This is a genomic window from Nonomuraea sp. PA05 (assembly GCF_008086045.1).
GTDB classification, from domain to species: domain Bacteria; phylum Actinomycetota; class Actinomycetes; order Streptosporangiales; family Streptosporangiaceae; genus Nonomuraea; species Nonomuraea monospora.
The window spans coordinates 228879-280192 of the sequence record NZ_VSEY01000013.1; the positions used below are offsets into that span (position 1 = coordinate 228879).

Consider the following 51314-nt stretch of genomic DNA (forward strand, 5'->3'; position numbering starts at 1 on the left):
GCCAGGCTCCTGCTGGACAGCCAGGAGATCAAGGTCCGTACGGTGTCGGCGAAGTCCCTGGCCGGGCTGGGCAGAGGGCAGAAGATCGGCATCCCCGGCGCGCCGGACTCGCTGCCCGGACCGGAGGAGATGGTCAAGTCGCCCTGGACGGTCTGCGTCGTCGAGCAGACCGACGCGACCGGGGTCCGCCGGTCGTACGTCACGCTGCTGGGCGGGATCGACGTCGGCGGAGCGCCCGTGGGCGGTGACGCGCTGGTCGTCGACGACGGGCAGCAGAACTGGGTGCTGTGGAACAACCAGCGCATGCTCGTCAAGAACCTGCGCCGGCTCACCGACCAGGCGCCGCGCAAGGTGCCGGCCTCCTGGGTGAACGCCATTCCCGCCGGACCGGACTTCGCCGCGCCCGCGGTTCCGCAGCGCGGCACGCGGGTGACGGGCCCCGGCGGCTTCCCCGCGCGGGTCGGGCAGATCTTCACGGCCGCCTCCATTCCCGGCACGCCGGATCGCTGGTACGTCCTGCTCGCCGATGGTCTGGCGCCGATCAGCCAGACCCAGGCGTCGCTCCTGCTGCAGGACCCGGACAGCAAGACCGCCTACGGCAAGGGGCAGGTGCGCCAGATCGCCGTCGACGCGGCCACGGTCAACGCCGCCAAGATCTCCGAGCATCGTGTCCTGGGAGGCGGGCTGCCGGCCATCATGCCGCGCTTCCGCACGCCGGAGGCCGCCACGCCCCTGTGCGCCGTGTACGCCGACACGGCCAAGGGTTCTGTGCGGGCGCGACTGACGACCGGCGCCACGATGCCCCTCCCCAAGCCGGCGAACAGCGGCGGCCCCGGTCACGTCGACCAGGTGCTGCTTCCCCCGGGCGGTGCGGCGCTGGCCGGTCGGCTTCCCGGAGAAGGACAGGCGGGCGGGATCAACGAGTACTCCCTCGTCACCGATCAGGGCCTGCGGTTCCGGCTCGCGTCCGCCGAGGTCGTGGAGAAGCTGGGTTATGACGTCACTCATGTGGCACCGGTTCCCGCGCACGTGCTGCGGCTGATCCCGGAGGGCCCGCTGCTGGACCCCGCCTCTGCACGGATGCCCGTCACGGAGGTGACCGCCCGTCGTCTTACCGGCCGGTAAGCCATCAGCCCTGCCCAGGCAGGGCGAGGCCGCCACTCTGGAGGTCGGGTCGAGCCGGGGTGAGCTTGCCCGACGTCTCGTCGTACACCAGGCTGGCGGAATCGCCGAACTCCGGCACACCACCGGACTTCAGCACGTCCAGCTCGGTCGGTATCGCCGTCAGCGTGGGGAACAGTTTCCCCGCGGTCTCCGACTGCTGGGTGACCATGTACAGCAGACCCACGAATACCGTCAGCGCCATACCATGCTTGACCAGCAGGTTCTTCCCCGCCTTCGCCGCGGCCCTGCCGAGCTTCTCCGACAGTTTCTGGGCGAACGCGGCGGTGAGCAGGTTACGGCGAAGAACCTCCAGGGTCACACCGATCGCCATCAGGAAACTCGCGATGCCCATGCAGGCATACGCCCCGGCGTGATACAGCTTCGCGCTCTGGTCGACCGCCTCGCCCGTGGTGTCGCGGGTCGACTTGAGCGACTCGATCGACTTGGTGAAGGCGTCGTACGCCACCTGGAACTGTTCGAACGCGGCGCCTTCCCAGGTGGCCTTCTCCTTGTCCTGGAGTGTGGCCTTCAGTTCCTCGAGCATCTTCTGCAGATCGGCCAGCTCTGAAGCGGTTCCGCCGTTCTCAGTGGTCCGCCAGCTCTTCGCCGAATCCGACATCCGTCCCGGGCTGGAGATCATGACACCGATCATCGCGACGATGTAGAACGCCCACGGTCGCCTGATCAGGACCGTTGCGGCGAAAGACGCCATGCCGAACGCCGTCCAGTAGAGCGCCTCTCCGTTTTCGTGACTCATCTATCTCTCCTGGCCGATGATCTCGGGCGCGATGTCCTCGTCGCCGTCCCAGATGGCTTCGTCCTGTGACAGCAGCGAGCTTCCCTCGCGGTCGCGCTCGTCGGTGCCGCTGCCGGCGCCCGACATGGGCATCATGGGCATCATCGGCATGCCGCTGCCCATGCTGCCCGCCGTGGCCGTACCTGGTGGGCGCGGACCTGCGCCCGCGCCGCTGCCGGTCGGCGAGCCGTAGGTGGTCCCTGGACGTGTGCTCGTGTCAGCCGGATTCGGCACGCCGTTGAGCTGCTGCGTCCTGGGGTCGTACGAGGAAAGGCCGGTCTTGTCCTGCTGGGGGTTGAGAACGGAATCGAGGTCGGGAACCTTCGTGTTCGGGTTGTCGAGGCCGGGCGAGCCGATGTCCGGGACGTTCGCCGTCGGCAGGTCTGTGTCCGGGGTACCGGCATCGGGCAGGCCGGAACCGGAGGGATCGGTGCCCGGCAGATCGGCGCTCGGAACGTTCGAGCCGGGCAGGTCCGCGCCCGGAAGGTTCGGGTCGGGCAGGCTGGGGTCGGAAGGATCTGCCTCCGGCATCTCCGGCGTCTCCGGCATCTCCGGGGTCTCCGGCATCTCCGGGGTCTCTGGCATCTCTGGGCTCGACGGGCCATCGACGCTGGGCCCTGGGCCCTGCTGTGCAGGTGGTGGGGTACCGCGTTCGTCGTCGGCATCCCGGTAGTTCGCGGCGGCCTTCTTCAGCGCGGCCTTCCAGCTCTCCAGCGCCTTCTTGCCCTCTTCCAGGGCGGAGGAGTGGCGCTCGATCGCCTTGTCGTGGATGGTGGCGATCTTGTAGCCGATCACGCCGAAGCTGGGGAACGGCACGCCCAGGTCACCGGCCTTGGCCTGCAACGAGTCGATGGACGCCTTGGGGGCGTCGATCCGCTGGCTCGCGAGATCCAGTCCGTCTGCGCTGAAGGAGATATGCGACGAAGGAGGCTCCGGGTCCTCGGCCGCCACCGGCATGCCGCCGTAGGTCAGGTACGGCCACTGACCGGCACCGGTCGGCTGCTGGCCGGTGCCGGTGGGCTGCTGGCCGGAGCCGGTGGGCTGCTGGCCGGTGCCGGTGGGCTGCTGGCCGCTGCCGGCAGGCTGCTGGTCGCTCATCCGATGACCGCGTCTGTCACGTCATGGCTACCGCCGTTCCAGGATGACTTGTCCTCCGGCACGAACGTCGTGCGTTCCAGGTCGCCGCCGACGTCATTCCCCATCACGCCACCGGCCGGCATCATCGGCATGTACGGCATGTTCGACACCCCTGTCCCGCTTCCGCCCCGCATCGGCGCGAGTGCCGCAGCGGGTGTGTACGAACCGGTCGAAGGGCCGATCACCGAGGGGGCGGCGGGGGGTGCCGTGCTCACCGGGAGCTCGCCGATCGTGGCCGGCGCGACGGCCGCGGGAGGGTGGTACGCCGAGGCCTCGGTCCGGGTGGGATCGATGTCGGCGGGGACATCGTCGAGGCCGGTCCTGTCCTCGGCACCGATCACCGGTGCGGTGGGCTCGTCCCGCGTGTCCGCCTCAGGGTCGCGATCCCGATCGGCGTCCTGCCCGACGGGCTGTTCCTGGGCAGCGGGGTCACCTCCGCCGTCCGGCTGCTCCTGAGCACCACTTCGATCCTCGCCGGGGGCCGGCTGCGCCTCCGGCCGGCTCGCGGGCGGAGAGCCGGTGTCCGCGGCCGGACGTTCTTCATCCCGCTCGCCATCCGCAGGATTCTCGCTCCGGCCGTCCGCGTCGCCGGTCTGTGCGGCGTTCCCACCGTCGCGGCCGGTGGAAGAGTGGCCGGCCGTAGACGCCTCGGTCCCGCTCCTGCTCTGGTAGACGACCGTGATCGAGGCGCTGGACGCGGACGGGTTCGTCACCGTCGGCAGTTCATAGGTGACGCTGGACGGCAGCGAGGTGATCTGAAGGTTCTGGATCTTCTCGTTGAGTCTCTTCAGTGCCTCCTGCGCCATGGCGTTCTCGACGAGGGTGACCTCATCTCCGGCGAGGCTGAGCCCTCTGCTGAATTTCTCGTTGAATCGGATGAGCGCCTGGACCCGCTCGTGGTTCCTGTCCACCTGGATGCCGTCGACCTCGGCGATCGCCGTGGCGGTGTACTCGGCGTAGCGCTGCAGGCACCAACCCGTGTCGGCGCACTTCAGCGCCAGCTCGCGCCCGGTCGCGTACAGCAGCTCCAGTGCCACGCGCGCCTTGTCGGCATCCGGCCCCTTCCAGATGGTGAGGATCTTGCCCGCGTGGGTCATGATTCCCACGGTGGCGGTGACGAGCGCGTTGGCCAGCATGTCGTACGCCGATGCGGCCTTCATGATCTGCTCGTGCTGAGCCGTCCCGAGAAGCTGCCGGATCGTGTCCTTCGGATGCGGCTCCGTCTGACCGGTGGGGGGCGGGCCCGACCAGATGGTGAGGGTTTTTCGCTCCGCGCCGCTGCCGGCCATGGTCAGGCGCCCTCGCTTCGCAGGTCCGCTTCGGCATGGTTGCTCGCGCTCGCCTCGACTGCCGCGACCACGCTCTTGTATGCCTTGATGAACTCCGCGTAGACCTGTCCGAGTTGCTGTCCCGCGCCGTCGCCCGCCGCCGCGCCGAAGGTCTTGGCGTCAGCCCACTGCCCGAACGGAGTGGCGCCGACGTGGATGTCGGCGACGGCCGATCCATCGCCGCCGGCCTTCTCGACAGCCTCGATGCTCTTCGCCAGTTCCGCGGCGACCGCTCGCATCGTGGAGGGCTCGTGCACCCTTCCATCGCTTTTGATCAGCTCAGCCGTGTACGGATCGATGAAGAGAGGATCGACTGGCGGGTCGGTATCCGGCGTACCCATCACTTACCCCTGCGGACGAGAGCTCCCGGCCACCGCGGTGACCGAGAGCGAAGGCGCGGACGATGACGGTCAGTTCGTCCAGATGGCGATGTTGCGCTGCTCGGCGGCCTGGTAGTTGCCCTTGGCGATGTTGACGGCCTTGGCCGCCTCGAACAACTGCAGGCCCATCGCCTGCTCGTGCTTGTTCCACTCGTCCTTCGCGAAGTTGAAGAACTGCTCGGCCTCGCCCTCCCAGCTGGCACCGAGCTCCTTCTTGATGTCGGCGAACAGATCGTCGGTAGCCCTGTCCAGGTCGGTGACGATCTTCTTGAGCTGCTCGTACGCCTGCTCCATGCTGCCGAACTTGACGTACGTGTGATCATCGGGAACGGTCATTGCGATCTCCGTGGGCTAGCTGTTGATCACTGAGTCGATCCGGCCGTAGCCTTCCCTGGTCAGCGTCCCGGACAGGTCCATGTTCTGATCCGCGGCGTTGCGGTAGACGCCCGCGCCCATGTTCAGCCGGTCATGGATGTCCTCCAGGATCCTGATCACCGCCTTGAACTCGGCGTCCCAGTTGTCGAGCGCGCGGCCGAACTCCTCGGACGCGCGGCCCCGCCAGCCCTGCGTGGTCAGATCACCCTTGATCTCCTGCACGCGCAGACGCATCCCCTCGATGTACTGCGCGGTGTTCTGGCAATACCCCGCCGCATTGGTCAGCTGCGTCGGACTCGCCCCATACAGCGCCATTACACCTCCAACAGACCTGACGGCCGGCAGCCCGCAGGAAACGGACCACGCCGCAAAAGAACAACGATCCGCATGCTAGCCATCACGAGACTCATTGATCACAGCAATTCGCCGCAAAAACGAACTCTGCGCTCATTTACAAAAGCCCTGCGCGCTACGCCAAAAGCGTGGCCCCGGGAGACCGGAAATCCCGGAGCCCAGACTCAGAGCTCCAGTCGCCGCCGAATGCGGTCGAGTTCACCCATGACGTCATCGAATGTCCGGTTATATGCGGCCTCAGCTTCCTTCAACTGTTTCGTGGCCGCCTCGGGGTCGTTGATGTACCGCATCGGGTTGTCCGCCTCGCCGAAGGCCGCGGTCATGCCCTCGTTGATCTGGCGCTGAAGGTCGGCGGCGGCCTCCTGCACCGCTGCCTTGATGAGGTCGGCGAGGTCGCCGGAGGGCAGGCGCGGAGCCTTGGGGTGCAGGTAGAGCTCACGCAGCCCCTCCTGGCCGTACTCGACGACGACCAGGCCGTCCTCGTCCTGCGCCCGCCCGACGTAGGAGTCCATGACCTTCTGGAACTCCTCCATGCGCGCGAAGTGCTCGTCCGCCTTCTTGATCAGCTTGTCGATGTCGATGTTGGCGAAGTCGCCGAATCCCTGCACGGCTCTCACTCCTCTGCTTGATGGGCCGCAACGTGTCAGCCCGACAATCCACGGATCCAGCTGTAGATCTCCAGCACGCCGGCCGCGAGCGGGAAGAGCTCGACGACCAGCACCACTTCCAGGATGTCCACGGCTCTCCCCCAGAAGGGCGAGGGTTTGCCGGTGGCCAGCCTCGTCCCGATGCCCAGCGCCAGCAGGGCCGCCCACAGCAGGGTCAGCGCCACAGCCAGCGCACCGATGACTCCGCCTTTGGCGCTGAGCGCGAACGCCGCCATCGCCAGCCCTGCCACACCGCAACCGATCAGCCAGATCCGCTGGCCGCGGCCGGAGAAGACGCGAGCCCGCAGGATGAGCGTCACGGACAGCGTGACGGACATGATGTACGCGATCAGCCCGTCGTGCGACACCAGGAGCGCCTGGGCGACCAGCGCGGACAGCGCGAGCGCGACGACCAGCCCGGTGGCGTTGCGCTGCGCGATCAGGGTGCGCTCCTGGACCGCGGCCGCGTCGAGCCGCTGGTTGTCGGCGCGCAGTTCCTCGGCCGTGGTGGGCAGGGCCGGCAACGGCACCCGGGCGGTCCGGAAGGCGATCGACGGCACCAGCGGGCTCAGCGCCAGCAGCACGGCGATGGCGACGGCCGCCACCCCGGCCGGCGTGGTGCCTGTCACCATGACCACGGCGGCACCGCTCGCGCCGCACGACGCGGCGATGGCCGTGCCGAGGAAGCCGGAGGTGCCGTACGCGATCGCCGTCCCCGCCAAGGCCGAGGTGAGCGCCGTGCAGGCGAGCGCAGCGAGCAGATGCGGGGCTCCCATTCCCGCCCAATCTCCGCTGCCGGCCAGCGCGAACAGCCCGGCCAGGAAGCCGTACGGCAATGCCGCGTACCCGATCAACGCTCCGGACGTGGACGCGCCCAGCGCGCGCGACAGCACGGTTCCCGTGGCGATCAGCAGCAGGGCGAACACCGCGAAGACGATCGTGCTGATCAGCGGGGGCAGGCCCGCGAGCGCCAGGCCGGCGGCGCCGAGGACGAGCAGGGCCGTGGCGCTGGCCGCACCGGCCGTCCTGGTGTGCGCCGCAGTCCAGTTCCCCGGCCCCTGACGCACCCCGGTGGCGACGACGTCGGCCACGTCATCGAAGATCGCCGGTGGCAGCGGCGACTCGCGCGGGCGCAGATAGAGGATTTCGGCATCGAGCACTCCCAGCGCGCCGAGGCTCTGTTCCAGGTCGAGCGGCTCTCCGCCGAGCCGCTGCAACACCCATCCCGGCGAGGACACGGCCTCCCCGCCCACCTCGCCGAGCATGCGTACAAGCCCAGGCAGCACATGCGGCAGCGGGATGTCGGCGGGCAGCGTCAGGTCCGCTCTGCGGCTGGGCCCCACGATCGTGACCTGGCACACGATGGGCAGCGGCAGAGGCAGCTGCGCGAGAGCACCTTGCTGAATTGGCCCTGAGTGCGCCGGGATAGCCAAATCAGGCCCTTTTCCAGCAGAAATAGACCCCGGCGGAGGATTTTGAACCATTGATCCCACGGTCCACTCCGTCTCACAATCATCATGGACGACAAGAACATAGCGGGTTATATCTGGTAAGAACGTCGCGTGAGCAAAGTGGTTGTCCGGCGCCCGGAGCGCCGCCCCGGCCCCAAGCCACCTCGCGGAGAAGTCATGCTGGAGTCTCCGCCGGAAATTCCCGAGGTCCAAGGCCAAGGTTTTATGCTGGTTCTCGCCTACCTGCCCATGCTGGCGGGGGCGGCGGCAATGGCATTGATGTTCACCTCGGGCGGTAACAGCAATCCGGTCATGTACGTGGCCAGTGGCCTGTTCGCCGTCTCCATGCTCGGCATGACCATCAGCCAGATGGGCCGCCAGGCCGGCGAACGCAGATACCGGCTCAACGGCGCCCGCCGCGACTACTTCCGCTACCTCGGGCAGGTCCGCAAGAACGCCAGGCGTACCGCCAGGCAGCAGCGCGAGGCCCTGGAGTGGAGAGGCCCCGAGCCGGCGTCGCTGTGGTGGATCGCCATGGGCCCGCGCCTGTGGGAGCGCCGGCCACGGGACGACGATTTCAGCACGGTACGGCTGGGCACCGGCGTGCAGAAACTCGCCGTCCAGCTCGTCCCGCCCGACTCCAAGCCGGTGGAGGACCTGGACGCGCTGGCGTCCGGCGCGTTGCGCAGGTTCATGCGCGCCCATTCCACGGTGTCCCACCTGCCCGTGTCCGTCGCGCTCTCCTCCTTCGCACGCATCCGGCTCAGCGGCGACCTCACGGCCGTACGGGACCTCGTACGGGCTCTGATCGGTCAGATCGTCGTCTTCCACTCCCCCGACGACATGCGCGTCATGGTCTGCGCCGCCCCCGAGCGCATGCCGCACTGGGAGTGGGCCAAGTGGCTGCCGCACGCCCAGCACCCCGACGCGATGGACGCGGCGGGGCCCGTGCGGCTGATGGCCGAGAACCTCGGCGACCTGGACCGGCTCGTCGGGAGCGAGCTCAGGGAGCGGCCCAGGTTCCAGCCGGGTTCACCCGCCGCCGCGCTGCCGTACCACGTGGTGATCGTGGACGGCGGGCACATGCCGCACGACTCGCAGCTCGGCAGCGACGCCATCCAGGGCGTGACCGTCATCGACCTCACCGGCACCACGAGCGCGGTGGAGGAGGACAGCACGCTGCGGCTGGAGATCCAGCCGGGCGGCCTGCACATGGTGAAGATCGACCACGCGGGCAAGGAACGCAAGACGCGGCTGGGCGCGCCGGACGGGCTCTCCATGGTGTCGATGGAAGGCCTGACCAGGCAGCTTGCCCCGCTCCGGGCGTCCTCCGTGAGCGGCGGCGACGGCGAGGACATGCTCTCGATCAACACCACGCTCGCCGATCTGCTGGGCATCAGCGACCCGCACCGGCTGGATCCGGCGATCACCTGGCGGCCACGAGCGGGTCGTAACAGACTGCGCGTGCCGATCGGGCTGAGCGCGGACGGCCGCATGGTCGAGCTCGACATCAAGGAGTCCGCGCAGGGCGGCATGGGCCCGCACGGCCTGCTGATCGGGGCCACCGGCTCCGGCAAGTCGGAGTTGCTGCGCACGCTGGTGCTCGGCCTGGCCGTCACCCACTCCTCCGAGATACTCAACTTCGTCCTGGTCGACTTCAAGGGCGGTGCGACCTTCCTCGGGCTGGACTCCCTGCCGCACGTCTCGGCGGTCATCACCAACCTGGAGGACGAGCTGCCCCTGGTCGACCGCATGCACGACGCCCTGCACGGCGAGATGGTGCGCAGGCAGGAGCTGCTGCGCGCGGCCGGCAACTACGCCTCCCTGCGCGACTACGAACGGGCCCGCGAGCAGGGCGTGGAGCTGAAGCCGCTGCCCACGCTGTTCGTCGTACTCGACGAGTTCAGCGAGTTGCTGTCCAACAAGCCCGAATTCATCGACCTGTTCGTGATGATCGGCAGGCTCGGCCGCTCGCTCGGCGTGCACCTGCTGCTGGCCTCTCAACGCCTGGACGAGAGCAGGCTGCGGGGGCTCGACACGCACTTGTCGTACCGGGTCGGCCTGCGCACGTTCTCGGCCATGGAGAGCCGCGCCGTCCTGGGCGTGGCGGACGCCTACGAGCTGCCGTCAGCGCCGGGCAACGGCTATCTCAAGTTCGACACCAGCGGCATGACCCGGTTCAAGGCGGCCTACGTCTCCGGCGCCTTCCAGGCCGACACCAGACGGGTGACGGAGGACGGGCAGCCCGCGACCCGCGAGATCGTCGAGTACGGGCCACGCTACGTTACGCTGCCCGTCGTCGAGAAGCCGTCGGCGAAGGACCCCGCGGACGCCGAGGAGAACGGACCTCAGCCCAGCCTGCTCGACATCGTGGTCGGCCGGCTGCGGGGACGCGGCCCCGCCGCGCATCGCATCTGGCTGCCGCCGCTGGGCGAGCCGCCGACCCTCGCCGAGTTGCTCCCCCGCCTGTCGGTGACCCCTGAGCTCGGTCTGTCCACCCCCGATTGGAACGGCAGGGGACGACTGCACGCCGTCATCGGCATCATCGACAGACCCTTCGATCAGCGCCGCGACTCGTACTGGCTGAACCTGTCGGGCGCCGCCGGCCACGTCGGCGTCGCCGGCGGCACGCAGAGCGGCAAGAGCACCGTGCTGCGCACCCTCATCAGCAGCATGGCGCTCACGCACACCCCTCGTGAGGTGCAGTTCTACTGTCTGGACTTCGGTGGTGGCGCGCTTTCGGCGCTGGAGGACCTCCCGCACGTCGGTGGCGTGGCCAACCGGCAGAACGCGGAGAAGGTCCGCCGTACGGTCGCCGAGGTCTCGGCCATCCTCCAGCAGCGCGAACGGGACTTCGGGCAGCACGACATCGACTCGATCGCCACCTACCGCAAACAGCTGGCCGACGGCGGCATCGAAGGCGACGGCTGGGGGGACGTGTTCCTGGTCGTGGACGGCTGGCTGACGATCCGGCAGGACCACGAGCCTCTGGAGCAGCAGATCACCGACCTCGCGGTGCGCGGGCTCGGCTACGGCATTCACGTCGTGGCGACCACGAACAAGTGGTCGGAGTTCCGGCCGGGCATCCGCGACCTGTTCGGCACCAGGATCGAGCTGAAACTCGGCGACGCCTACGAGTCGGTCATCGGCCGCAACGCCTCCGTGGCGGTGCCCGAAGGCGCTCCGGGGCGCGGGCTCACCAAGGACGGCATGCATTTCCTGTCGGCTCTTCCCCGGATCGACGGGCTGCGCAGCGCTCCTGACCTCGCCGACGGGATGCGTGCGCTGGTGGACAGCGTCAAGACCGCCTGGCAGGGCCCCGTCGCTCCCCCGGTGCGGCTGCTGCCGTCGCTGCTGCCCGCGGCCGGCATGCCGGGGCCTGAGCAGACCGGCAAGGACCGCATCGCGATCGGCATCGACGAGGCGACGCTCTCCCCCGTCGCACTCGACTTCGAAGCCGACCCGCACTTCATCGTCTTCGGCGACACAGGGTGCGGCAAGTCGAACGTGCTCAAGCTGATCATGGAAGGCGTCGTGGCGCGCAAGACGCCCAAGGAAGCCAGAATGGTGGTGATCGACTACCGCCGCTCCCTCCTGGACACCGCGGCCACCGAACACCGCATCGGCTATGCCGTGGCCAGCGTGGCGGCCGCCGAGCTGATGCAAGAGGTGCGCACAGCCCTGCTCAAGCGCCTTCCACCCGCCGACCTCACCCCCGACCAGCTTCGCCGGCGCAACTGGTGGCAGGGCTCCGATCTCTATGTCGTGGTGGACGACTACGACCTGGTGGCCACCTCGAACAACCCCCTGCAACCGCTGGCCGAGCTGCTGCCGCAGGCGCGCGACATCGGCCTGCACCTGATCGTGGCCCGCCAGATGGGCGGCGCCGGAAGGGCGCTGTACGACCAGGCGGTGCAACGGCTCAAGGAGATGGCGAGCCCGGCACTGATCATGTCGGGCAACCGGGAGGAAGGCGTGCTGTTCGGCAAGACCCGGCCACAGCCCCTCCCGCCCGGACGAGGTTTCCACGTGGACCGGAAATCCGGGGACCGGCTGATTCAGACGGCGTTCTTGGAAACGCCGGAAAACGCCTCTGACTAAATCCGGTGATATCCAGTATGCTCCATCCCCATGGCCACAGGATTTGTAGACGCCTCCTACCAGGCATTCGACGAGTGCCGGACGCGGGTCCGCACCGCGTCCCAGGAGTTCAATCTCGCCGACATTCTCAAGGACAGCAAGTCGAAAACCCCTGCCGAACGGACGGATCCGACGCTCTTCGGCATGCTGAACAATGTCACCGACCTGACCGCGCAAATGGACGCGACCTGGGCCGCCGTCCGGGCCGAGATCGAGAGCGGCCGGCTCAAGCTGGCGGAGGTGGAACGGGCGCTCAGCGACGTCGAGACCAATCTCCGCACGGCCGCGGCGGCATCCGGCGCATGAGCCTCGACGCGCCCGACATCACCCGGCTGCCCAGCGGCGATGTGCTGTCAGGCCTGCTGCAGAAGGTGATGGGCGTCCCTCAGGGCATCAGGGACATCGCCTCCGCCTGGCGAGCGTGCTCGTTCCAGGCGGCGAGCACCACCGCCGCGCTCGTCAGGCACGTCAACGACGTCGACCTGAAATGGGAAGGGGATTCCGCGGACGCCTTCGACAGGCATATGCGTCTCTATCCGAAGGCGGGCGAGGAATTCAACAACGCCATTCGCGGCGGCGCCCAAGCGCTCGTCGACCTCGCCCATGCGATGGAAAGCGCGCACAACAATGTCGAGGCGCTGTGCAAGCAGGCGCTGGCGAGCGCGGTCACGCACATGAATGAATACCGGACCGCCAATCCCGGCGCGAACGAGGCCGCCGTTCTGGCGGCGCTGAGCACCAATCCCGGCATGCTCAGCGTGATGAACAGCACCATCGATTCGGCCAAGGGGCACGTGAAAAAGGCCGAGGACGCGGTCGTCGCCGCCAGGGACACGCTGAAAGGCCACCTCGACGCCGGATTGCGTTTCTTCACCGACATCCCCTCTCCTGGCGGGCCGGACTTCGTTCCTGGCGAGGAGAAGGTCGTCTGGACCAGGACGCCCTTCCAGGAGCAAGCGCCGGGTGGCGGCTCCGGCGGCGGAGTATCGACAGGCGGAGGCACCCCCGCGCCCAAGGCCGAGGTCGTCGAGTGGATCAAGCAGGCGCTGACGATCATCAGATCGCCCGAGATGGCGGACACCATGCGCGAACGCGCCATCGACGTCAGCGATCTCGACCCGAACGACCCCGCCGACGTCAACCGCATCTGGACGATCATCTACCACGAGTCCGGCGGCAACCCCGGCGCCGTCAACACCTGGGACATCAACGCCCAGAACGGCGTGCCGTCCCAGGGCCTGATGCAGACCATCCCGCCGACGTTCAACGCGCACGCCCTGCCCGGCCACGGCAAGATCCTGGATCCGGTGGACAACATCATCGCGGGCGTGCTGTACACCTACAGCCGTTACGGAGGTCTCGGCGGCCACCCCGGCATCTCGTCCCTAGAGCGAGGCGGCGGCTACAAGCCCTATTGAGCGCAAGCAGCGCCGGGCTCTCGTCGGCTCGAGGTTCTGCGTCGATCTCCACAACGGTCTGCGTTCCACGCTAACGACACGGGGCGATCAGGCGCCGCATCATTACCCGTGCGGCACATCTGTCTGCGTTCACCTGGAGAAAAAGCATGACTTTGATGAAGACGGCGGTCGGCGTGGCCATGCTCGGCATCGCTGTTGTCTGCACCACCACGACCGCGTCGGCCTCGCGTCAGGCGGCCGAGACACCCGCCGTGGTCTGCGGCCCGGGATATCAGGTCAAGCGTGAGGCGTCGTTCACGGGTGGCGTCGCGTACCTGCTGTACAACGCCGCCAAGCGCAACGCGTGCGCCGTGACCTTCAAGACCAAGGAGGTGGGTGCACGCACGCTGGTCTGGTCGGCGGTGGATGTGAAGGGAGCCGGCGTGGTGAAGAACGAGGAGATCACGCCTCTCCACACCGTGCCCGTCTACCACGCTGTCCCGACCGGTTCCTACGTGAAGTTCTCCGGCGGTACGAAGACCGCCGACTCCGGTGGCGGGTACGAGCGGATCAAGTGATCGCCATGTTGCTCTGCCCGCCTGCCAGGGCACCTGCGATGAGTCCCGCTCGTCATCAAGGTTCAACGGAACGCACGCGCCCGCGGTACCGCTCCCGAAGCCTCGCGTTGACCTCGTCACCGCCGGCGAGATTGGCGGACACGAACACCGGCACCTCGACTCCCCGATCCAGCAGGCGGCGGCACACGAGTTCAGTGAGCACCTGGGCGATGAGCACACCCGTCAACGAAGAGACCGCTCCGACCCGGATCCCCGGCGCCGGCTCCACGCTCGCGTCTCCGGCAGGAGCGAGGTTGTCGAGCACTATGTCAGCGAGATCGACCAGGTGAGGACCGGCAGTGTGCCGCGCCGACGGTGAGCGGGTATGCGCGAGGGAGGTGATGGCGACCACGCGGTGTCCCCGTTCGCGTGCCAGGTGCGCCATCTCCACGACGGCCGCGTTCACGCCGGAGTTCGACACGATCAGGAAGGGATCGCCCGGCTGGGGTCGTGCCAGCTCGTAGATCCGCTCGGCGAGACCCGGAACCCGTTCGTACGTCGGGTCCAATATCTCCTTCGGATCCGCTCCGCCGAACATCACCAGGTCCTTGACGCTCAGCATTCCGGCGGGGGCGAGCCCGCCGGCGCGTCCGGTGAGTTCGAGGGCCACGACTCTCGAGTGTCCGGTGGCGAAGGATTGCAGGACGCCTCCCGCGGCCAGCGAGTCGGCCACCAAGGCGGCAGCCTCCTGTATCGCCGGCATCTGGGTGTCCAGGACCCGGCTCATCAGGGCTGGAGCCTGCGCTGCGAACTCAGATGCGGTCATCTCTCCTCCGGTGCATGAGTTGCGCCGCCGCGTCGATCGCGGCCGCGACGACGAGTTCGCCGCTTCCCCTGGCGACGGGGCTGACCAGGGTCTCGTAGCTCGTCGGCGTGGCGCGGCTCGGCAGGTACCCGAGATAGCCGTTGGCGTAGCCCAGGACGACGACGTCGATGCCCGGCGCCGCGGCCCCGGCCCGGATCTGCTCTCCCAGCTCCAGGAACAACTCGCCGGGCACGGCCACCAGCGTGACCGCACCCAGCGCGAGCGCCTGCACCTCGATCTCGTAGGGAGTGGAGTGATCGCGAGCCATCAGGTCGCGTGCGATCCGCCGTCCCTGTTCGAGCACGCTCAGACCGCGCCCCCCGGTGAGACCGCCGTCGTCCGAGGCCACCGCCTCCCCCGGCTGCTTCGCCGTAAGCCGGACGCGTGCCGGCACTGGAGGAATGAGGGTCGTACTGCCCGGCGCGTCCGCGGGACGCACTCCGCCGCGGAGACGATCGGCCACGAGTGCGGCGAGCCGGTCGATCTCGTGCTCATCGCATCCACGCCGGGTGTGCCTGGTGCTGATGTCTCCGGCGGGGCCGGTGCCCGCCACCACCCAGCGGGTGGGGGTGCGCAGCGCGCGCCTGATGCCTCCGCTGAGGTCGGCACTGGCGCTGTGGTTGTCGTACGGGAGGACCGTGGGATGCACGGGCGAGATCACGATCATCCCCGCGACCTGGCCCTCCGAACTCACCACGAGCACGTCCACCGGTATGTCGATCGCTCGCAACTCCGGGAGGTTGCGACGGCTGGCGAGATCAGGAACGCGTACGCGGCTGGCGTGCAGCGTGGCGTCCCGTTCGTCCGCGAGCGCCGCGGAGGTGGCGCGCATCGCGGCTGACTCCAGGCGCTCGGACAGCTCCGGAGGTGTCGGGGCGCCGCCCGGGTTGCAGCCCGCTTCCGGTCCGGCATGGGTGTGGGTCGCCGCGACCCAGCACGAGTCGATCGCCAGGCTCCTCGCGCCGGCTCGGATGCGTTCCACGACGTCGCTGTTCACACAGACCAGGTCCGCCACGATGAGGGCGAACCTGTGCTGCCCGTCCCTGAAGGTGACGGCGTGCACCTCAAGGGGATCGAGAACGCCGGACAGCCCGTGTGGGCGGTCGGCATATCCCCCCATCGCCTCGCCGGCAACGATCCGCAGGTGATCGACACCGTGTCCGACTCTCATCTATGACCTCGGATTCCGGTACGCAACAATGATCGGTAAGGCTCTTCCCGCCGCAGGAGCACCGTCCCGCCCTCCAGCGGACCCGCCACCGGCGGGAGCAGGGGCAGCCCGCGACCGGCGAGCGCGGCGGCCAGCCTCGTGTGCAGAACCTCGCCGGACTCGAGCAAGCGGCCGCTCCATGAGACCCGGTCGCCCGCGTCCGGCAGCCGGGCGACCGCTCTCGCCGCGGCGGCGGCGAGCTGCTCCGCGGCCTCGTCGCAGATCGCGCTTGCCACGTCGTCGTGATCGGCCGACTCCAGGACGGCGCGGGCGAAGCCCGCGATGCGCGCGACCGGTTCGGCGTCGCGGTAGAACGCCTGCAGACTCGGCAGGTCGGTGCCACCGAGCTCACGCGTCAGCAGCTCGGCGAGCGGAGTGGCCGGTCCGGTGCCGTCGAGCGCCGCGGTGGCCGCGCGCATGCCCGCCAAGCCGACGGCGTACGCACTGCCGCGGTCACCGAGGGCAGGGCCCCAGCCATCGACCTTGACCCTCCGGCCCGACGCTCCGATGCCCAGCACCGTGGTGCCCGTACCCACGCAGATCACCGTGCCCGCCCCGGCGAGCGCGCCGGCGTGCGCCAGCAATCCGTCCTCCACCACCAGCGCGGGGCCGCCGAAGAGCTCTTCCAAGCCTTGGGCGAGCAGGCGCAGCCGAGCTGGGTCGCCCGGCACCGTGGTGAGGCCCGCGACAACGGCCGCCGGGGCCGCGGGCCGCGCCAGGCCGGCCGCAGCGCATCTGACGCTTTCCAGGACGCGGGCGACACCGTCCTCGTGGGGGTGATAGGTCAGACCTGGCCCGACGCCGTATTCACGGCGGATTCCGTCGGTCACCAGCAGGCGCAGCTCGGATTTGCCGCCGTCGACGCAGACGACGGTCTGGTGTGTGCTCACCGGGACATCCCTGCCGTCAGCCCGGCGATGATCTGCTTGATGGCGAAGGCGAAGACCAGGGCGAGCGGCACGAGTGCGATCACCAGACCGGCGAAGAGCGCCGCCCGATCGGTGGCGAACTCGCCGAAGAATCGGGTCAGTCCCACGGGGACTCTGTGGGCGCCGCGGGACGACCTGCTCGGCTGCCGACGCCGGAGATCTGGCGTGGGTACGCCGACGACGTGACCGGCGCCGACATCCCCGACATCCCCGAGAAGCGGCCAGAGACCCTGCCGATCGCCGTAGCCAGGCCGCGTGGCGGGGCGGGCGCAACAAATCTTCTGGACACACTTCCGTCGTGCCCGAAATATCCCACCTACGCTGATCTTTGTGAGGACGCGTCGAATGACGACATGGATTCGGATCATCTTCATCCACGGTAGCCGGACGGTCCCGGCCGCCGTGGCGCTGCTCGTAGTGCTCGGGCTCGTACCGGCGACCGCGAACGCCGCCACGAGTGGCGGGCAGAACGCGGTGGCAGCCGGCCCTGCGACCGCCGTCTCCCCCACGACCGCGACGTACAAGATCTGGCACTGGAACATGGCCGGGCATCATCAGCACCTGGGCTCGACGACGAACGGCATCATCCAGGCGATCGCCGGCTCGATCAGCTATCGCCAGCCGGACTTCGTGTCCATCAACGAGATCTGCCGCAACCAGTACAGCGCCGTGATCGACGCCCTCCAGAAGATGGGCTGGCCGCAGAGTCCCACGAACTTCGCCCGCTACGAGCCGATGACGGCGGCGGGCGATCCCGGCTACTGCGCCGGGCACGGGATCGGCATCGCGATCTTCAGCCGCTACGCGCTGGGCGACACGTTGCGGGAGCCCCTGCCCTACGACGGGTCGGGCAAGCAACGCAAACTCCTCTGCGCACCCGTCGCGGCACGCCCCTGGACCAGGTTCTGCACCACCCACCTGACGACCGTCGCCGCCGGCAGGGCCGGCCAGCTCGCCGCCGTGCACGAAGTCCTGGAGTCCTACCGCTCCCGCGGGAACGTCCCGATCGTCGCGGGCGACTTCAACGTGCAGCCACACTCACCGCTGCTGAACACCTGGTACGACGCCTCGGTGGACAGCGCCGCCAACGGCGGCAACGTCGGCCACTACCACGAGCTCGACGACCGCGAACCCGTGTGCCCGGGCTGGGGCGAGCAGACCACCGAGAGCAACCAGCTGGGCGCCTGCGGCCAGTCGGGAAAGGTCGACCTGATCTTCGCCCCCGCCGACCGGCTGGTCAGTTACCGAGCGGACGCCCACCCCATCGGGCACGTCTGCGGCGCCAACCGCGACAAACCCTGCTCCGACCACCGCATCGTCGACGCCACCGTCTCGGTCATGGCCGGGCAGTGACGCCCAAGCCGGTCCGGCTGAGCCCCGAAGGCGATCGCGTGGTCACCCGGCCCTACGGTAGGAGAGAGCGTCCGCGGGACGCATGCTGCGGCGACGCGTGTCCTGGAGCCGGCTCGGCAGGCGCCTGCCGAGCATGGATTCCAGCCGGGCGATCCGTCCGGACAGCGCCTGCCATCGACGTTGCCGGAGTGTCCGAGAAACGCCTCGGCGTGCGGCCGCAGTGCGCCAAGGCGATCAACCGCCGGATGGTCCCGGTGCGGCAAATGCACCAAGGCCAACCGGCGAGGAGGCCGCCGAGCCCGCCTGAACAGCTCGGCAGCCGCATCGCCGCAGGCTACGACGGCACTGCCTCGCCGCCTGAACCTCCTGCGCCTGACTCGCTCGCCGTGCACGCGAACAAGCCGGCCAGCATGCTGCGAGACCGCGGACGTGTAGGGCTTCACGCCCACCCGCTGACATCGAATGCGCAAGCCGGTGTAGTCGGTGCTGTGGCTCGTGTTGTCGCTCGGCCACAGGTACTCGCCGTGGCCGGCGGTGGTGTGCCGGGTGCGGCGACAGTGATCGTCTTGGCGTTTGCGGACGGTGCCCTCGCTCAAGGCATGGCTCCAGCCGGGAGACGTAGTCGTCCGCGAGTCGGCACGGCGTGCTCCGCATCTGCTGGACGCCCGGCACGACCCATACGTTTACCGATATCGACTCATCGACCAGTGCGTGTTGGACATATCGTCCCTGGTCCTCGTAGCGTTCGTGGGTGACGGAGCGACGCGAGATCCTCAGCGGATCAACCTTCGGGGAACAGATCGGACACGCCGGGACCATCATCGACGGCGACCGTGTGCACGTGCCGGGAGCCACCGCGTTCGACCACTCAACGATGATCAGGGAACTCCATGCGAACGAGGAGTTCCAGCAGGTCGACGAGTTGTTCGAGCGGATCTGGGAGTTCGAGCCGGACGGCCGGCCGCTCAGCGCCGGGCTGATGCGGGCGCTGTCCCACGTGGGCAACTACGTCTCCGGCGCCTTCGACGGCGACCTGATGGTCGGGGCGTCGGTGGGCTTCTTCGGACGAGACTCGACCCTGCACTCGAACACCACGGGCGCGACGGCAGGCCGGGGCATCGGTTTCGAGCTGAAGCTGCACCAGCGGCTCTGGGCGCTGGAGCGTGGAATCTCCCAGATCACCTGGACCTACGACCCACTGGTCCGCCGCAACGCGCACTTCAACCTGGCCAAGCTGGGCGCGCGGCCGACGGAGTACCTGCCGAACTTCTACGGCGTGATGGCCGATGCCATCAACCAGGGTGACGAGTCCGATCGGATCCTGGCCGTGTGGCCGCTGACCGATCCACGGGTCGAGGCGGCGGTCCGGCGGGTGCCGCACCTGCCGACGGTGCCGGAGGACGCCGTCGTCGGGCTGGGCAACGACGGCGAGCGCCCGGTCGAGGGCCGTACCGACGGACGCGTGGTGCTGATCGCGGTCCCCGAGGACATCGAACGGCTGCGCAAGGTGGACGCCGGCGCCGCCAAGGCGTGGCGGCACGCCGTGCGCGACTTGCTGGGCGGCCTCATGGCGGAGGGCGCCACGGTGACCGGCTTCCATCGCAAGACGTACTACATGGTAGAGCGGAACACATGAAGATCGACTGCAGGACCGCACCCGATATCCTCGACGATCATGAATGAGGGCACACGGGACGAGATCCGCTCCATCGTGGAGGCGTTGCGCGGCGAGCGCTTCGACGGCAAGAGGGAGGTTGAGCGGGAGTTCCTGGATCGGGGCGCGCCGATCGTCGCCGAACTGCTGGACATCGCGGCGGACGAGGGCGCGCTTCCGCACATCTTCAAGGACTGGTTCAAGGAGGTCGGCGGAGCGGCCGATGAGTTCCTGCGCATCCGCCGCGACGGGCCGGGACGGCTGCGGCGGTACGCACTGGAGGCTCTGGCGAGCCTGGGCGCCGCGCACCGCCTTGACCCCCGGGACCGCGCGGCCGTCGAGCGGCTGGTCCGGCTCCGGCTCAGCGACGCCGGGGATGGCGGGTCCCGCCGGCCGAGGTACTGGCCCGGCTTCTGGGTGACCGTACGCGGCGACGACCTCAAGGCGATCACGGCCGAACTGGGCCTGCACCACCTGACCCGTGCGACCGTCCCGATGGGCGTACACGCCGCGGTGATGGAGGAGCACTTCATCACCATGACCGGTCCCGCGGGCAAGCCGCAGTACGCCGAACGGATCTTCATCTCGCCGCCGGTGCAGGGCTGGCGGATCCTCTTCCTCGGTCACGAAAGCCTGGGGCACCTGGTCGACTGGGCGGACCGGCTCAGCGGCGTCTGCGGCGAGGCGCACGCCTACTACAACGACGCGTACGACAGTGACGACGGGTTCTGGTACGTCGGCCGCGACGGCCGCCGCCACCGCGGGCCGTTCTCCTTCGAGGACGAGGAGGACGAGAAGGCGGACCCCGACACCGCCGCCGCGTACCTGAGCGTCACGCCCGACGCCCTGATGCTGGCCGACGACCTCTCGGACGGCCGGCTCGCCACCACTCACCCCGAGGTGACCCCCTGGCACTTCAGGGGCGCTCTGCCGATCTGACCGATGCTGGAGACGCGTTGCCTCCATGGTGTTCGCGGTGCGCGCAGCCGGGAAACGGACAGGCCGAACGCGATGTCACCGTACCGGCCAACACGCGCCAGGCGGCTCTGGGACGACCCGGTCGGCCTGGCGCGTGTAGAGCCCTTGCGTGAACACCTGCGAGACGCCATGAACATCGCCATCGCACTCAACCAGGAAAGCCCCGCGGCCACTCCTTCGGAGAACTGGCGAAGATCCTCGGCATGCGGCGGGAATCCGTCTACCAGCGCGCGGTCAAGGGCCGCGCGCGCCTCGCCGAGATGCGTGCCCGGCCGGGCGTGACCAGCCTGCGAGTGCACCGCGAAGCACGCCTCCAAGAGGCGGCGGTCATGCCCCCGGCTTGGCAGGTGGCAGAGGCGGTCGCACGCGCAGGGCCCGGGACGAGCATCGGCATGGACATGACAGCGGCCGCGGTCAGCCCGGCAACGGTCCTGGCGAGAGCCGACATGCTGCGGCGCTCCCTTTTGAACCGGGGCATGAGCGGCACCCGAGCACGGCGGCGCAGGGCGCCGACTCATCCTCGGTTGCAGTGATCAAGACGTGTCTCACGGAGTCAAGATCGACTCATGGCCGATTGCACCTGCGTCTCGGCCGGCTCCCGATCCCCCCGGCCTGCAACGGCGCACCTCGGATTGCGCCCCTCCCCTCGCAGACCTGCCCGGGGCAGTGTGGCGTGGTTCAGCCGAGCTCAGCAGGCAGGTCACGCGGATTCACCTTGGCCACGATCAGCGCCGGCGCGCTGGACGCCTTCGCCGTGGCGAGCGCTTGGTCGAGGGCCGCCGTGGTGGTGACGGATTGGGCGGCCTGCACGCCGAGCCCGTTGGCGAACTTGACGAAGTCCCAGCGGTTGAGCACCACGTACGGCTTGGGCTGGCTGGTGGGATCGCTGAAGTAGTCGGCGTCGAGCAGGAACTGCTCGAAGGCGTAGATGCCATTGTCGATCACGACCACGACCGGGTTGCGCACGTGGCGGACCATGGTGGACAGCGCTTGGCCGGTCATGTGGAAGCCACCGTCGCCGCAGATGACCAGCGGGCGCCGGGGCGATCCGAACGACGCCCCGACCGCCGCCGCCACCGAGTGTCCGATCGAGGCCCACACGGCCCCGCACAGGAAACCGTCGCGGCCCTTGACCGGTAGGTGAGCGGCGGAGTGCACGCCGAGGAACGTGTCGGGAATGACCAGCCAGGACGGGTCTAGCGCGGCGCCGATGCGCTCGAACACCTGGCGATAGGTCAGCGGGCCCGCGGCCGTGGGCGTGACCGGGTCGACGGCGGCCGGTACCGGTCGCGGCGCCGCCTTGGCGGCCTCGGTGACGAGTGCGGTGATCAGAGCGCCGAGCTGCGCGTTCTGCTTGGCGGCGGTCTTGATCTTCACCTTGCCGTCGTAGGCGGTGATGATGCGGTTCGTGCCGGTACGGACGAGCGTGGCGTAGCTGCTGGGGAACACACAGCCGAGCATCACCAGCAGGTCGGCCTGCGCGACGGCGTTCGCGGCCGGCAGCGAGTGCGGCGGGGCGTAGACGCCGGCCCAGCCGTCGCCCTGCTCGGGCAGCACTCCCTTGGCCGGCAACTGGACCGACCAGCGCACACCGAGCTTGGCGATCAGGTCGGCGACCTTGTCGGCGAGCCCGTGGCGCTGGATCTCGATGCCGACCAGGATCAACGGCGACGTCGCGGCGCGTACCAGGCCGACGATCGTGCCGGCGAGTTGCTCCTCGGTGCCCGCAGGCGGTTCGGTGACCGGCAGGGATCCGGACGGGGCCGGGCAGGTCGCCGTCCAGATGTCCCGGTTGATCTCGATGTAGACGGGTCGCTTGCGTTTGAGCGCGGTGGCGATCGCGGCGTCGACCACGCCCGGCACCGCGGCGGCCGTCGCGGCGCGCGCCGCGCTCGCGGTGACCAGCTTGTAGGTGCTCAGGTCGTGGTCAGGCTGCCCGGTCGAGTGCGAGAACAGGACGTCGAAGTCCGTCAGGTTGGCGAGGTTGGCCGCGTTGGGGCCGCCGTTGACGACGACGACCGGGCTGCGCTCGACGAAGGCGCCGGCGATGGCGTTGAGCATGCTGAGCGTGCCCGCGCCGTTGGCGACGGCCACCGCGGCGAGCCCTCTGGTCCGGGCGTAGCCGTCGGCCGCGTAGCCGGCCTCGAGGTCGCTCGCGGTGACGACCGGCTTGACGCCGTTACGGCCGGCCGCGTCGAACAGCCCGGCGCAGTAGGCGGCGGGCACGCCGAACAGCGTGTCGACCCCCTGCTGGGTCAGCCGTTTGAGCACGTAGTCGGCGACGGTGAAAGCCACGATGACGCTCCAGTGCAGGCCCGCCGGGGCGGGGATCGGTCAGTCGGAGACGGAGAGCCTGGGGTCGACCAGCCGCCTGTTGCGCGGGTGGTCGATGTGATCGATGGGCATCGGCATGGGCGCCAGCTGACCGAACGCGGCGGCGAGGACGTCCACCAGTTCCTTGCACTTGGCGGGGTTGAGGTCCTCGTCCTCCTTGCCCCGGTCGGTGGTGCCGCCGATGATGACGTGGTCGGAGCGCGGGAACAGGTAGCCGTTGCGGCTGTAGAGGTACTGCAGGGCCGGCTGCGCCGGCAACATCGCGAGGTAGCCTCTGACTCCGACCATCTCGGTGTCGTTCCACAGCTTCTTCGAGCCCATCCCCGTACAGTTGACGATGATCTTCTGCGGCACCGTCGCGAAGATGTCGGCCTTGGAGGCGAACTTCTTGTCCACGAAGGTGACGCCGCGCGCCTCCAGATCACTCTTCAGCCGCGGCAGGAAGATGGGCGGCTCGATCAGCAGCGTCTGATACAGGAATCCGGGCTGGGTGTGGTTCTGGAACGGCAGGCGATCCAGCCGCTGGCGGGCCGGCAGCAGGCCTGGAAGGAGGTTCAGCACCATCTCCAGACCGTCGGCCGGCTTGGGGCAGTAGTTGGGCCGCTCGCAGACGCCGAAGCCCTTGCCGATGCTGTCCTTGAAGGTCGTGTAGGACGTTTTGATGATCGCCTTGAGGTCCTGCTGGTTCATGGCCGTCTCGACGACGGACACCGCCCACTGGCCGCCTGCCTTGAACGACGTGGTGTCCGTCAGCTTGCGGTCAGAGAAAATCCTGATCTTGAGCCCCAGGTCGAGCAGCATCGTGGCGGCGGTCAGGCCCATGACGCCGGCACCGAGCACCGCGGCCTCTGTCTGGGGCGACGTGGTCAGGAACTGCCGGACCACGTCCTTCACCTTGGCCGCGCAACCCCAGCTCAACGAGATGCCGGCGCCGCCGTGACCGTAGTTGTGGACGATGAACCGGCCGGACGTCTGCTCGGAGTTCAGCCGGAAGGTCCCCTTGCGATACGGACGCACTCCGGTGACGCAGGCCCCGGGCACGCTCGGATCGAAGGAGAAGTCCGGTGTCGGCAGATTGATGAGCTCCCGAACGTGCATCGCGCCGGCCCCCGACTGATCGTCTCTGCATGCCATCGGGGGTTGCCGGCTTTCATACCCGGCAAGGGCAGGGCCGGCCCACCGTCGCCAAGCCTTGACCCTGGCCAGGGCAGTTGTTTCTCGGGGTCGCCCCGGACGTCCCGCAACTGCGGCACGGTAGGGGCAATATCGGCTCCACGCGATGTTGGTGCTGGACACGAGCCGGTTTCATCGGCTAGCCGCACCCGACAAAACTCTCATAAAGCAGATGAACGCCTAAAACCTGCCATACGAGTCAAAGTCCAATATTGGCAGGCCGTCCCCCTAGCCGTGACCCGCCCCGGCGCAGCCGAGCGCCTCGCCGACCCACACCAGCAGGCAAAGCGTGCTGAATATCGGAGTCAACCGCCTGGACTGGCGGCTGAGCCGAAATACGCTGGTAGAACGCGTCGCCCCACGGCGGTACGCGGCCGGATGCAGCGCCGACGAGCCGGGACAGGAAATCGGCAGCCCACCGGCACAACACCCTCATCCGAGAGGGTGCGGCAAGCAGAACTCCAGGTTCGCCTTCGTGAGGGTTCGCCCTACCGGGCCATCCAGGGTGCCGTCCCGACGTCCATCGGGAATCGGCCGCCTTCATGAGGAAGGAACGAGGATGCACCCAACCCATCTGCTCATCACCAGTCCACTGATCGCCACCCTGGTCTTCGGGTCGATCGGCATCTCGCACGCCTCAGCCATCTCCATACCTGTCAGCTCCGGCGAGATTCACGCCGCGACTGCCTCGAATGCCGTGCCGCCCATTTGCAGGAAGATTCACAAGGACGAGAAGCCGTTCTGCGTAGACGGTTACGCGGACGGATTCGAGGCGGGGGCGAAATGCGGCCCGCCCCGCCAGACCGGAAGATATTCCGACGACGAGGCCTACGACGTTGGCTACGCCGCCGGCTACAAGTCAGGAAAGAAGACCTGCCCGCCGTCGTAGTCGGACACCAGAACGGGCCTGTCCGGGCAGTTACCGCCGGGCAGGCCTGCGGATGCCGTCTCCTCGTCTATGTCCTGGACGTGCGCGGGTCAAAGTCCCCGGCACTTGCGGGGAGCATCCATTCTCGAAAGATCCGGCCTTGCCGTAGTGAGTGGTGTCAGGTGATCGTGCTCACCGCAGGTTCAGGCCAGGTGGCCGGGTCGGCCAGGACGAATTCGCCGCCGTGCTTGGGCGGGCGTCCACCACCGGGATGGGCGCGCAGGAATTCCTCACGCGAGGGTGGTGATGCGGGCGGAGGTTTCCTCGCCCAGGCGGAGGTAGCGGCCGAGGTTGGCCAGGCTCTGGTGGCCGGACTCGGCCTGGAGTTCAGATGCGGTGCGGCCGGCCTCGGCCAGGGACTGCAGGGCGCCGTGGCGAAGTTGATGCAAGGTCCAGCCTTCACGGTGGGAGTCAAGGTCCTCGAACCTAGGATGGCGAACCCTGTGGTTGTTGAAGGAAGCACGGGCGAAGCCCGTTCCGTCTGACGGGTAAAGATAGATCGCTGTACATCCCGGCTGCCTTTACAAAGTAAGTTCAAGAGAACGGCCTCCACTCGCATGAAGCGCGTCCGCAGGTTGCCCGTCACTCACGCTGGAGCCCCTGCACCTTCCACCGACTGGAGAGTCAAGCCGACGACATCGCCCGGATCATCATGTCGGTGAGCCCGTCCAGGTATCCAGGACCCGCCTCCACCCTCCGCACGCTGAGCCGCCAGTAGATCGGCGCGACCACCAGATCGAGCACGAGCTCCATATCGAGGTCCGCCGGCACCTCGCCCCGCTCGATCGCCCGCTCGAACATCACTCTGCTCTGCTCGCGGCGCGGTGTGCAGACCATCGACTCGTTGACGTGGCCCAGCTCCGGATTGCGCGCCGCCTCGGCCGCCAGATCGGGCAGGATCCGGGAGAAGCGGGGGTGGACGTACAGCTCCATGATCGCGTCGAGGGCGGCGCGCACGTCGCCGCGCAGCGAGCCGGTGTCCGGGACGGACGTCTCGGCTGCCAGGATCTCGGAGATCACGGACATCGCCATCTCCTCCTTGGACGCCCAGCGGCGGTACAGCGCACTCTTGCCCACTCCCGCCCGTTTGGCCACCGCCTCCATGGACAGCCGCCCGTAGCCGTGCTCGGCCCATTCGTCGAGCACGGCTTCGGTGATGGCCTCGGTGACGGACGTCTGCAGGACGGCCGCCCCGGTGGGGGTGCGACGTGTCATGGGGTCAGTTTAGCGAGTGGACGGTACGGTCCCGTCTCGTGCTAAGTTGTGGACGGGACGGAACCGTACCGTCCAGACGTTAGGAGAATGCTGATGACCCCTCGTGAACTGGTCGATCATGCCCTTGAGCTGCTGCTCGCCAAGGACATGGCGGCCTTCTCCCGGCTGTTCGCCGAGGACGGCGTGGTGGAGTTCCCGTTCGCGCCGCCCGGCTATCCGCCGCGGGTGGAAGGGCATGCGGCGATCACCGCGTACATGAGTGGCTACCCCGGCCTCCTCGACATCCGCGAGTTCCCTGAGCAGACCGTGCACCAGAGCACGGACCCCGACGTGGTGATCGCCGAGTTCGAGGCGGCGGGCTTCGTGGTCGCCACCGGCAAGCCGTACCGGATGCGGTATGTCGCCGTCCTCACCGTGCGCGACGGCCGGATCCACCACTACCGCGATTACTGGAACCCCCTCGCCGCGGCCGAGGCGATGGGCGGCGCGCGGGAGCTGAACACGGCCTTCGGCGGTGACGGCGGTGAGTGAGGTCCTCGTCATCGGCGCGACCGGCACCACCGGCTCGCGGGTGGCCGCGTTCCTGCGCGAACGCGGCGTGCCCGTCAGGACGGCCAGCCGCGGCCAGGGGGCGCACGTGCGCTTCGACTGGGCCCAGCGGGCCACTCACGCGCCCGCGCTGCGCGGCGTCTCGGCCGTCTATCTCGTCGCGCCCGCCGGAGTGACGGATCCCGCGCCCCTGGTGCAGCCCTTCCTGGAGGAGGCGGTGCGTCAGGGGGTACGGCGGGTCGTGCAGCTCAGCTCTTCGGCCGTGCCGGAGGGCGCGGCGGGGCTCGGTCAGGTGCACCGGCTCGTCCGTACGGCGATGCCCGAGTGGGCGGTGCTGCGGCCCTCGTGGTTCATGCAGAACTTCACCGGCCACACCCTCGCGGTGCGCGAGCGGGACGGGGAGCTGCTGTCCGCGACCGGGGACGCCCGCGTGGCGTTCGTGGACGCGGCGGACATCGCCGCCGTCGCCGGCCACGCGCTGACCGACGAGGTCCCGCACAACACCGGCCACATCCTGACCGGACCTGAGGCGCTCAGCTACGACGACGTCGCGGCGGTCCTGTCGCGGCGAGAAGGAAAGCCCGTGCGCCATCGGGCCGTTTCGGTGGCGGAACTGGCCAGGCACTTCGCCGAGCGGGGCATGCCGGACGACTATGCCGGGATGCTGGCCGCCTACGACGAGGCCATCCGCGACGGCTCGGAGGACCGGGTCACCGACGCCGTCGAACGCGTCACGGGCCGCCCGCCCCGCCGGTTCTCATGGTGAAAGACGTCAGAGGTTCTTGAGGAACGTGGCCGCGACCTTGCCGCCGCCCGCTCAGCCCTCGACGACCAAGACGACATCCCCCTTGAAGCCCGTGAACCACCCGTGGGACTCCGGTTTCTCGCCCGTGCCGTAGCTCGGCCGTGCCCGTCTCGCCGTGCGTCCCCGCCGCCTTTGCGGTGCCCTTGGTGACCACGGCCGACATCATCGATGCGCAGCCCACCCTTCACCCCGTCGGGCAGCTTCCGCTCGGCGGCCTTCTGCTTGATCGAGGGCACCAGCGCCGGCGGGCGCGACGTGCCGTCGGCGATGGCGCCGGCGACCGAGGCCATCGACAGAGGGCCGGCGGTGATCCCGGCCTCTTACAGCTCCCGGTCGAACCAGGCGGTCCCGTACCTCCTCTCCGGCTCCGGCGACGACCGTCCCGCTGCCCGCACGCGGTTCACCTCCACCGTCCGGAGCCTGAACGAGGCCGCGCCCGGCCCGCCCAGCCTTCGAGATCCGCAGAAGGGCCGACAACCAGTTCCCGCCGGCGCAGGGCACGGGACTGCAGCGTGCCGCCATCGGGGGCACCGACGACTACGCGGTACGCGAGCAGCAGCATCCGAACAAGGAGATCCGCGCTCCGGCGACGAGTGGCGCACGCTCGGCGCGCTCATCCAGCACCCCTACCGTGAGCCGACGTGCGGCGGGCGCTGGGCGACGACGACTACGCGGCCATGACATCTGACGTTTCGCACCAAAGGTCCGCCAGGAATTGATGATCGGCGCGTTCCGCGGGCGTGGGTCCCGCTCCGGCGCGGTACGACCTGCTCTGATACCGGCGAGCTCTCGGGGGAGAACGGTGAAGATGACCTGGCCGGCCGTGGCGACGGTGATCGCCGGCGCCGCACTACTCACGGGCGGCTGCGCGGACGGCCAGGGCGGGGCGGGGCAGGCTGGCCCCGGCGCTCCCGGGCAGACGCAGCCAGGGCCGGTCATCACCGCGGACGACGCGCTGCCGACCGAAGGCAGCGGGGACCTGCCCGAGGCCACGGCCCAGGTGGGGCTGGACTGCAAGAAGATGCTGAAGGAGGGCGACTTCGCGGGTACGGCGGAGAAGATGGGTCAGGTGGCCTCCGGTGGCGGCACCGACGGCGAGAAGGCGGTCGCGAAGGTGTGCAAAGCCGCGGCGGAGGCCAACCAGCGGCAGTGGCGGCAGGCGAGCGGCACCGTCCGCGAGGCGGAGCAGCAGGCCGAAGACATTCCCGAACCGATGCGCCCGGCGATGTTGCGGATGCTCAACGAATCGAAACTGACCAGCGCCCTCGCCCTGGGCGACACCGAGAGCGCCAAGGAGGCCTGGGCCGAGCTCGGGGAACTCGGCGGCATCCCCAAGGAGTTCCTGAGCGATGCGTGCTCGGTGGCGTCCGATCCCGCCACCCTGCCGGAGTGCGCGACCGTCACGTCGCCGCCCACCACGACGCCGCCCACCACGACGGAGTCCTCGCCGGACGGAGGAACGCCCTCCGGCGAAGAGTCCCCCACGAACGACGAGTACTCCTCGGAGGAGCCCGTGGAGCCCACGGAGTCCGAGCCCGGCCCGACGGACACCGGCGGCCCGGCCGAGACGTCCGGGGAAGACGGCTCCACCCCGCAGGAGGACGACGGCCCGGCCCCCGCCGAGTCGTGAGCGCGCCCCCGGACGAAGGCGGCGGCACCGGCCAGGACCTCACCCGCGCGTGGGCCGTCCTGGCGCACGTCGTGACGCCGACCACCTTCATCGCGGCGATCCTGATGTACTTCGGGGCCGTACGCGCCAACACCATGTACGGGCAACTCGGCCTGGACCACAGCATGCTGGGCCTGTCCTTCCAGGACTACGTGCTGCGCAGCGTCACCCTGACGGTGGAACCACTGATCGTGCTCCTGGTGCTGGCCCTGATCGCGCCACTGGCGCACAGATGGGTGGTCCGGTGCGCGGACAGGCACTGTACCGCCGTGAAGCGGGTGATCGCGGTCCTGGCCGTGCTCGGGCTGGCGGGCGTCGTCGTGGGCTTGGCGGCCATGAACGGACGCTTGCGCCTGCCGTCCTACGCCGTGCCCATCAGCCTGGGGCTCGGCGTCTTCGTGCTCGTCTACGGCCTCTCCCTGTATCAGAGAGTCAGTGAGCGGCGCGTCGTCTCCACCGGCGACCAGGTGCTCCAGCGCACCCTGTGCGTGGTGCTCCTCCTGGTACTGCTGCTGTGGACGGTCAGCGAGCTCGCGCAGCAGGCGGGTATGAAGGCGGCCACCGCGTACCGCTCCGATCCGGGAGCGCTGCCCAGCACGGTGGTCTACTCGGCGCGGCGGCTGCATCTGGAGAGCCCCGGGATCGAGGAGACCCCGCTGCCGGACCCCGGCGCGATGTACCGCTATCGGTACCGCGGCCTGCACTTGCTGCTCCACTCCAACCAGCGCTACTTCCTGCTGCCGGCCTGCTGGGCGAGCGACCCGTGGGCCCGCGCGATCGTCCTTCCCGCGGACGCTTCACTGCGGCTGGAGTTCCCCATGCTCAAGCTGCCGCCGGAGTGCCCGGCCTGACCGCCGCCGCCCGCTTCAGGCGTCGCGGGCGTCGGCGACCACCGAAGGACGGCCGCAAGAGCCGTTGAAACTTTCACGATCAACCCGCCCCCGCGCGCCGCACAACCATAGGAACGTGCCGTTCCGGCGACCGGCATCCCCGATAACAGCCAGGCCGATTGACCCGCCGGTGGACGGTGTGAATATTCCACTCGTAGCCTCCGGCCATCAGCCACGGGCAGGAAGGGGCACGACTTGTCGACACGGTTCCTGACCATCGTCCTCGCACTGCTGGCCGTTCTCGCGGTGCCAGTGGCCCCGGCCACCGCGCGCACCGTGAGTGCGCCGGTGCAGATCTTCCTGGAGGTCTACGGGGACAACCAGCGGAAGCTGGCGGGCATGTACGGCACGATCGACTTCATCGACGGCAACTCTTACACCTACCAGTTCTACCTGTGCCGCGAGTCGAGCTACAGCGCGGCCGGCGGCTACGTCTGGATCAACAACCGCACGACCCAGCGCGCCTCTTACAGCGTGAACTGGGGCAACACCACGATCCCGCAGTGCCGGTACCCGGCTCAGCTCATCAGTGCCACCGACTACGTGGGCAGCACCGTCACGAACGTGCGCTTCGAGGTGGAGGGCGTCAACTTCAGCGGCAGCACCGCCACCTGGCTCAGAAACGGGTTCACCTACGACAACCCCTACAACTGATCACGCCGTTCCGGCATGAGCCGGCGTCACGCGCGCGTTCGTGACGCCGGCCTTCCGCGTCGAGCGCCGGCCTTCGGCCCCGGGCCGGTGCTCGTCCGGCCCGGGCTCCGTGTCCGAGCGGTGGGGCCGCGGCGGCGCCACGGCCGCAGCCCACCCTCATATGGTCGAGGAATGGCCAGGCCCGCGGCGCCCTCCGTCGAAGCAGCCGCCCCCGGGCCGTCTCCGGTCCCGGGGGCAGCGGCGCGCGGCGGTGGGGTCAGGTCGCCGCGGGCCGGCAGGTGCGGTCGCCGACGAACACGTCGTCGACGGCCCACCAGCCGGACAGCTGGCCCCGGTAGTGGAGGCGGATCCGCACGTCGGCCTGCCCGGCCGCGTCCGGCAGCGGGACGACGTGGACGGCGGGTCCTGGAGCGCCGGGGAAGCCCTTGGCCGACCACACGGTCTTCCAGGTACGGCCCCCGTCCGTGCTGAGGTCGACGCCGGTCGTGGAGTTGACCGCCGGCTTCAGGTCGTGGGCGAACTCCAGGGTCGCCGAGGTCCGGGCGGTCAGGTTGTAGGAGGGACTGGTCAGGTAGGTGTCCTGGAGGTGGCCCTTGCCGGAGTGCAGGGAGTCGACGATGGCGAACCCGCCCGCGCCGCCGGTGTGGTTGCCCCGTCCGCCGGCGTCGGTGAAGACCCAGCCGGGCTGGTAGGCGTAGTTGGGGATGCGCGGGTCGACGTTGGTGACCGTCCATCCCTTGGGCGCCGAGGCGCCGTCGAACGGCTCGGTGCTGCCGTCGCGGATCACCTCGTAGCCGCGGGCGACGCAGGACAGGGAGACGGTCAGGCCGAGGTCGAGCCGCCGGCCGGTCTCGCCCATGGTGACCTGCTGGACGGACGGGTCGTAGCCGGGCTCCGTGGCGCGGGTGGTGAGGGTGTAGGTCGTCGACGGGAGCAGGGACAAGGTGTAGGCGCCGGTGGCGGGGTCGGACTCGGCGTTCCACGTGTGGCCCTTGCCGTCGTCGGCGGTGATCTTCGCGGCGAGCCCGCGGCCGAGGCCGGAGCCGTCGGAGACGGTGCCGGTCAGGTTGATCCGCTCGGTCCGCGGCAGGGCGACGTCCAGGGTGAGGGAGCCGTCCTTGGCCAGGGTGGCGGTTCTCGTCGTGGTCTGGTAGCCGAACGCCTCGGCCTTGAGCTGGTACTCCCCCGCGACGAGGGTGTAGCGGTAGGCGCCTTCGGCGCCGAGGGTGGAGGTGCGGGTCAGCGGGCCGGTGAGGGTGACGGTGGCGCCCTCGACCGGCCGGCCGGTGGCCGCGTCCGTGACGGTGCCGGTCAGCGTGGCGGTGCCGCGCGTTCCCGCCTCGACCAGGGCAAGGGCGTCGAGGCGGCCTTCGCCGTAGACGGCGTTGTCGGCCGCGGTGCCGCCGCAGGTGGTGTCCTCGGTGTCGATGGCCGACAGGTCCAGCAGCAGGCGGGTGGCCGCGGTGTCGCGTGCGTACTCGGGGCGGGCCGACCACAGCAGCGCCACCGCTCCCGCGACGTGCGGCGCCGCCATGGAGGTGCCGTCGAAGAACGCGTAGGCGCCGCCGGGCACCGAGGAGCGGACGCTCACGCCCGGCGCGGAGATGTTCGGCTTGATCTCGCCGTCCTGGCCGGGACCTCGGCTGGAGAAGCCGGCGATCTTGTTGTTGACGTCGTACGCGCCCACCGAGTAGTTGATGACGCGCCCGCCGGGCGTTCCGGAGGTCTGGCAGGCGGAGCCGTCGTTGCCGTTGGACCAGATGCCCATGATGCCGGAGGCCGCCCAGGCGAGCTGGATGTCCTCCATGAACGGCTGGGTGGTCAGCCTCGCGCCCCACGAGTTGTTGACGATGTGCGGGCGTTTGGACGCGTCGGGGTTGGCCCCGGTGGAGTCGGTGGGTGCGAGCATCCACTGTGAGGAGGCGACGAGGGCCTCCTCCGAGCACTGGTCGGTGGTGCAGCCCTTGGCGGCGATCCAGCGCACGCCCGGGGCGACGCCGATCTGGTTGCCCTGGCCGTCGTCGCCGGCCATCGTGCCCATGGTGTGGGTGCCGTGGGAGTTGTTGTCGCACGGCGCGTCGCCCGGGCACTCGCTCAGCGGGTCGTACCAGTTGTAGTCGTGGGTGAAGGTGCCGTCTCCGTTGTCGCCCCGATAGCTCTTGGCCAGGGCGGGGTGGTCGTACTGGACGCCGGAGTCGATGTTGGCGATGACGATGTCCTCGCCGCGGCGGCCGGTCCGCGCCCACACGTCGTCGGCGTTGATGTTGGACACGCCCCAGGTGAGGCCCGTCGCGGCGGCGGCCCCCGTGGGGGTGCTCCGGATCGGCTCGGGGATGGTGTACGTGACGGGCGCGCGGATCTCCTCGACCCCGGGTAACTTCGCGATCTTCTTGGCCAGTGCCTTGGAGGCGTTCTTCACGTAGACGGCGTTGGTGACCCAGAACGCCGTGGACTTCACTCCCTCCGCCTTGAGCAGCTTGCGCAGCGGCTCCTGGTCGCGGTCGGCTCTGGCGTGCAGCCGCTCGACCACGTCCCGGCCGCGTGCCGCACGGCCGGCGATCTTCCCGGCGGGGGCGAGGTCGGCCTTGCCCGACATGCGCACCCAGAAGTCCGTGGTGGCGCGCGCGTCGAAGCCGGCCAGCACCTCCGGCGCGATCACCGGATCGTCCGCGGCGGCCTGCGCGGGGAAGGCGCCCGACAGGGCGGTGGCCAGCAGGGTCAGGGCGCACGCCAGCGCGGGCGCCTTACGGGGAACTCTCACGTCACTCACTCCCGCAGCTCAGGTGGGCGATCAGACGGCGTGGCAGCAACTGCGGGTAGCCGATGTCGGAGGGCACTGTCCGGTTGGAGGTGCCGGTCACCCACACGTCGTCGGGGCCGCTGCCGTCCACGTCGTAGAAGATGAAGCCGAACGCCTCCGGCTGCTCGCCCTGAGGCTTGACCTCCTGCCAGGAGGCGCCGTCCCAATGCTGCACGTGGAAGACGCCCATGCTGCTGTCGTTGGTGAGGGCCCACAACTGGCCGGGGGCGGGGGCGTACAGCTTGAAGATGTCGCCGCCGTAGGGGCCCGGTTCGGGCGCGGGGACGGTGGCCCAGCTCTGGCCGTCCCAGTGGAGCAGGAGCGGCTTCGGGCTGCTCTGGCTGCCGGAGATGCCGGCGACCCAGACGTCGTCGGGGCCGGAGGCGTCGAGCGCGTACAACATGCCTTCGGCTCCGGGGTCCGGCAGCGCGACGTCGGCCCAGGCCGTCCCGTCGTGGCGCAGGACCATCGGCTGGTACGAGCCCGTCTGCTCGTTCTTCTGTAAGCCGGCGGCCCAGACGCCGCCGCCCGGCACCGCCTTCACCGATCTCAGATCGGCGGAGGCGCGGCGGGCCGCGGGGTGGTCGGCCGTCGTCCACTGCGTGCCGTCCCAGCGCTGGATGAGCGCCCCGCCCGCCGGCCCCTCGACGCGGCCCACCGCCCAGGCCTGGGAGGAGTCCACCGTGGCGACGTCCACCAGCCAGGACGGGCCGGTCTCCGGGCTCTGCGACGCGCCCGCCGTGGTGAGCGTCCAGCGGCCGCCGTCGAGGCGGGCCAGCACGCCCGCCCCGTCCGGCTGGTAGGGGCCGTGCAGGTTGACCAGCGACCAGCCGCCGGTGGCGTCGAACGAGCCGGCGCCCACCTGGAAGAGGTTCGCGGTGCGCGGGGGCACGGGGACCTGGGGGCCGTTCTCCACCAGCGAGCGGCCGTTCCAGCGCAGCGACCGGGCGCCCTCCTCGAGCTGTTCGGAGAAGCGCACGTTGTCACGCGAGATCACGTCGACGTCGACGACGCCCTCGCTCGCGGGCGCGTCGAGCATCGTCCAGGCCGGTACGCAGTCCGTCCCGGCGGTGGCGGGAGCCTGAGTGGCGGAGGTGGCGGCGGTGCTCAGCAGGGCGGTCAGGCCGGCCACGACGGTGGCCCGGCGCAACCGCCTGCGGAAAGATCGTGGTGTTCGCATCAGGGTCCTCCTAGAAGGCGCCGGTGCCGTTGGGGGTGCCCATGCCGCTGGGCCCGTCGTAGCCGCGCACCGCGGTGCAGATCTTGCCGCCGCCGCAGGCGCCGTTGCTTCCGGCGGTGATGTCGTTCAGGTACGGGGAGGCGGCGTAGAGCCGCTTGCCCGCCGGGGTGGACGAATCGGTGCCGGCCAGGCCGTACACGCCGGCGATGAACGCCGCCGCGACGGGGGTGCCGGCGGCGGTGCCCCAGCCGCCCAGGCTGGTGCTGTAGACCTGGACCGGGGTGTCGGAGGAGGCCACCGCCGCGACGTCGGCGACGGTGCGCCGGCTTCCGCACGATCCGGCCGGCTGCCAGGCCGGGCGCGGCGCGTACATCGAGCAGCCGGAGGCGGTGTCGCGCCAGGCGGACTCGTTCCAGCCGCGCGTGGTGGCGGGGTCCCGGTAGAGCTGGGTGCCGCCGACGGCGATCACCGACGGGTAGGCGGTGGGGAGGATCTGGCGGCCGCCGCTGTTGAAGCCCACGCCGGAGGGGGCGACGACGGTGGTCGGCGCGTGGTCGAAGTGGGCGGCCAGGGCGTTCTGGCCGTCGTACTCGGCCACGCCCCACATCGGCACGACCGCGGTGGCGCCCTGCGCGGCGGCCTGGTCCACGGCCGCCGCCATGCTGGCCAGGGACGGGTCGTCGGCCTGCACCAGCAGGAGCTTGCAGTTCGGGCAGGCCGCCGCGGCGAGCTGCAGCCCGACGCTGCTGTGCACCGCCCAGGCGGGGCTCGGGGCGGGCGGTGTGTCGCCGCCCCGCTGGTTGATCTTCTTGAAGCACGGGAAGTCGGCGTCGCACGGGGGCATGCCGTTCGCCTTGCGGTACTCGGCCAGCTCGTCCCCGGCCTCGGGGTTGTCGTACGGGGTGACGACGGCCACGCTCTGGCCGCCGCCCAGCCAGTCCGAGGGCAGCCGGTAGGCCTCCTGGAGGTCCCTGGCGGTCAGCGGGCCGCGTCCGGCGGTGACGCGCGGCAGCGGCTGGTCGCCGCCGCCCGTGCCGGCGCGCAGGAGGCACGTCGCCGGACCGGTGTCCTTGGCGTCCTTGGGGCAGGCCGAGCTCGTGGCGGGCGGCGCGGTGAAGGCGGCCGCGGCGGAAGTGGTGGTGAGCAGGGTCAGCGGGGCGATCGTGGTGAGCAGCATCGCCACCACGCCTCCGAGCGTCGTCCATCGATGGGTGCGCATGTCAGGTCTCCCGGTCAGCCGGCGAGCCGGTAGGCACGGATGTTGGTCTGGGTGACGGTGCTGCCGTCACCGGCGCGCGCGTTGACCCGCAGCGACACCCAGCGGACCGGCTCGGAGTACTCCGGATGCGTGATCGGCGCGGTGAACGTGCCGTCGCGCCTGGCGGTGGCGGTCCTCGGAGCCGACCAGGTCTTGCCGTCGTCGTACGACACCTCGACCGTGGCCCGCACGCCCGCGGGCCGGGCCTGGTGCTGCTGGCGCGAGACGCGGAACACGACGTCGAACGGCTGCCCGGCCTTGGCCCGGGAGTCGAGGTCGAGCGACAGGTTCCAGTGCACGAACAGCAGCGGCAGGAAGGAGCACGGGCGCGTGGAGTCGGCGCACTGCACGGTACGGGGCAGCGCGGCGGCGGCGTCACGCGGGCCGCTGCGGAAGGTCCACTCGGTACGGCTCGGCGACTGGGGGTTCCCCTGGCTGGCGAAGTCCCACACCAGGCGGTAGTCGGCCGGGCGCGGCGCCAGCGGCAGCGACAACGGCATGGGCAGATAGGGCGTGTAGCCGCCGGTACCCAGGTCGAAGGCGAGCTTGCCGTCCCGGTAGAACGTCGTCCGCGACGCGGCGTACGCCTCCGACGTCGAGTGCAGCGGCGCCGAGTCGGCGAGCCCGTTCAGGTAGACCGCGCCCAGCGAGCCCTGCCTGCACGCCAGGCACACCTGCAGCCACGGTTCGTCGACCGTGCTGCCCGGGCCGCCGACCCCGAGAAGGGTCTCCTGCACGTAGGTGGCGGCCGCCGACGGCGTCCGGGGGCCGAGGTTCCACACCTCTGTGATCTCCTGGCCGGGGCGCAGCTTGCGGCGCTCCCCGAGGATGACCTCGTTGGTGTCGGCGGCCATGACGTGCTGCCAGTACGTCTCGCCGGGCCTGGTGCTGTAGACGTAGTCGACGCGCTCGCCGGCGGCCGGCAGGTAGCCGTGGTTCACGTCGGACCACCCCCACGGCAGGAACACGTAGGACGCCCGGGTCACCGGTCCTGGCGAGGCGGCGTCGGAGGCCGTGTTGTAGAGCGTGGAGCGCACCGCGGCCAGCTCCGACTTCCTGACGACCGGCGTCAGTCTGCCCGGCACGGCGTCGCCGTAGGCGAACACCAGCTTGTACGTCGCGCCCATCTCGGGGCCGGAGTCGGCGTTCTCGGCCAGCAGCGTGAAGCCCGTGAACTTGAAATCGCCCTTCCTGACCGGCCTGGTCGGGGTGACGTAGAGGTCGGGACTGCCGGTGACCGGGTCGGAGTAGGTCTTCCAGGTGAAACCCGCGATCAGCCCTGAGGGGCTGATGCCCGTCTCGTCTCCCGCGGCGCTGGTGCGTACGAACGACAGGGATTCGGAGCGGATCAGCGGCGCCTGCGGCGGCGAGGCCAGCGTCGGCCGGTAGCGGACCGCCTTCCTGGCGTCCAGCACCACGCTGGTGTCGGCGCCGACCCGCACCTCGGGCTCGATCACCAGTGCCGTCTCCGACGTGAGGTCGGTGGCCGGGGCGGTGAGCACGCTGGCCATGATGCTGTAGGTGCCTTCCGGCACCATGAACGACTTCTTGCCCTCGCCCGGGTAGGTGAAGGCGAAGGTGGCCAGGGCCCCGTCAGTGACGTTCTGGACGGCTCCGATCATCGTGCCGGGCGTGCCGTCCCTGGCGATGGAGTCGACGGTCAGCATGTGGTAGCTCAGCTCCCCGCCGCCCTCGCCGGCCGCTCTGGCGGCCGGCGCGTCGGCGGCCAGCGGCGAGGGCGGCGGCTCGGGAGCGCCCTTGGGGGCGGCCAGCTCGATCCGCTCGATTCCGGGCAGTGTGCCGGCGGCGTCGCCCTTCGCGCCGCGCCAGGTCTCGGCCAGCAGCCTGCCGAGCGCCGGGGCCTCCTTCTTGGTCACCGTCGCGCTGGCCGCGCTGCCGGCGGCGGCGGTGACGCTGGTGGCGGGCAGGGCCTCGGCCTGGGCGCGGCCGGCCCGCACGGTGACCGGGAGGGTGGCGCTGCGCTCGTCGTCCAGCTTGGCCCGCACCAGGTAGCCGACGTTGAACAGGCGCAGGTCGATGGTCTTGCCGAGGTAGGGCACCACTTCGGACGGCACGACGTAGGTGTCGCCGCCGAGGGTGAACTGCGAGAACGTGCCTCCGGCCGGGCCGCCGCCGGGGAGCCTGCTGACCTGCTGGCCGCCGCGCTCGTCGACGTCGACCTGGAAGCGGTCACCGGTCAGCAGGGTCACCGTCGAGGTGCTCGCCTCTGGCGCTCTGGGGGCAGGGCCGGTGACGTGGGGAGTGGGGTCCAGGGGTGGGGCGGCCGCGGCGGGTGCGGCTCCCGCCGCCAGCGCCAGTGCCAGCGCCAGGCCGGCCGTGGCCAGGCGGGGAAGGCGTGCGAAGTGTAACCGGTGGTGGATTGTCATTCTCTGTCCCGCTTTCTGACCGCGCCTGTACGGCAGGCGCACGACGTGCTGGTTCACAGCGGCTCGTGTGCGCCGTCGGGCGCCGCCTCGCCCAGGAGACCATCCTCAGAAACGGCGTCCGGCTCGACGTCGGGCACCGCGTCCGGCTCGGCGTCGGGCACTGCGTCCGGCTCGGCGTCCGGTTGATCGTTACGCATGAAGATCAGGATCAGGCGGGCCTGCCGACGTCGCGAGTCGGGAAATCACCCAATTAATGGGAAAAAGCAATCTATGTCGGTGTCTCGTCCAGCAGTCCGTCGGCGGCGGCCGTGGTGACCAGGGCGGTGCGCGTGGTGACCGACAGCTTGCGCATGGCCGCGCTGAGGTGGCGCTCCACCGTGCGCGGCGACAGCGTCAGGCTCTCCGCGATGCGCTTGTTGGTCCATCCGAGCGCCACCAGACGGACGATCTCCACCTCACGCGGGGACAGGCGGTCGCCGTACCCCTTGCGCCCGCCGCGCCACGGCCTGGCCACCTCGACGCCTTGCTCGCGCAGCAGGTGGGCGACCCGGTCGGCGTCCCAGCGCGCGCCCAGTGCGGCCAGCTTCCGCTGGCTCTCCTCCAGCACCGTCAGCGCCTGCTCGCGTTCGCCCGCGTCGAGCAGGTGGCGGCCTTGGCGCTCGGCGGCGAGCAACCCGTCGTAGGGGCGGGGCAGCGCCGCCCACATCGCCGCGGCCCGGCCGAACAGGCCCGCCGCCGCCTCCGGGCCGGCGGCGACCATGGCCTGGCAGGTCACGACCGCCGCGGCGGCGGCCGGAGCGTCACGTCCCGCCATCCCGGCGGCGAAGGCCGCCACCAGGCCGGCCCGTTCCTCCGTCCGCCCGACGGCCAGCAGCGTGTCCAGGTGAACCGGCAGCAGCTCCGTGGCCCACAGCCACACGTCCTTGCGGGCGATCATCTCCAGCATCGGTTCGGTGATCTCCACCGCGGCCTCCGGCTCGCCGCGCGCGAGCAGGAGCCGGGCCAGCGCCACGTCGGGGAAGATGAACGGGTCCGCGTGCCCGCGCGCCAGGCTGGCGGCGAGGACCTCGCGCAGCCGCTGCTCGGCCCGCTGCGGTACGCCGCGCGCCAGGTCCAGGCAGCCGAGGATCATGCGGGCCTCCAGGCGGGTCGCCTCGTCGGCCGTCTCCGAGCCGGCCAGCTCGGCCGTCACGTCGTCCAGGCCGTCCCAGTGCCCGTCGTGCCAGGCCAGGTGTGCCCGCGCCAGCCTCAGCACGTCCTCGATCCGGCGGTAGCCCGCCCGTTCCACGAGCGCCGCGGAGGAGTCCAGGTAGGCGCGGGCGTCGTCGTGCCGGCCCCATAACGTACAGAACTGACCGACCATCAGCCGCCCCCGGGCGATCTCCTGGCGCTCCAGGCGGCTGTCCCCGTCGGCGGGAAGGGCGCGCGCCACGCGCCAGCCGTCCTCCTCGCCGAGGCAGAGCAGCGCCGTGGCCTGGTGAGACAGGAACGCGGCCCGCTCGACCGGCAGGCTGACCAGCGGGAACAGTCGCTCCGCCCGGCCGGCCCACTCCAGGTGGCGGGCCCGCGGCCAGGCACGGATCATCGGGTTGGCCAGCAGGAGCATGGCCTGGACGGCGAGCTCGGGCCGGTCCTCCAGATCCGGCATGGCGGCCTCCAGGCCGGCCATCGCGGCCTCGAACTCGCCGAGGTGGAAGCGGAGCCGCCCCAGCCTCAGCCCGAGCTCTCCCCTGGCCTCGGCCGGCAGCCCGGGATGCGCGAGCGTCTCCTCCAGCGCGGCGCGCACCCGCTCCCCCAGCCCCAGCAGCGGCTCGGCGGTGACGGAGACCGCCGCGCCGAGCCGCCTGGCCAGGCGGACCAGGCGCTCGACCGGGTGGTCGGCGGCGGTCAGCAGGTCCAGCATCATGGCGACCGTCGTGTGGCCGTCGCCCGCCTCCATGGCGAGCTCGGCCGCCGCCTCGGCGTAGCGGCACCACTCCTCGACGTCGCCGCACTCGCGGAAGTGGCGGCACAGCCGTACGACGGGAGGGTGCTCGCCTTCGCTCAGGGCCACGGCCGCGCGGTGGTGCAGCCGGCGGCGCGACGGGATGGGGGTGGCCTCGGCGACCGCGCGCGAGGCCAGCACATGGCTGAAGCCGAACGTCCCTCGGCCGGCCTCGCGCAGCAGGCCGGAGGCGAGCGCGACGGCCAGGCCGTCCTGGACGGCGGCCTCGTCGAGGCCCGCGACCGCCGCGATGAGCGCCTCGCCGGCGGGTGCCTCCAGCACGGCGGCGGCCTCCAGCACGGCGCGGGTGGGCGGGTCGAGCCGGGTCACGCGTTCCAGGACGGAGTCACGCACCGTGGGCGGCACGCGCAGCTCCTCGGTGATGCGACGGCGCCAGCCGCTCTCGGACCGGAAGATGTCGCGCCGGGCGCGCAGCAGGCGTACGGTCTCCTCCAGCGCGAGCGGGATGCCGCCGGTGTGCTCGTGCAGGAAGGCCGCGAAGTGGTCGGACACGTCGGCGGTCGCGAACATCGACTTCACCAGGGCGCCGGTCTGCGGCACGTCCAGCGGCTCCAGCGCGATGCGTTCCCAGGACATGTTCCTGGGCGGGCGCGAGGTCAGGCGCAGCAGCGGCGAGCCCTGGCCGACGTCGAGCGGCCGGTAGGTGACCACGATCGAGCGCGCGGCTCCGCGCGAGGTGGTGAGGGTCAGCAGCCAGTCGAGCGTGGCCGCGTCCGCCCAGTGCGCGTCCTCGACCACCAGCACGTCCACTGCGAGCGCGTCGATCAGCTCACCGAGCGCGCGGAAGAGCCGATGGCGCGTCTCCTGCGGGTCGGGCAGCGCCTCCAGCGCCGCAGGCAGCCACGACGCCCACTCGGGGAACAGCGTGCGCAGCGCACCGGCGAGCGGGCTCAGCGCCAGCTCGCCCAGGCGGTCGTGGAAGGCCCGCAGCCCGTCCACCACCGCGCCGAGTGTGAACGGCTCCCTCAGCGGCGGGCAGGCGGCCATCAGCACGGTGCGGCCGCGTAAGGCGGGATCGGCCAGGCACTCGTCCAGCAAGCGGGACTTGCCGATGCCCGCCTCGCCCTCGACGAGCACGAGGGCGTGTTGTGACACCGCGGCGACCATCGCGGCCATGGCGTCGTCGCGGCCGATGAGCGCCGGCGGGAGCGCGTCCGAGGGCGCCCTCCGCCGCAGGCGAGTTTCGTTCATCCCTTTATGGGTGTATATATCACGTCCGAACCCATCAGGGAGCGGCGGGCCGGCAGCCGGCTTCGCCCTGGTCAGGCGGTGCCGAAGGCAGGGTGGCCGGGTCGAGGGTGTTGTCGCGGAAGTCGTGGTACGTGACCGCGACGGCGCCCGTCTCGGACGCGGCGACGACCGGCACGGCGGCGGAGCCGGTGGGTGTCTCGTCCGGGTCCGGGTCGTCGCCAAGGGCGGCACCCTCGAGTACGTGCACTGGGCCACCGGCACCGCCCGCCTGCTCCCCCGCCTGCTCCCCCGCCTGCTTCCCCGCCTGCTCCAAGGACGCGCCGGCACAGCGCGCCGACCCACCTGGCCGCCGCCGTCCGCACCGCCCCCGAGTCCCGACACCAGCACCTGTCCAGCCTCGCCCACTACGTCCGGCTGTGCGCAGGCTTCAAACTGGAGGACATGCCCTTCCCTGATGAGCCGGCTCTCGTCGCCGTCGTGGACTACCGGCCGCAGTGGCCAGCGGACTTCGACCGGCTGGCCACGACACTGCAGGACGCCCTCGGAGACCAGGCCCGCGCGATCGACCACGTCGGGTCCACCTCGGTGCCGGGCCTGGCCGCCAAGGATTGCGTCGATGTCCAGGTCCGTGTCGACGCGATCGAGGAGGATCGGCTGGTCGCTCTGCTGGCCGCCGCCGGCTTCCGCTGCCGGCCGGAGCCGTGGAACCGGGTCGAGGTCTCGTTCGGGCAGGAGTGCCGCAAGCTGGTGTTCGCGCCGCCGGTCGGCGCGCGGCGGTGCAACGTCCACGTGCGTGAGATGGGCGGGCAGAACGCTCGCTTCGCGCTGCTGTTCCGCGATTACCTGCGTGCCGACGAGGTCGCTCGCCTGGCGTGGGGGGCGTTCAAGAAGCGCCTGGCCCTCAGCGTGCCGGACCTGCTCGACAACGGCCAGGTCAAGGCCCCGGCCACGGCCGTCCTGATGAGGGCCGCCGAACGCTGGGCGGCGGAAACCGGCTGGCGGCCGGCGCCGGGCCACGTCGCCTGAAGCCGATGCGCGCGACGGCGCGGATGGCGCCGGCGCAGCGGGTTGCGTCCGGCGGAAGATCAGGTGGATCGCCGCGCCCCCGGGGCAGCATCGACGTCTTCGGGGATCGCGCCCGCGCCTCGTCTCGGTAACCTTCGGCGAATGATCACGTATGAGGATTTGACCGCGTCCGAGCGAAAGGTGTGGGACGGCTTCCCCACCGGCCGCCGCGTGGACCTGTCAGGCCTGAAGGGTGGACGCCGGACGGTGCGGGCCACGGTGCTGAGGGCGCTGCTGCTGCGGGCCCCGGGCGAACCCGGCGACGAGGCGGCCGCGCTGAACGTCGTGGGCGCGCGCGTCACCGGCTCGCTGATCCTCAACGGCTGTGAGATCCGGCATTTGCTGATGTTGGAGGACTGCGAGCTGGAGGGACGGGTGAGTCTGGCGGGGGCCACCACCCAGGCCATCGGGTTCGTCGGCTGCCGCCTGCCCGGCATCTGGGCGCCGTCGGCCCGCATCGGCGGCCGGCTTGACCTGCGCCGCTCGACCATCGGGAACGTGGACTACGACCCGCTGCAACTCCTGCACACGCACATCGCCGGCGCGCTGCGTCTGGACGACGCCGTGGTGATCGCCCCGGGCAGGCTCGCGCTGTCGGCGGGCGGCATGCAGATCGACGGCGCCGTCGTGGGCGACCGCATGCGCACCGAGGGCGGAGTGCTGCTGCCCGGGGCGCGGCTGGCCGGTGGCCTGTTCATGGCCGAGGCCCATCTGAGCTGCCCGGACGGCATCGCCTTCGGCGCCGACAACGCGACCGCCTCCAGCATGCGCTGCGCGTTCACCGCAGAAGGCGCCGTGCGGCTGCGCGGTGTCCAGGTCGCGGACCTGCTGTCGTTCGAAGGCGCCGGCCTGACGACCCTGTCGATCGTCGGCGCCCGCGCGGCCGAGCTCGACCTGCGCTTCGCCGTCGCGCCGGCCTCGGTGGACCTGCGCAACGTCCAGGTCTCCTGGGCCTACGACGACGCCGCCACCTGGCCTGGTGAGCTGCGGCTGCACGGGTTCACCTACGACTCGCTCGACGGGAGCGGCGCCGCCGCCCGCCTGACGTGGATACGGCGCAACCCCGCCTACGCGGCGCAGCCGTACGAGCAGCTCGCGGGGCACTTTCGCCGGGTCGGCCACGACGACGAGGCGCGCCGGGTGCTGCTGGCCAAGCAGCGGCACCGGCGCGCGACCGCCCGCCCGCTGTCGCGGGTGTGGGGCTATCTGTTCGACGCCACCGTGGGATACGGCTACCGGCCCTGGCTGGCGGCGGTGTGGCTGGCGGTGCTGGTGCCTGCGGCCACGCTGGTGTTCTGCTCCCACACCCCGATCCCGGTCAAGAAGGGCGAAGGGGCGCCGTTCAACGCCCTCGTCTACACCCTCGACCTGCTGATCCCCATCGGCGGGCTCGGGCAGCGCACCGCCTGGTACTGGCCCGACCAGGCGGTTCAGTGGCTGGCCTACCTGCTGATCGCCATCGGGTGGGCTCTGACCACGGCCATCGTGGCCGGCGCGACCCGGGCGCTGGTCAAAACCTGATCGCGCGTCGGATGCGGCTCCACGGGGACGGTGCCTGCACGAGGTGACGGCCGCGCCGCCGCATCGAAACGGTCTTCGGCCCGAGGAAGGAGGTCCGCCCTCAGACCGCGGGCCTGCGGGAGGCGCGGCCGCCCTTCGAGACGACGGTGGTGACGTTCACGCGCTTGCTGAGGCGGTACGTCGTGAGCGGGCTGCCGCTGACCGCCTCCTTGTACGCGACGGTGGCCCGGCCGGTGAGGTACCAGCGGCCGGGGTGTCGTCGGCCTCGGTGAGCTGGATGACCGCGTCGCGGCGGCCGAGGCCGACCGGAGGGTGGCGGCGACCAGGATGAGGCCGCGCTCGTCGACGGCGATCCCGGCGTCGGCGGCGAGCGGCGAGACCTTCACCGCCGCCCATCATCGTGGCGGGCTCGCCGAGGCTGATCAGCGTGACGTTCAGGCCGGGATGGCTCTCGGCGACTCGGGACCGACGTTCGGCAGCACTGAACACGCACCCCGATGTGCTCAGTGCGCTCGGCCCGCCTTCGCTGCCGGGCTACCCCCCGATCCAGCCGCACGACCTGCGTCACGGCGCGGCCACCCTGTCGCTCGCCGCGGGCAACGACATGAAGGTCACCTCAGCGATGCTGCGCCACGCCGGCCTCGCCATGACGTCCGACCTCTACACCGCCGTACTCCCCGACGTGGCGCACGCCGCAGCGGAGGCCAGCGCTGCCTTGGCGCCCCGGACGGCCGCCTCGCGGAAGCTGTCCGCGACCCCGCGGTCCCCTTCGCACCACCCCGCCCATCGTAGGAGACAGGAGGTCAGCGACATGGCCAGCGGCCTTCACCCGCAGGATCAGGGCATGCGGAATCTCCCGACCACTACACCGGACCGTGACGACCGATGCCGCCATCGACCAAGACCGCAGCTCAGCTGCATTCGACCGGGTCACGCCATGCCGCGACTTCCGCATGAAACCGGGCCCGTTCGCTCCTTCCGGTCTCCCTGCGGTCTCCCCCGGCTTCCTTGTACGAACTGATCACATCCGGTCGGCCTGGTACATGTGGAGCCTCTGCGTGAGCACCTGCCAGACGCCATGAACACCGCCATCGCACTCAACCAGGAAAAGCCCCGCGGCTACTTCTTCGGAGAACTGGCGAAGATCCTCGGCATGCGACGGGAGACGCCGCTTCATCACCGGCCGCGACGATCCCGCCCGGCCGGAGCGGACGCCCTAGAGAGGCCGCCGACGCGGTGGTCGTCCTGGGCGACGACCTGGTCGTGGACGGGGGCGAGATGCGCCTCTGACAGCAGCGGCAGGCCCGCCGCGTACCGCCGGAAGAAGGCGGCGGTCGGGGTGCCGGCGGTCGCGACGGCCTCCGGGCTGCCCTCCGCGACCACCGCGCCCCCGTCAGGGCCGGCACCCGGCCCCAGGTCGATCACCCAGTCCGCGGACGCGGCGACCGGGATGTCGTGTTCGGCCACGACGACGGTGTTTCCCGAGTCGAGCAGCACGTCGAGCGCGTCCACCACCCGCTGGACGTCGGACGGGTGCAGGCCGGAGACAGGTTCGTCGAGAACGACCAGCCCGGCTTTGCGGCTCGCGGCGCCGCGCTGGATCGCGGAGGCCAGCTTCAGCCGCTGCGCCTCGCCGCCGGACAGTTCCGTGGCGCTCTGACCGAGCTGCAGGTAGCCGAGCCCGACCTGCTTCAGGGCCCTCAGGGTCTCCGCGAGTTGCCGGGGTTCGGAGAACCGCTCCCCGGCCTCGGCCACGGTCAGCCCCAGAACCTGGTCGATGCTCAGGCCCTCATAGGTGATGTCCAGGGCCTCCGGCTGGTAGCGCCGGCCGTCGCACGCGTCGCAGACCACCCACACATCCGGCAGAAAGTGCATGTCGACCAGCTTGCGGCCATAACCGGTGCAGGTCTCACAACGTCCGCCACCCGCGGTGTTGAAGCTGAACCAGGAGGCGTTGACCCCGCGCCCGCGCGCCGCGTCCGTTCCGGCGAACAACTTGCGGATGAGGTCGAACGCCTTGCTGTAGGTGGCCGGGTTGGACCGGGGCGTCCGCCCGAGCGGCTCCTGGTCGACGACGGCGACCCAGTCGAGCCCCTGCAGGCCGCTCACCTGCCGCACCGCGTCGGTCACCGTCCCGTTCAGCGCGGCCGTCACACTCGTCGCGAGCGCGCCGAGCAGGCTGGACTTGCCGCTGCCGCTCACCCCGGTCAGGCAGGTGAGCCGGCCTGCGGGGATGCGGACCAGGTCCGCGCTCACGTTGTGCGCGCGCAGGCCGTACAGCTCCACCCAGCCGGTGTCGTCACCGACCGGACGGCGGGCACGGCGCAGCCGCGGCCCCTTCCCCGCCAGGTAGCGTCCGGTCAGCGAGGCCGGGTGGGCGGCCGCGTCGGCGGGCGGCCCCGACACCAGGACCTCCCCGCCGAGGCGGCCCGCGCCGGGACCCAGGTCGATCACCCAGTCGGCTCGGGCAATCAGTTCGGGGTCGTGTTCGACCAGGAGCACCGTGTTGCCGGCCTGGCGCAGCTCCAGGGCGATGTCGAGAAGGTGCGCCTTGTCGGCCGGATGCAGTCCGGTGCCGGGCTCGTCCAGAACGAAGATGATGCCGCTCAGCTCGGTGCTGAGCTGCGCGGCGAGCCGCGTGCGCTGCGACTCGCCCCCGGACAGGGTCGCCGCGCTCCGGGACAGCTGGAGATGGGCCAGGCCGAGCCGGTTGAGGATGCCGAGCCTGCGGCCCAGGTCCTGCAGCAGCGGCTCCCCCACCTCGCGCTGCCGGGCGTCCAGGTCGCCGGCCACGCGCTCCGCCCAGGTGCGTACCTCCCGCACTTCCACCTCGATCAGGTCGGGGTAGGTCAGCCCGCCGAGCCGTACGGACCTGGCCGCCTGGTCGTAGCCGTTGCCGCCGCAGGTGCCGCACGGCTGCTTGCGCATGTACGGCAGGTAGCGCTGCTTGGCGCCAGCGGTCTGGGCGTTCACGAACACCCGCTCCACCTCGGCGAGCGCGCCCCGCAGCGGCTGGCTGGAGGTGTAGGTCACCTGGGCCGTCTCGTTCTTGTTCGTCATGTTGACGGTCGCCTCGACCTTCTCCTCGCCCGTGCCGTACAAGACGCAGTGGCGGAACTCCTCCGGCAGCGACTTCCATGGCCGGCCGAGGTCCACACCGCGTTTCTCGGCGAGCGCCGGCACGAAGGCGTGCTCCCCCGACCGCCACTTGGCGTACCAGGGCGAGGCCCCTTCGAAGAGCGGCAGTTCCGGACGCGTGATGACCAGGTCCTCCTGCGCCTGCCAGCGCCCGCCCACGCCGTGGCAGTCCGCACAGCTCCCTTCCGGTGTGTTGCGGTCGAAATGAGCGGTCGTCAGGTGCCCGGCAGCCCGCTCCGCACCGATCGCGGGAAGGCGCGAGTACAGCAGTCCCAGATGTCCGTCGATGCCGGTGATCGTGGCGACCGTGGAGCGGGGGTTGCGGTTCAGGCGCCGCTGGTCGACCGCGAGCGTCGCGCCGAGTCCCAGGATGCGGTCGACCTTCGGCCGGTTGCGCTGGGTGATGTACTGCCGCACGAAGGGCGAGAGCCCCTCCAGGTACCGTAGCTGCGCCTCGTTGTGCAGGGTGTCGATGGCCAGCGAGGTCTTGCCGCTGCCGCTCACGCCGGTGAAGGCGACGAGCCGCCCCTTGGGGATGCTCACCGACACATCCCGCAGGTTGTTGGTACGAGCGCCCATCACCTCGATGGCCTCGGCGTCAGTCATCCTTGAGCTCCTTGTCGTCGTTCGTGGTTCCGCCCACGATCGCCCTGAAACCCGACACCTCATGTCATGTTTCCGCTCAGACGAAATAGCGGGCTTGCAGGCGGAACAGCTCGGCGTAGAGCCCGCCGGTCTCACTCAGCGTGTCGTGCGTGCCGGTCTCGACGACCCGGCCGCCATCCAGGATGACGATGAGATCAGCCGCCCGCGCGGTGGTGAAGCGGTGCGTGACGAGCATCGTCACGCCGCCCTCCAGGCGGTTCAGGCCGGCGTACCAGTGGAACAGCCACTCCTCGGTCCGCACGTCGAGGCTGACGGTGGGCTCGTCGAGGACCCGCAGTAGCGGCGCCCGCCGCATCGCAATGCTCGGTGGCCGATGCGGAGAAGGCCGCGCAGTGGCTGGCCGTCGAGGTGTGTGAGAAGGAACGGCAGGTCGATCGGGTGCGCGAGCAGTTGCTGGCGCACTTGAGGGAGGAGCGGATCGAGCCGCCGATGAGGGATCGGCTACGGCGGATCATCGGGTCAGGGCTGCGGCAGGCGGCGCGAAACCACGAAAGGAGCCCTGATCACGCAGAACTCGCTCACTCAGCCGGCGGCGGTGTACGAGCCACCGATCATGCGAGAGGCCGGCGGTTTCGCCGAGCACACACTCGGCGACAGCGACACGCCCCTTCCCGAAGGCACGGACGTGTTCACCTACTACCACTGAGCCGGCTCGATGCCCACCTCCGCGCCCGGACGCTGGCTGGCGATCTTTCCGGACAGCCCGCCGGCCGGCGGCCCGGCCCAGCGGTTGCGGGCCCGCGCCTGCCACGTACTCGGACACGCCTCCGGGCGGCCGTGGCTGCTGGGCTGCTGGGATCCCGGCCAGACCCGCGTCCTCACCCTCGGCCCCGCCAGGATCATGCTCACGGGCCCGGGGGCGGCCGGCGTGACCGCCGGCCCACCGGCCGCGGCGTCCTCATCCTTGACCGAGACGCCTGCGGCGCGCAGCCGGTCAACCGCGGCCGACAGGTACTTGGAGTTCCACAGCGCGACCGCGTTGACGACCAGCCCCAAAGCCGCTAGTTGATCTTCTTGCCCTTCGCGGTAGGCCTTGCGGATCTGGCCATTGCCACCGTGGCAGATCCTGCGGGCGAGCCTGTGCCGGGACTCCTGGACGGTGAGCTGCTTGTTCAGCTTGCGGCGGTAGGTGTCGTCGATCGGGTCCAGGATCGACAGCAGGTGCAGGGTCTTGTCGATCCGGCCGTACTCGGCGAACGCCTGCCCGAGCGGGGTGGGCCGCCCACCCCGGGCGAACATGCGCAGCAGGTCGTAGGCGTGCACCTGGTTGGTGACCAGCGATCCGGCGACCCGGGTCATGTCCAACCACTGGGTGCAGATCTTCTGCCGGTTGATCTTGTTGCGGGCGATCGCCTCCAACGGCCCGTAGTCGCTCGAGGTGTTGCTGCCGGGCACCTCAGAGCGCCAGAATCGCTGGTCGCCCAGGTCAGCGAAGCGGGGCGCGAACCGGTAGCCCAGCATGGAGAAGATCCCGAACACCGTGTCCGAATCGGACGCCTGGTCGGTCGTGACGACCTCGGGCTGCGGACCGGCATCGATGTTGATCAGGGTGCCGAGGATGTACAGCGAGTCGCGCGGCGTGGCCGGCATGGGCTCCAGCGCCGGCGGTGAACGCCACGCGGAACGAGTTCACCGAGAGCGGGCCGATCAACGTGCCCGAGTACGGCAGCGTCACCACCGAGGAGGGCCTGCGTGCCCTGTTGATCATCGACGCCTACCTGCGGGTAGGGGACGACGTGCCCTACCCGCAGGTGCTGCTGACCACCGGCCTGCACGACGCGCGGGTGCCACCGTGGCAGCCGGCGAAGCTGGCCGCCCGCCTGCAGGCGGCCACGGCCTCCGGTCGGCCGGTGCTGATGCGCGTCGAGGAGCACGGCGGTCACGGCACCGGCTCGACCAGAGACCAGGAGCAAGCACTGCTCGCCGATGTGCTGGCTTTTGTCCTGCACGCGTCCGACGGGTCATGATGACGACAGAAATGTCGGGTACGGCACGCACGCGCGCCCTCAGCCACGTCGCGGCCCGGTCGATCCCGGCCTGCAGGTGACGCTCAACTTCCATCCCGACCGCCTGGTGGCGAGCTGGCGATCCTCGAGCGGCTTCCCCTTCGAGGTTTCGGCAGCACCCTGTCGCGACAACCCGTCCACCGGCAACGACGGCGTCCCGTGAGACGGAACGGAACCGTAAAGTGGCGGTATGTCCACCCAGGTCACCAATGAGGGATCGTTCCTCCGGCGCGTCGCCACCGTGCTGTCCGCCTTCCGCGCCGACGACGGCGACCTCGGCGCGTCCGAGCTGGCCCGCCGCACCGGTCTGCCCAAGTCGACCGTGCACCGCATCACGTTCGATCTCGCCGAGGCCGGACTGCTCGAACGCCACGGCGGGCAGGTGCGGCTCGGCCTGCGACTGTTCGAGATCGGGCAGCGGGTGCCCCGCCAGCGCGTGCTCCGTGACGCTGCCCTGCCGTACATGACGGACCTGCGGGAGGCCACCCGGCAGACTGTGCACCTTGCCGTGCTCGAAGGCCACGAAGTCGTCTACGTCGAGATTCTCCCCACACCGGGCGGCCCCGCCCTGCCCTCCCGGGTGGGCGGGCGGCTCCCCGCCCCAGTGACGGGGGTGGGCAAGGCCATCCTCGCCTTCTCGCCCGCGGAGACCGTACGGGCGGTACTGCAGCAGGGGCTGCCCCGGATCAGCGAACGCAGTGTCATCGCGCCGGGCGTTCTCACCCGCCAGCTCGACCGTGTCCGTGCGGAAGGGGTCGCGTTCGACCGCGAGGAGTCGGGAGCCGGAATCGTCTGTGCCGCCAGCCCCGTCCTCGCTCCGGACGGCACCGCCATGGGCGCGCTATCGGTCTCTGGCTGGAGCTCCACCATGCAGATGGCCCGGGTCGCCCCCGCCGTACGCACCGCCGCGCTGGCCCTTTCCCGCGCTCTCGGTGCCCAGGGCGAGACGCCGCAGACCTGATCTCGAAGATGCCCGAGTAGCCGTGGCCGCAGTAGGGATGTGCCCGCAGGTGAGGGCCTGGCGACCGGCTTCGTCAGCAGTCGCGGCCGCGGCGGGATTTCGGCAAGGACGTCGGGAGTTCTCGTGCTGTGCCACGCGCCCTCACGCATGTCGATCGGACTTTTGACCGGCTGCTCGCAGCTCCGCTGCGAGCAGCCTCGCGGC

44 protein-coding genes and 1 pseudogene (1 of these 45 only partly in view) are annotated in these 51314 nt (G+C 70.4%); 19 read left to right on the plus strand and 26 right to left on the minus strand.

From position 1 onward, the window contains the following. A protein-coding gene (gene eccB / locus FXF51_RS21990; protein WP_262379731.1) for a type VII secretion protein EccB crosses the window boundary here: on the plus strand, nt 1-1125 show its 3' portion. It extends 306 nt beyond the left edge of the window; the window shows 1125 of its 1431 coding nt (coding positions 307-1431); its start codon lies off the left edge, out of view; it ends in the stop codon at nt 1123-1125. 4 nt (nt 1126-1129) lie between these two features. On the opposite strand, the gene FXF51_RS21995 is transcribed toward eccB, so the two are convergent. The 8 genes from FXF51_RS21995 to eccD form a co-directional block, all read right to left on the minus strand. Then, nucleotides 1130-1921: a WXG100 family type VII secretion target gene (locus tag FXF51_RS21995; protein ID WP_148436402.1), complete on the minus strand. Its 792-nt coding sequence runs from the start codon at nt 1919-1921 to the stop codon at nt 1130-1132. Further along, nucleotides 1922-3058: a hypothetical protein gene (locus FXF51_RS22000; protein ID WP_148436403.1), complete on the minus strand. Its 1137-nt coding sequence runs from the start codon at nt 3056-3058 to the stop codon at nt 1922-1924. It lies immediately after the preceding gene. Further along, the gene (locus tag FXF51_RS22005) at nt 3055-4386 is read right to left on the minus strand and encodes a hypothetical protein (RefSeq protein ID WP_148436404.1); all 1332 of its coding nucleotides are present in this window, start codon (nt 4384-4386) and stop codon (nt 3055-3057) included. The genes FXF51_RS22000 and FXF51_RS22005 overlap by 4 nt, the downstream gene beginning before the upstream one ends. Before the next feature lie 2 nt (nt 4387-4388). Then, nucleotides 4389-4766 carry a hypothetical protein gene (locus tag FXF51_RS22010; RefSeq protein ID WP_148436405.1) on the minus strand — a complete coding sequence of 126 codons (378 nt, stop codon included), beginning with the start codon at nt 4764-4766 and terminating at the stop codon, nt 4389-4391. 69 nt (nt 4767-4835) lie between these two features. Continuing rightward, nucleotides 4836-5141 carry a WXG100 family type VII secretion target gene (locus FXF51_RS22015; RefSeq protein ID WP_148436406.1) on the minus strand — a complete coding sequence of 102 codons (306 nt, stop codon included), beginning with the start codon at nt 5139-5141 and terminating at the stop codon, nt 4836-4838. A gap of 15 nt (nt 5142-5156) precedes the next feature. Next, the gene (locus FXF51_RS22020; protein ID WP_148436407.1) at nt 5157-5495 is read right to left on the minus strand and encodes a WXG100 family type VII secretion target; all 339 of its coding nucleotides are present in this window, start codon (nt 5493-5495) and stop codon (nt 5157-5159) included. Between the two features lie 203 nt (nt 5496-5698). Beyond that, nucleotides 5699-6142 carry a YbaB/EbfC family nucleoid-associated protein gene (locus FXF51_RS22025; RefSeq protein ID WP_148436408.1) on the minus strand — a complete coding sequence of 148 codons (444 nt, stop codon included), beginning with the start codon at nt 6140-6142 and terminating at the stop codon, nt 5699-5701. A 35-nt stretch (nt 6143-6177) separates the two neighbouring features. Beyond that, on the minus strand, nt 6178-7542 hold the full coding sequence (gene eccD, locus FXF51_RS22030; RefSeq protein ID WP_262379723.1) for a type VII secretion integral membrane protein EccD: 1365 nt from the start codon (nt 7540-7542) through the stop codon (nt 6178-6180). Between the two features lie 267 nt (nt 7543-7809). Here eccD and eccCa point away from each other — a divergent pair, with 267 nt between their 5' ends. From eccCa to FXF51_RS22045, 4 genes are all read left to right on the plus strand, one after another. After that, on the plus strand, nt 7810-11733 hold the full coding sequence (eccCa, locus tag FXF51_RS22035; RefSeq protein WP_316247631.1) for a type VII secretion protein EccCa: 3924 nt from the start codon (nt 7810-7812) through the stop codon (nt 11731-11733). 30 nt (nt 11734-11763) lie between these two features. After that, nucleotides 11764-12078: a hypothetical protein gene (locus tag FXF51_RS60915; protein ID WP_187414503.1), complete on the plus strand. Its 315-nt coding sequence runs from the start codon at nt 11764-11766 to the stop codon at nt 12076-12078. Beyond that, on the plus strand, nt 12075-13190 hold the full coding sequence (locus tag FXF51_RS22040; RefSeq protein WP_187414504.1) for a transglycosylase SLT domain-containing protein: 1116 nt from the start codon (nt 12075-12077) through the stop codon (nt 13188-13190). The genes FXF51_RS60915 and FXF51_RS22040 overlap by 4 nt, the downstream gene beginning before the upstream one ends. A gap of 146 nt (nt 13191-13336) precedes the next feature. After that, nucleotides 13337-13747, plus strand: a complete 411-nt coding sequence (locus FXF51_RS22045) for a hypothetical protein (RefSeq protein ID WP_148436411.1) — start codon at nt 13337-13339, stop codon at nt 13745-13747. A 55-nt stretch (nt 13748-13802) separates the two neighbouring features. Here the strand turns inward: FXF51_RS22045 and FXF51_RS22050 are convergent, their stop codons facing one another. The 4 genes from FXF51_RS22050 to FXF51_RS60920 are packed head-to-tail and all read right to left on the minus strand — an operon-like array spanning nt 13803 to nt 16837. Continuing rightward, nucleotides 13803-14552: a sugar isomerase domain-containing protein gene (locus FXF51_RS22050; protein ID WP_148436412.1), complete on the minus strand. Its 750-nt coding sequence runs from the start codon at nt 14550-14552 to the stop codon at nt 13803-13805. Further along, nucleotides 14539-15762: a hypothetical protein gene (locus tag FXF51_RS22055; RefSeq protein WP_148436413.1), complete on the minus strand. Its 1224-nt coding sequence runs from the start codon at nt 15760-15762 to the stop codon at nt 14539-14541. Before FXF51_RS22055 ends, FXF51_RS22050 begins: the two co-directional genes overlap by 14 nt. Further along, nucleotides 15759-16691 carry a BadF/BadG/BcrA/BcrD ATPase family protein gene (locus FXF51_RS22060; protein WP_148436414.1) on the minus strand — a complete coding sequence of 311 codons (933 nt, stop codon included), beginning with the start codon at nt 16689-16691 and terminating at the stop codon, nt 15759-15761. Before FXF51_RS22060 ends, FXF51_RS22055 begins: the two co-directional genes overlap by 4 nt. Further along, nucleotides 16688-16837, minus strand: coding sequence for a hypothetical protein (locus tag FXF51_RS60920; protein WP_187414505.1), 150 nt, complete (start codon nt 16835-16837; stop codon nt 16688-16690). Before FXF51_RS60920 ends, FXF51_RS22060 begins: the two co-directional genes overlap by 4 nt. Nucleotides 16838-17075: 238 nt before the next feature. Here FXF51_RS60920 and FXF51_RS22070 point away from each other — a divergent pair, with 238 nt between their 5' ends. From FXF51_RS22070 to FXF51_RS22080, 3 genes are all read left to right on the plus strand, one after another. After that, on the plus strand, nt 17076-18083 hold the full coding sequence (locus FXF51_RS22070) for an endonuclease/exonuclease/phosphatase family protein (protein WP_148436415.1): 1008 nt from the start codon (nt 17076-17078) through the stop codon (nt 18081-18083). A gap of 751 nt (nt 18084-18834) precedes the next feature. Continuing rightward, nucleotides 18835-19719 carry a GNAT family N-acetyltransferase gene (locus tag FXF51_RS22075; protein WP_262379725.1) on the plus strand — a complete coding sequence of 295 codons (885 nt, stop codon included), beginning with the start codon at nt 18835-18837 and terminating at the stop codon, nt 19717-19719. 39 nt (nt 19720-19758) lie between these two features. Further along, a complete protein-coding gene (locus FXF51_RS22080; protein ID WP_148436416.1) occupies nt 19759-20676 on the plus strand; it encodes a hypothetical protein in 918 nt (305 codons plus the stop codon). Between the two features lie 717 nt (nt 20677-21393). On the opposite strand, the gene FXF51_RS22085 is transcribed toward FXF51_RS22080, so the two are convergent. Together FXF51_RS22085 and FXF51_RS22090 are read right to left on the minus strand one after the other, a co-directional pair. Further along, complete coding sequence (locus FXF51_RS22085; RefSeq protein ID WP_148436417.1) at nt 21394-23010, minus strand: thiamine pyrophosphate-dependent enzyme; 1617 nt, start codon at nt 23008-23010, stop codon at nt 21394-21396. Between the two features lie 39 nt (nt 23011-23049). Continuing rightward, nucleotides 23050-24345 carry an FAD-dependent oxidoreductase gene (locus FXF51_RS22090; protein ID WP_148436418.1) on the minus strand — a complete coding sequence of 432 codons (1296 nt, stop codon included), beginning with the start codon at nt 24343-24345 and terminating at the stop codon, nt 23050-23052. 436 nt (nt 24346-24781) lie between these two features. On the opposite strand from FXF51_RS22090, the gene FXF51_RS22095 reads away from it, so the two are divergent. Continuing rightward, nucleotides 24782-25111 carry a hypothetical protein gene (locus FXF51_RS22095; RefSeq protein ID WP_148436419.1) on the plus strand — a complete coding sequence of 110 codons (330 nt, stop codon included), beginning with the start codon at nt 24782-24784 and terminating at the stop codon, nt 25109-25111. A gap of 269 nt (nt 25112-25380) precedes the next feature. Here the strand turns inward: FXF51_RS22095 and FXF51_RS60925 are convergent, their stop codons facing one another. Both FXF51_RS60925 and FXF51_RS22105 read right to left on the minus strand, forming a co-directional pair. Next, nucleotides 25381-25539, minus strand: a complete 159-nt coding sequence (locus tag FXF51_RS60925) for a hypothetical protein (RefSeq protein WP_187414506.1) — start codon at nt 25537-25539, stop codon at nt 25381-25383. A gap of 235 nt (nt 25540-25774) precedes the next feature. Continuing rightward, nucleotides 25775-26365: a TetR/AcrR family transcriptional regulator gene (locus FXF51_RS22105; RefSeq protein WP_148436420.1), complete on the minus strand. Its 591-nt coding sequence runs from the start codon at nt 26363-26365 to the stop codon at nt 25775-25777. 93 nt (nt 26366-26458) lie between these two features. Between FXF51_RS22105 and FXF51_RS22110 the strand changes: the two genes are divergently transcribed. From FXF51_RS22110 to FXF51_RS22140, 5 genes are all read left to right on the plus strand, one after another. Then, complete coding sequence (locus FXF51_RS22110; protein ID WP_148436421.1) at nt 26459-26896, plus strand: nuclear transport factor 2 family protein; 438 nt, start codon at nt 26459-26461, stop codon at nt 26894-26896. Continuing rightward, a complete protein-coding gene (locus FXF51_RS22115; RefSeq protein WP_148436422.1) occupies nt 26889-27680 on the plus strand; it encodes an NmrA family NAD(P)-binding protein in 792 nt (263 codons plus the stop codon). Before FXF51_RS22110 ends, FXF51_RS22115 begins: the two co-directional genes overlap by 8 nt. Nucleotides 27681-28521: 841 nt before the next feature. After that, entirely contained in the window at nt 28522-29349 is an 828-nt protein-coding gene (locus FXF51_RS22130) for a hypothetical protein (RefSeq protein WP_148436424.1), read from the plus strand. Then, nucleotides 29346-30239, plus strand: coding sequence for a hypothetical protein (locus tag FXF51_RS22135; RefSeq protein ID WP_148436425.1), 894 nt, complete (start codon nt 29346-29348; stop codon nt 30237-30239). The genes FXF51_RS22130 and FXF51_RS22135 overlap by 4 nt, the downstream gene beginning before the upstream one ends. A gap of 234 nt (nt 30240-30473) precedes the next feature. Then, nucleotides 30474-30932, plus strand: a complete 459-nt coding sequence (locus tag FXF51_RS22140; RefSeq protein WP_148436426.1) for a hypothetical protein — start codon at nt 30474-30476, stop codon at nt 30930-30932. 256 nt (nt 30933-31188) lie between these two features. Here FXF51_RS22140 and FXF51_RS22145 read toward each other — a convergent pair whose 3' ends face one another. The 7 genes from FXF51_RS22145 to FXF51_RS60935 form a co-directional block, all read right to left on the minus strand. Next, nucleotides 31189-33693: a S8 family serine peptidase gene (locus FXF51_RS22145; protein ID WP_148436427.1), complete on the minus strand. Its 2505-nt coding sequence runs from the start codon at nt 33691-33693 to the stop codon at nt 31189-31191. Nucleotide 33694: 1 nt separating this feature from the next. After that, nucleotides 33695-34912 (minus strand): hypothetical protein, encoded by a 1218-nt coding sequence (locus FXF51_RS22150; RefSeq protein ID WP_148436428.1) that lies wholly within the window; start codon nt 34910-34912, stop codon nt 33695-33697. A gap of 10 nt (nt 34913-34922) precedes the next feature. Further along, nucleotides 34923-36131, minus strand: a complete 1209-nt coding sequence (locus FXF51_RS22155; protein ID WP_148436429.1) for a peptidase S8 — start codon at nt 36129-36131, stop codon at nt 34923-34925. Between the two features lie 14 nt (nt 36132-36145). Further along, nucleotides 36146-38557, minus strand: coding sequence for a hypothetical protein (locus tag FXF51_RS22160; RefSeq protein WP_148436430.1), 2412 nt, complete (start codon nt 38555-38557; stop codon nt 36146-36148). A gap of 53 nt (nt 38558-38610) precedes the next feature. Continuing rightward, complete coding sequence (locus FXF51_RS60930) at nt 38611-38754, minus strand: hypothetical protein (protein ID WP_187414507.1); 144 nt, start codon at nt 38752-38754, stop codon at nt 38611-38613. A 71-nt stretch (nt 38755-38825) separates the two neighbouring features. Then, nucleotides 38826-41753, minus strand: a complete 2928-nt coding sequence (locus FXF51_RS22165) for an ATP-binding protein (RefSeq protein WP_148436431.1) — start codon at nt 41751-41753, stop codon at nt 38826-38828. 34 nt (nt 41754-41787) lie between these two features. Further along, nucleotides 41788-42000, minus strand: coding sequence for a hypothetical protein (locus FXF51_RS60935; RefSeq protein ID WP_187414508.1), 213 nt, complete (start codon nt 41998-42000; stop codon nt 41788-41790). 194 nt (nt 42001-42194) lie between these two features. Here FXF51_RS60935 and FXF51_RS22175 point away from each other — a divergent pair, with 194 nt between their 5' ends. Both FXF51_RS22175 and FXF51_RS22180 read left to right on the plus strand, forming a co-directional pair. Beyond that, nucleotides 42195-42779 carry a GrpB family protein gene (locus FXF51_RS22175; protein WP_148436432.1) on the plus strand — a complete coding sequence of 195 codons (585 nt, stop codon included), beginning with the start codon at nt 42195-42197 and terminating at the stop codon, nt 42777-42779. Between the two features lie 141 nt (nt 42780-42920). Further along, a complete protein-coding gene (locus FXF51_RS22180) occupies nt 42921-44339 on the plus strand; it encodes an oxidoreductase (RefSeq protein WP_148436433.1) in 1419 nt (472 codons plus the stop codon). A 1176-nt stretch (nt 44340-45515) separates the two neighbouring features. On the opposite strand, the gene FXF51_RS22195 is transcribed toward FXF51_RS22180, so the two are convergent. Together FXF51_RS22195 and FXF51_RS22200 are read right to left on the minus strand one after the other, a co-directional pair. Beyond that, nucleotides 45516-48083 (minus strand): excinuclease ABC subunit UvrA, encoded by a 2568-nt coding sequence (locus tag FXF51_RS22195; protein ID WP_148436434.1) that lies wholly within the window; start codon nt 48081-48083, stop codon nt 45516-45518. 76 nt (nt 48084-48159) lie between these two features. Then, nucleotides 48160-48438, minus strand: coding sequence for a hypothetical protein (locus tag FXF51_RS22200; RefSeq protein WP_262379726.1), 279 nt, complete (start codon nt 48436-48438; stop codon nt 48160-48162). Between the two features lie 240 nt (nt 48439-48678). Between FXF51_RS22200 and FXF51_RS22210 the strand changes: the two genes are divergently transcribed. Then, the gene (locus tag FXF51_RS22210; RefSeq protein WP_262379729.1) at nt 48679-48789 is read left to right on the plus strand and encodes a lasso RiPP family leader peptide-containing protein; all 111 of its coding nucleotides are present in this window, start codon (nt 48679-48681) and stop codon (nt 48787-48789) included. A 230-nt stretch (nt 48790-49019) separates the two neighbouring features. On the opposite strand, the pseudogene FXF51_RS22215 reads toward FXF51_RS22210, so the two are convergent. Beyond that, nucleotides 49020-49733: pseudogene (locus FXF51_RS22215) on the minus strand (Tn3 family transposase); the annotation flags it as partial. A 17-nt stretch (nt 49734-49750) separates the two neighbouring features. Between FXF51_RS22215 and FXF51_RS22220 the strand changes: the two are divergent. Together FXF51_RS22220 and FXF51_RS22225 are read left to right on the plus strand one after the other, a co-directional pair. Continuing rightward, the gene (locus FXF51_RS22220) at nt 49751-50110 is read left to right on the plus strand and encodes a prolyl oligopeptidase family serine peptidase (protein WP_148436436.1); all 360 of its coding nucleotides are present in this window, start codon (nt 49751-49753) and stop codon (nt 50108-50110) included. A gap of 229 nt (nt 50111-50339) precedes the next feature. Then, entirely contained in the window at nt 50340-51110 is a 771-nt protein-coding gene (locus tag FXF51_RS22225) for an IclR family transcriptional regulator (protein ID WP_148436437.1), read from the plus strand. The last annotated feature ends 204 nt before the right edge of the window (nt 51111-51314 follow it).

Coding starts and splice junctions, on each gene's coding strand:
- FXF51_RS22055 (WP_148436413.1), bottom strand. CDS start 15,762: ATGAGAGTCGGACACGGTGTCGATCACCTGCGGATCGTTGCCGGCGAG.
- FXF51_RS22050 (WP_148436412.1), bottom strand. CDS start 14,552: ATGACCGCATCTGAGTTCGCAGCGCAGGCTCCAGCCCTGATGAGCCGG.
- FXF51_RS22070 (WP_148436415.1), top strand. CDS start 17,076: ATGACGACATGGATTCGGATCATCTTCATCCACGGTAGCCGGACGGTC.
- FXF51_RS22010 (WP_148436405.1), bottom strand. CDS start 4,766: ATGGGTACGCCGGATACCGACCCGCCAGTCGATCCTCTCTTCATCGAT.
- FXF51_RS22150 (WP_148436428.1), bottom strand. CDS start 34,912: ATGCGAACACCACGATCTTTCCGCAGGCGGTTGCGCCGGGCCACCGTC.
- FXF51_RS22000 (WP_148436403.1), bottom strand. CDS start 3,058: ATGAGCGACCAGCAGCCTGCCGGCAGCGGCCAGCAGCCCACCGGCACC.
- eccCa (WP_316247631.1), top strand. CDS start 7,810: ATGCTGGAGTCTCCGCCGGAAATTCCCGAGGTCCAAGGCCAAGGTTTT.
- FXF51_RS60915 (WP_187414503.1), top strand. CDS start 11,764: ATGGCCACAGGATTTGTAGACGCCTCCTACCAGGCATTCGACGAGTGC.
- FXF51_RS22110 (WP_148436421.1), top strand. CDS start 26,459: ATGACCCCTCGTGAACTGGTCGATCATGCCCTTGAGCTGCTGCTCGCC.
- FXF51_RS22095 (WP_148436419.1), top strand. CDS start 24,782: ATGCACCCAACCCATCTGCTCATCACCAGTCCACTGATCGCCACCCTG.
- FXF51_RS22225 (WP_148436437.1), top strand. CDS start 50,340: ATGTCCACCCAGGTCACCAATGAGGGATCGTTCCTCCGGCGCGTCGCC.
- FXF51_RS22045 (WP_148436411.1), top strand. CDS start 13,337: ATGACTTTGATGAAGACGGCGGTCGGCGTGGCCATGCTCGGCATCGCT.
- FXF51_RS22015 (WP_148436406.1), bottom strand. CDS start 5,141: ATGACCGTTCCCGATGATCACACGTACGTCAAGTTCGGCAGCATGGAG.
- FXF51_RS22020 (WP_148436407.1), bottom strand. CDS start 5,495: ATGGCGCTGTATGGGGCGAGTCCGACGCAGCTGACCAATGCGGCGGGG.
- FXF51_RS22155 (WP_148436429.1), bottom strand. CDS start 36,131: ATGCGCACCCATCGATGGACGACGCTCGGAGGCGTGGTGGCGATGCTG.
- FXF51_RS22080 (WP_148436416.1), top strand. CDS start 19,759: ATGAATGAGGGCACACGGGACGAGATCCGCTCCATCGTGGAGGCGTTG.
- FXF51_RS22105 (WP_148436420.1), bottom strand. CDS start 26,365: ATGACACGTCGCACCCCCACCGGGGCGGCCGTCCTGCAGACGTCCGTC.
- FXF51_RS22165 (WP_148436431.1), bottom strand. CDS start 41,753: ATGAACGAAACTCGCCTGCGGCGGAGGGCGCCCTCGGACGCGCTCCCG.
- FXF51_RS22175 (WP_148436432.1), top strand. CDS start 42,195: ATGCCCTTCCCTGATGAGCCGGCTCTCGTCGCCGTCGTGGACTACCGG.
- FXF51_RS22195 (WP_148436434.1), bottom strand. CDS start 48,083: ATGACTGACGCCGAGGCCATCGAGGTGATGGGCGCTCGTACCAACAAC.
- FXF51_RS22040 (WP_187414504.1), top strand. CDS start 12,075: ATGAGCCTCGACGCGCCCGACATCACCCGGCTGCCCAGCGGCGATGTG.
- FXF51_RS22005 (WP_148436404.1), bottom strand. CDS start 4,386: ATGGCCGGCAGCGGCGCGGAGCGAAAAACCCTCACCATCTGGTCGGGC.
- FXF51_RS22160 (WP_148436430.1), bottom strand. CDS start 38,557: ATGACAATCCACCACCGGTTACACTTCGCACGCCTTCCCCGCCTGGCC.
- FXF51_RS60930 (WP_187414507.1), bottom strand. CDS start 38,754: ATGCGTAACGATCAACCGGACGCCGAGCCGGACGCAGTGCCCGACGCC.
- FXF51_RS22180 (WP_148436433.1), top strand. CDS start 42,921: ATGATCACGTATGAGGATTTGACCGCGTCCGAGCGAAAGGTGTGGGAC.
- FXF51_RS22200 (WP_262379726.1), bottom strand. CDS start 48,438: ATGCGGCGGGCGCCGCTACTGCGGGTCCTCGACGAGCCCACCGTCAGC.
- FXF51_RS21995 (WP_148436402.1), bottom strand. CDS start 1,921: ATGAGTCACGAAAACGGAGAGGCGCTCTACTGGACGGCGTTCGGCATG.